Source organism: Mesorhizobium sp. M0816, from assembly GCF_040320005.1.
Lineage (GTDB): Bacteria > Pseudomonadota > Alphaproteobacteria > Rhizobiales > Rhizobiaceae > Mesorhizobium.
Genome location: NZ_JAMYOT010000033.1, coordinates 1 through 53,017, shown reverse-complemented (window position 1 = coordinate 53,017; position 53,017 = coordinate 1). Strand labels below are relative to the sequence as shown.

The 53,017-nt window shown below is 59.5% G+C and carries 45 protein-coding genes, 6 pseudogenes and 1 riboswitch; of the genes and pseudogenes, 31 read left to right on the top strand and 20 right to left on the bottom strand.

What is annotated here, in order from left to right:
- The 16 genes and pseudogenes from NKI17_RS31245 to NKI17_RS31170 form a co-directional block, all read left to right on the top strand.
- Nucleotides 1-673: pseudogene (locus NKI17_RS31245) on the top strand (phosphomethylpyrimidine synthase ThiC); the annotation flags it as partial.
- A gap of 3 nt (nt 674-676) precedes the next feature.
- The gene (gene thiO, locus NKI17_RS31240) at nt 677-1,651 is read left to right on the top strand and encodes a glycine oxidase ThiO (protein WP_352907313.1); all 975 of its coding nucleotides are present in this window, start codon (nt 677-679) and stop codon (nt 1,649-1,651) included.
- Between the two features lie 2 nt (nt 1,652-1,653).
- Complete coding sequence (gene thiS, locus NKI17_RS31235) at nt 1,654-1,851, top strand: sulfur carrier protein ThiS (RefSeq protein WP_352515934.1); 198 nt, start codon at nt 1,654-1,656, stop codon at nt 1,849-1,851.
- A gap of 3 nt (nt 1,852-1,854) precedes the next feature.
- Nucleotides 1,855-2,628 carry a thiazole synthase gene (locus tag NKI17_RS31230; protein ID WP_352907311.1) on the top strand — a complete coding sequence of 258 codons (774 nt, stop codon included), beginning with the start codon at nt 1,855-1,857 and terminating at the stop codon, nt 2,626-2,628.
- Nucleotides 2,625-3,230 carry a thiamine phosphate synthase gene (locus tag NKI17_RS31225; RefSeq protein WP_352515936.1) on the top strand — a complete coding sequence of 202 codons (606 nt, stop codon included), beginning with the start codon at nt 2,625-2,627 and terminating at the stop codon, nt 3,228-3,230. The genes NKI17_RS31230 and NKI17_RS31225 overlap by 4 nt, the downstream gene beginning before the upstream one ends.
- A complete protein-coding gene (locus tag NKI17_RS31220; RefSeq protein ID WP_352624084.1) occupies nt 3,221-3,979 on the top strand; it encodes a hydroxymethylpyrimidine/phosphomethylpyrimidine kinase in 759 nt (252 codons plus the stop codon). The genes NKI17_RS31225 and NKI17_RS31220 overlap by 10 nt, the downstream gene beginning before the upstream one ends.
- A gap of 626 nt (nt 3,980-4,605) precedes the next feature.
- The gene (locus NKI17_RS31215) at nt 4,606-4,869 is read left to right on the top strand and encodes a hypothetical protein (protein WP_352515996.1); all 264 of its coding nucleotides are present in this window, start codon (nt 4,606-4,608) and stop codon (nt 4,867-4,869) included.
- A gap of 79 nt (nt 4,870-4,948) precedes the next feature.
- Nucleotides 4,949-5,074 carry a sterol desaturase family protein gene (locus NKI17_RS31210; protein ID WP_352515991.1) on the top strand — a complete coding sequence of 42 codons (126 nt, stop codon included), beginning with the start codon at nt 4,949-4,951 and terminating at the stop codon, nt 5,072-5,074.
- Nucleotides 5,075-5,148: 74 nt separating this feature from the next.
- On the top strand, nt 5,149-5,922 hold the full coding sequence (locus NKI17_RS31205) for a hypothetical protein (protein ID WP_352907309.1): 774 nt from the start codon (nt 5,149-5,151) through the stop codon (nt 5,920-5,922).
- Nucleotides 5,923-6,168: 246 nt separating this feature from the next.
- Nucleotides 6,169-7,701 (top strand): Fic family protein, encoded by a 1,533-nt coding sequence (locus NKI17_RS31200; RefSeq protein WP_352907307.1) that lies wholly within the window; start codon nt 6,169-6,171, stop codon nt 7,699-7,701.
- 15 nt (nt 7,702-7,716) lie between these two features.
- Complete coding sequence (locus NKI17_RS31195; protein ID WP_352826090.1) at nt 7,717-8,094, top strand: hypothetical protein; 378 nt, start codon at nt 7,717-7,719, stop codon at nt 8,092-8,094.
- A gap of 173 nt (nt 8,095-8,267) precedes the next feature.
- Nucleotides 8,268-8,624: a hypothetical protein gene (locus tag NKI17_RS31190; RefSeq protein ID WP_352907306.1), complete on the top strand. Its 357-nt coding sequence runs from the start codon at nt 8,268-8,270 to the stop codon at nt 8,622-8,624.
- Nucleotides 8,625-8,853: 229 nt separating this feature from the next.
- A complete protein-coding gene (locus NKI17_RS31185) occupies nt 8,854-9,678 on the top strand; it encodes a hypothetical protein (RefSeq protein ID WP_352907305.1) in 825 nt (274 codons plus the stop codon).
- Nucleotides 9,679-10,594: 916 nt separating this feature from the next.
- Nucleotides 10,595-11,933 (top strand): annotated as a pseudogene (glyA, locus tag NKI17_RS31180) (serine hydroxymethyltransferase).
- A gap of 54 nt (nt 11,934-11,987) precedes the next feature.
- Nucleotides 11,988-13,163 (top strand): methionine adenosyltransferase, encoded by a 1,176-nt coding sequence (gene metK, locus NKI17_RS31175; protein WP_352907304.1) that lies wholly within the window; start codon nt 11,988-11,990, stop codon nt 13,161-13,163.
- A 110-nt stretch (nt 13,164-13,273) separates the two neighbouring features.
- A complete protein-coding gene (locus NKI17_RS31170) occupies nt 13,274-14,266 on the top strand; it encodes an adenosine kinase (protein WP_352907303.1) in 993 nt (330 codons plus the stop codon).
- Between the two features lie 32 nt (nt 14,267-14,298).
- Here NKI17_RS31170 and NKI17_RS31165 read toward each other — a convergent pair whose 3' ends face one another.
- Complete coding sequence (locus tag NKI17_RS31165) at nt 14,299-14,976, bottom strand: transposase (RefSeq protein WP_245274818.1); 678 nt, start codon at nt 14,974-14,976, stop codon at nt 14,299-14,301.
- A gap of 290 nt (nt 14,977-15,266) precedes the next feature.
- Here NKI17_RS31165 and NKI17_RS31160 point away from each other — a divergent pair, with 290 nt between their 5' ends.
- Nucleotides 15,267-16,895, top strand: a complete 1,629-nt coding sequence (locus NKI17_RS31160; RefSeq protein WP_352907302.1) for an MFS transporter — start codon at nt 15,267-15,269, stop codon at nt 16,893-16,895.
- Nucleotides 16,896-17,393: 498 nt separating this feature from the next.
- A riboswitch (cobalamin riboswitch) is annotated at nt 17,394-17,594 on the top strand.
- 95 nt (nt 17,595-17,689) lie between these two features.
- The gene (gene metE, locus NKI17_RS31155; protein WP_352907301.1) at nt 17,690-20,026 is read left to right on the top strand and encodes a 5-methyltetrahydropteroyltriglutamate--homocysteine S-methyltransferase; all 2,337 of its coding nucleotides are present in this window, start codon (nt 17,690-17,692) and stop codon (nt 20,024-20,026) included.
- 107 nt (nt 20,027-20,133) lie between these two features.
- On the opposite strand, the pseudogene NKI17_RS31150 reads toward metE, so the two are convergent.
- The 3 genes and pseudogenes from NKI17_RS31150 to NKI17_RS31140 all read right to left on the bottom strand — a co-directional run.
- A pseudogene (locus NKI17_RS31150) lies at nt 20,134-20,334 on the bottom strand (FMN-binding negative transcriptional regulator); the annotation flags it as partial.
- An 11-nt stretch (nt 20,335-20,345) separates the two neighbouring features.
- A complete protein-coding gene (locus NKI17_RS31145) occupies nt 20,346-21,287 on the bottom strand; it encodes a dihydrodipicolinate synthase family protein (protein WP_352907300.1) in 942 nt (313 codons plus the stop codon).
- Nucleotides 21,288-21,339: 52 nt separating this feature from the next.
- Nucleotides 21,340-22,572, bottom strand: a complete 1,233-nt coding sequence (locus tag NKI17_RS31140; RefSeq protein ID WP_352907299.1) for a trans-sulfuration enzyme family protein — start codon at nt 22,570-22,572, stop codon at nt 21,340-21,342.
- Nucleotides 22,573-22,655: 83 nt separating this feature from the next.
- Between NKI17_RS31140 and pdxR the strand changes: the two genes are divergently transcribed.
- The 4 genes and pseudogenes from pdxR to NKI17_RS31120 all read left to right on the top strand — a co-directional run bounded on the left by pdxR (nt 22,656) and on the right by NKI17_RS31120 (nt 26,083).
- Nucleotides 22,656-24,152, top strand: coding sequence for a MocR-like pyridoxine biosynthesis transcription factor PdxR (pdxR, locus tag NKI17_RS31135; protein WP_502894668.1), 1,497 nt, complete (start codon nt 22,656-22,658; stop codon nt 24,150-24,152).
- A gap of 159 nt (nt 24,153-24,311) precedes the next feature.
- Nucleotides 24,312-24,389, top strand: a pseudogene (locus tag NKI17_RS31130) (MOSC domain-containing protein); the annotation flags it as partial.
- Nucleotides 24,390-24,675: 286 nt separating this feature from the next.
- Nucleotides 24,676-25,572: a B3/B4 domain-containing protein gene (locus tag NKI17_RS37140; RefSeq protein WP_502894667.1), complete on the top strand. Its 897-nt coding sequence runs from the start codon at nt 24,676-24,678 to the stop codon at nt 25,570-25,572.
- Complete coding sequence (locus tag NKI17_RS31120) at nt 25,562-26,083, top strand: helix-turn-helix domain-containing protein (RefSeq protein ID WP_352907297.1); 522 nt, start codon at nt 25,562-25,564, stop codon at nt 26,081-26,083. Before NKI17_RS37140 ends, NKI17_RS31120 begins: the two co-directional genes overlap by 11 nt.
- Nucleotides 26,084-26,360: 277 nt before the next feature.
- Here NKI17_RS31120 and NKI17_RS31115 read toward each other — a convergent pair whose 3' ends face one another.
- Nucleotides 26,361-27,416, bottom strand: coding sequence for a cytochrome-c peroxidase (locus NKI17_RS31115; protein ID WP_352907318.1), 1,056 nt, complete (start codon nt 27,414-27,416; stop codon nt 26,361-26,363).
- An 857-nt stretch (nt 27,417-28,273) separates the two neighbouring features.
- Nucleotides 28,274-28,432 (bottom strand): DUF982 domain-containing protein, encoded by a 159-nt coding sequence (locus NKI17_RS31110; RefSeq protein ID WP_352907296.1) that lies wholly within the window; start codon nt 28,430-28,432, stop codon nt 28,274-28,276.
- A 665-nt stretch (nt 28,433-29,097) separates the two neighbouring features.
- Between NKI17_RS31110 and NKI17_RS31105 the strand changes: the two genes are divergently transcribed.
- Nucleotides 29,098-29,568 (top strand): Ros/MucR family transcriptional regulator, encoded by a 471-nt coding sequence (locus NKI17_RS31105; protein ID WP_352907295.1) that lies wholly within the window; start codon nt 29,098-29,100, stop codon nt 29,566-29,568.
- Nucleotides 29,569-29,793: 225 nt separating this feature from the next.
- Here NKI17_RS31105 and NKI17_RS31100 read toward each other — a convergent pair whose 3' ends face one another.
- Both NKI17_RS31100 and NKI17_RS31095 read right to left on the bottom strand, forming a co-directional pair.
- Complete coding sequence (locus tag NKI17_RS31100; protein ID WP_352718180.1) at nt 29,794-30,006, bottom strand: cold-shock protein; 213 nt, start codon at nt 30,004-30,006, stop codon at nt 29,794-29,796.
- A gap of 302 nt (nt 30,007-30,308) precedes the next feature.
- Entirely contained in the window at nt 30,309-30,605 is a 297-nt protein-coding gene (locus NKI17_RS31095; protein WP_352907294.1) for a hypothetical protein, read from the bottom strand.
- 974 nt (nt 30,606-31,579) lie between these two features.
- Between NKI17_RS31095 and NKI17_RS31090 the strand changes: the two genes are divergently transcribed.
- From NKI17_RS31090 to NKI17_RS31080, 3 genes are all read left to right on the top strand, one after another.
- Nucleotides 31,580-33,001 carry a M16 family metallopeptidase gene (locus NKI17_RS31090; RefSeq protein ID WP_352907293.1) on the top strand — a complete coding sequence of 474 codons (1,422 nt, stop codon included), beginning with the start codon at nt 31,580-31,582 and terminating at the stop codon, nt 32,999-33,001.
- A 2-nt stretch (nt 33,002-33,003) separates the two neighbouring features.
- A complete protein-coding gene (locus NKI17_RS31085; RefSeq protein WP_352907292.1) occupies nt 33,004-33,138 on the top strand; it encodes a hypothetical protein in 135 nt (44 codons plus the stop codon).
- Between the two features lie 399 nt (nt 33,139-33,537).
- Complete coding sequence (locus NKI17_RS31080) at nt 33,538-34,995, top strand: NAD-dependent succinate-semialdehyde dehydrogenase (RefSeq protein ID WP_502894669.1); 1,458 nt, start codon at nt 33,538-33,540, stop codon at nt 34,993-34,995.
- 831 nt (nt 34,996-35,826) lie between these two features.
- Here the strand turns inward: NKI17_RS31080 and NKI17_RS31075 are convergent.
- The 3 genes from NKI17_RS31075 to NKI17_RS31065 all read right to left on the bottom strand — a co-directional run bounded on the left by NKI17_RS31075 (nt 35,827) and on the right by NKI17_RS31065 (nt 40,714).
- Entirely contained in the window at nt 35,827-38,031 is a 2,205-nt protein-coding gene (locus NKI17_RS31075; RefSeq protein WP_352907291.1) for a class I tRNA ligase family protein, read from the bottom strand.
- Nucleotides 38,032-38,165: 134 nt separating this feature from the next.
- Nucleotides 38,166-38,945 carry a phytanoyl-CoA dioxygenase family protein gene (locus tag NKI17_RS31070; protein ID WP_352907289.1) on the bottom strand — a complete coding sequence of 260 codons (780 nt, stop codon included), beginning with the start codon at nt 38,943-38,945 and terminating at the stop codon, nt 38,166-38,168.
- Nucleotides 38,946-39,451: 506 nt separating this feature from the next.
- The gene (locus tag NKI17_RS31065) at nt 39,452-40,714 is read right to left on the bottom strand and encodes a lysine N(6)-hydroxylase/L-ornithine N(5)-oxygenase family protein (RefSeq protein ID WP_352907288.1); all 1,263 of its coding nucleotides are present in this window, start codon (nt 40,712-40,714) and stop codon (nt 39,452-39,454) included.
- 1,510 nt (nt 40,715-42,224) lie between these two features.
- Between NKI17_RS31065 and NKI17_RS31060 the strand changes: the two genes are divergently transcribed.
- The 4 genes from NKI17_RS31060 (at nt 42,225) to NKI17_RS31045 (ending at nt 45,497) form a co-directional block, all read left to right on the top strand.
- A complete protein-coding gene (locus NKI17_RS31060; protein ID WP_352907287.1) occupies nt 42,225-42,731 on the top strand; it encodes a hypothetical protein in 507 nt (168 codons plus the stop codon).
- 141 nt (nt 42,732-42,872) lie between these two features.
- Nucleotides 42,873-43,568, top strand: coding sequence for an OmpW/AlkL family protein (locus tag NKI17_RS31055; RefSeq protein ID WP_502894665.1), 696 nt, complete (start codon nt 42,873-42,875; stop codon nt 43,566-43,568).
- 299 nt (nt 43,569-43,867) lie between these two features.
- Nucleotides 43,868-44,521 (top strand): amino acid kinase family protein, encoded by a 654-nt coding sequence (locus tag NKI17_RS31050; protein WP_352907286.1) that lies wholly within the window; start codon nt 43,868-43,870, stop codon nt 44,519-44,521.
- A 196-nt stretch (nt 44,522-44,717) separates the two neighbouring features.
- On the top strand, nt 44,718-45,497 hold the full coding sequence (locus tag NKI17_RS31045; RefSeq protein WP_352907285.1) for a 4'-phosphopantetheinyl transferase family protein: 780 nt from the start codon (nt 44,718-44,720) through the stop codon (nt 45,495-45,497).
- 684 nt (nt 45,498-46,181) lie between these two features.
- Here NKI17_RS31045 and NKI17_RS31040 read toward each other — a convergent pair.
- Together NKI17_RS31040 and NKI17_RS31035 are read right to left on the bottom strand one after the other, a co-directional pair.
- Nucleotides 46,182-46,406 carry a helix-turn-helix domain-containing protein gene (locus NKI17_RS31040; protein ID WP_352496531.1) on the bottom strand — a complete coding sequence of 75 codons (225 nt, stop codon included), beginning with the start codon at nt 46,404-46,406 and terminating at the stop codon, nt 46,182-46,184.
- A gap of 204 nt (nt 46,407-46,610) precedes the next feature.
- A complete protein-coding gene (locus tag NKI17_RS31035; protein ID WP_352907284.1) occupies nt 46,611-46,856 on the bottom strand; it encodes a helix-turn-helix domain-containing protein in 246 nt (81 codons plus the stop codon).
- Nucleotides 46,857-46,981: 125 nt separating this feature from the next.
- Between NKI17_RS31035 and NKI17_RS31030 the strand changes: the two genes are divergently transcribed.
- The gene (locus NKI17_RS31030; RefSeq protein WP_352496529.1) at nt 46,982-47,257 is read left to right on the top strand and encodes a DNA -binding domain-containing protein; all 276 of its coding nucleotides are present in this window, start codon (nt 46,982-46,984) and stop codon (nt 47,255-47,257) included.
- A 12-nt stretch (nt 47,258-47,269) separates the two neighbouring features.
- Here the strand turns inward: NKI17_RS31030 and NKI17_RS31025 are convergent, their stop codons facing one another.
- From NKI17_RS31025 to NKI17_RS30995, 7 genes and pseudogenes are all read right to left on the bottom strand, one after another.
- The gene (locus tag NKI17_RS31025; protein ID WP_352907282.1) at nt 47,270-47,764 is read right to left on the bottom strand and encodes a DUF2285 domain-containing protein; all 495 of its coding nucleotides are present in this window, start codon (nt 47,762-47,764) and stop codon (nt 47,270-47,272) included.
- 58 nt (nt 47,765-47,822) lie between these two features.
- A complete protein-coding gene (locus tag NKI17_RS31020) occupies nt 47,823-48,056 on the bottom strand; it encodes a transcriptional regulator domain-containing protein (protein WP_352496527.1) in 234 nt (77 codons plus the stop codon).
- Nucleotides 48,057-48,089: 33 nt separating this feature from the next.
- Nucleotides 48,090-48,716 carry an acyl-homoserine-lactone synthase gene (locus NKI17_RS31015; RefSeq protein ID WP_352496526.1) on the bottom strand — a complete coding sequence of 209 codons (627 nt, stop codon included), beginning with the start codon at nt 48,714-48,716 and terminating at the stop codon, nt 48,090-48,092.
- A gap of 91 nt (nt 48,717-48,807) precedes the next feature.
- Nucleotides 48,808-49,536, bottom strand: a complete 729-nt coding sequence (locus NKI17_RS31010) for a LuxR family transcriptional regulator (protein WP_352907281.1) — start codon at nt 49,534-49,536, stop codon at nt 48,808-48,810.
- Nucleotides 49,537-50,077: 541 nt separating this feature from the next.
- Entirely contained in the window at nt 50,078-51,484 is a 1,407-nt protein-coding gene (locus NKI17_RS31005; RefSeq protein WP_352907280.1) for an aminotransferase, read from the bottom strand.
- A gap of 163 nt (nt 51,485-51,647) precedes the next feature.
- Nucleotides 51,648-52,144 (bottom strand): annotated as a pseudogene (locus NKI17_RS31000) (Lrp/AsnC family transcriptional regulator).
- A gap of 346 nt (nt 52,145-52,490) precedes the next feature.
- Nucleotides 52,491-52,844, bottom strand: a pseudogene (locus tag NKI17_RS30995) (fumarate hydratase C-terminal domain-containing protein); the annotation flags it as partial.
- Between the last annotated feature and the right edge of the window lie 173 nt (nt 52,845-53,017).

The window sequence follows — 53,017 nt, the reverse complement described above, 5'->3', positions numbered from 1 at the left end:
AGCTGACGCAGATCGCCTGGGCGAAAGATTGCCAGGTGATGATCGAGGGGCCCGGCCACGTGCCGATGCACAAGATCAAGGCGAACATGGACAAGCAGCTCGCTGTCTGCGGCGAGGCGCCGTTCTATACGCTGGGACCGCTGACGACCGATATCGCGCCGGGCTACGACCACATCACCTCCGGCATCGGCGCGGCAATGATCGGTTGGTTCGGCACCGCCATGCTCTGCTACGTCACGCCGAAGGAACATCTCGGCCTTCCCGATCGCAACGATGTCAAGATTGGCGTGATCACTTACAAGATCGCCGCCCATGCCGCCGATCTGGCGAAGGGTCATCCGGCGGCTAACTCAGGGATGATGCCCTTTCGCGCGCGCGCTTCGAGTTTCGTTGGGAAGATCAGTTCAACCTGTCGCTCGACCCCGCAACCGCGCGCTCCTTCCACGACGAGACGTTGCCGAAGGAGGCGCACAAGCTGGCGCATTTCTGCTCGATGTGCGGGCCGAAATTCTGCTCCATGCGCATCTCCCACGACATTCGGGCCACGGCGCAGAAGGAAGGCATGGCGGCGATGGCCGAGAAATATCGCGCAGGCGGCGATCTTTATATGCCGGTGGAGACGCCCGAGGTAGAAAAACAGGCCTCAGTGCAGGAAGATCAGGGGGCGCGCTGAGCCATGCGCCGCATTCTTGTCAAAGGCGCCGGTGTGGCAGGCCTCACCGTCGCCCATGAATTGGCCGCGCGGGGTGCATCCGTCACGGTTGCTGAAATTCGCAGCCAGATCGGCGGCAATGCCTCCTGGCTCGCCGGCGGCATGCTCGCCCCTTGGTGCGAACGCGAAAGCGCCGAGGAGGCGGTCGTCACTTTCGGCAACGTTGCGGCCGACTGGTGGGAAAGGGCGCTGCCCGGGCTGGTGACGAGGGCCGGCACTCTCGTCGTCGCCCATACGCGCGATGCCTTCGAGCTTGCCCGTTTTGCAGCTCGTACGCGCAACTATGAGTGCGTTGACGAAAAGGCGGTTGCCGCCCTCGAGCCCGATCTTGCCGGCCGCTTTCATCAGGGCCTGTTTTTTGGCGGCGAAGCTCATCTCGATCCCCGTCGGGCTCTCGAAGCCCTCGCCGGCAAACTGCGTGCGATGGGCGTCGTCTTCCTTTTTGAGACGGGTGAGGTTGGCCTTTCCGGCTTTGATCAGGTGATCGACTGCACGGGCATCGCGCGGGCCGACGACGATTTACGCGGCATGCGCGGTGAAATGCTGATCCTCCACACGCGTGATGTCTCGCTCGCGCGGCCAGTGCGTCTCATGCATCCGCGTCATCCGATCTATATCGTGCCGCGAGCCGATCATCACTTCATGGTCGGCGCGACCATGATCGAAAGTGACCATGACGGACCGATCACCGCCCGTTCGCTGATGGAGCTCCTCAATGCGGCCTATGCACTCCATCCGGCGTTCGGTGAGGCCGAAATCGTTGAGACGGGAGTGGGCGTGCGCCCTGCCTATCCCCACAATCTGCCGCGGGTGAAGCGCTGGAAGGACGGCACGATCACGATTAACGGCCTTTACCGGCACGGTTTCCTGCTTTCACCGGCCATGGCCGAGCAGGCTACCAGCCTTGTCTTCAACTCATCTGCCGACCAGGGAGCCTGAAAATGAAGCTGATCGTCAACGGCGAAGCGCTTGAAGCCAAGGCAACGACGCTCGACGCTCTTTTGAAGGAGATTGACTATGAGGGCGGCTGGCTCGCCACCGCGCTCAACGGCGACGTAGTGCCTGCGGCCGAACGGGCGGAATTCCGCTTGAGCGAGGGCGACCGGATCGAAATCCTGTCACCCATGCAGGGAGGCTAGCCGATGTTCGATCTTCTCGGGGCAAAGCTTGCCTCACGCCTGCTTCTCGGAACCGCCCAGTATCCTTCGCCGGCCATCCTTGCCGATGCAGTGAAGGCGTCTGGCACTTCGGTGGTGACGGTATCGCTGCGCCGTGAAATGGCCGGCGGCAGGGCCGGCGAGAAATTCTGGTCGCTGATCCGCTCGCTCGGCGTGAGCGTCCTGCCCAATACCGCCGGCTGCCACTCCGTGAAGGAAGCCGTGACGACCGCGAAGATGGCGCGCGAGGTCTTCGGCACGTCCTGGATCAAGCTCGAAGTGATCGGCAACCACGACACGCTGCAGCCGGACGTGTTCGGCCTGGTCGAAGCCGCGCGCGTCCTTTGCGAAGACGGCTTTTTGGTGTTCCCCTATACCACCGACGATCTCGTCGTCGCCGAGCGGTTGCTGGAGGCGGGCTGCAAGGTGCTGATGCCGTGGTGTGCGCCGATCGGCTCGGCGGTCGGACCGGTCAACATCATGGCGCTGCGCTCGATGCGCGGATATTTCCCCGACATTCCGTTGATCGTGGATGCGGGGCTCGGACGGCCATCGCACGCAGCAACCGTAATGGAACTCGGCTTCGACGCTGTGCTCCTGAACACGGCGGTCGCCAAGGCTGCCGATCCGGTCGGCATGGCGCGCGCTTTCAGCAAGGCGGTCGACGCCGCTCGCGAAGCCTATGGTTCGGGACTGCTCGAGCCGCGCGACGTCGCCGTGCCATCGACGCCGACAATCGGCAGGGCGGTTTTTTCATGAAGCTCGATCCCTTCTACCTGATCGTCGACAGTGCCGCCTGGATCGAACGGCTCGTGCCGCTCGGCGTTAGGCTGGTCCAGCTCCGTATCAAGAACATGGACGAGAACGAGTTGCGCGCGGAAATCCGCCGCGCGAACGGCGTCTGCGCGGTCCATGGTTGCCAACTGATCGTCAACGACTATTGGCGCACGGCAATCGAGGAAGGCTGCGACTTCGTTCATCTCGGCCAGGAGGATTTGGCTGCGGCCGACCTGCTGGCGATTAAGTACGGCGGATTGAAGCTCGGACTTTCGACCCACGATCACACCGAACTGGAAACGGCGCTGGCGGCCGAGCCGGACTATGTGGCGCTGGGTCCTATTTATCCGACGAGCCTCAAGAAGATGAAATGGCCGCCGCAAGGGCTTGAACGGCTCAGTGAGTGGAAACGACGGGTCGCGCCGATCCCGCTGGTCGCCATCGGTGGCCTCAACCCCGACCGGCTCGACGGCGTATTCGAGGCTGGGGCAGACAGTGCTGCGGTGGTCACCGACGTCACGCTGCATCCTGACCCTGAAGCGCGCACCAGAGAGTGGATAAAAGAGACCGCCCGATGGCGCTGAGGCAGGAATCGCATGTACTTGTCGTCGGCGGATCGGACTCCAGTGGGGGTGCCGGAATCGCGCGCGATATCGAGACGCTCTCCTCCATGGGCGTGCGCAGCTGCCTTGCCGTCACTGCGGTGACGGTGCAAACACACGACATCGTCACGGACATCCTTCATCTGCAACCCGGTCTGGTGGCCGATCAGATGCGTGCAGCGCTGCAGGCCAACAAGCTGGCGGCCGTCAAGATCGGCATGCTCGCAACGGCTGAGATCGTCGCTGCGGTTGCCGCTGTGCTGCGCGAAAATCCGCGCATACCGGCAGTCCTCGATCCGGTGCTGGCTTCCACGTCGGGCCGAGCGCTTCTTGAAGCAAGCGCCATCCCCATCATGAAGCAGCATCTGATGCCACTTTGCCGTATCGTCACACCCAATCTCATCGAACTGGCGCTTCTTGCCGGCTCAGAGCTAGCGGTGGATGAGGTCGGCGCGCTTCAACAAGGACAACAACTGCTCGCCGCCGGGGTTCAGGCCCTGCTGATCAAAGGCGGCCACGGCTCAGGACCTCGCTCAACGGATGTTCTCGTTCGACCTAACCAAGAACCCGTGCGCCTTGACACTCGTCGGCTGGCAAGAACGATGCGCGGCACCGGCTGTGCCCTGGCCAGCGCGATAGCCGCGTATCTGGCGATCGGGGGATCGATTGAGGAAGCGGTGCGCCAGGCCAAGCTTCTGGTGTTCGAAAAGATTTGGAAACACCCCATATGAGAATCAGGCTCGCGATAGGCGGCCCCATTTTATCGCCGACGATTTCAGCCAACGGAGGGTCATGTTCGCTGGCCGGTGCTTATGACAAAAGCATCTGATCCTGACCGCTTTTGTGGCTCTGGTTTCGTCGATGGGTGAATGATCTTCGGTTCAGCAGACGATTAGCAGCGGGAGCCAGGCACCGCCAATCGCGTGGAATCTAGGATCATATTGCGCGAGCAAGAATCCCGTTCGCGGCGATTATCACCAAGGGGATCTTGGCGTCGGCGACTGTGCACACCTGACTAAATCTAGTTTGCGGCGATCATAGCCGCAAAACATCAAAAAATAAGAGCGAGTAAATTTTAGTAGACAGCCCATAACTCGAAGCAACGTTATCGTAGCCGCCGGCGCGCACACTGGTGCATAGTTGGTCGCCTCGCGCAAGCCACCTCGTCTGCTGGACTCCTCCACCATTTGGGACCCGGATGGGTCATATCCAAACACTAATTTTATCAATCTACCAGGATGCCCGCATAGCGGTGCCGGCAGAATGCTCACCGTTTGGATCGTACTTCGGTTAGCCTTGTCAACGCGAGCCCATTTGCTGGGCGAGACAAGGGCCGCGCGAAGGAAGGAGCAAACAAATGCAGATTCTCGACGTTAATCAGATGGTCCAGTACTACCTAACATCGCTTGAGCTGGTTGTGATCTTCGCTACCGTTTGCGCGGCGCTGGAGCTAACCTTTCCGGCTTTTCGATACAGTTTTGCCTCAAATGTTCGCGGCGTGCGGAATTGGATATTGGCTCGGATGGGGTACATTTATCTGGCATCTCTACGCTGCGAGCTTGGGCTGGTTAGGAATAAAGCCGCTCGTAACGATCAATTTCGGTGCGTTTCTTCACTCTGACAACGCAGTCATTAACACTGGATTCGCCGTCATTTCAGGGGTCTTAGTCGCGATTGCCGGCGACTTCTTTTACTACTGGATGCACCGCGCTCAGCATGCTGTTCCATTCCTCTGGCGCATGCACGCTACTCACCACTCGATCCGAGAATTGACGGCATGGACAGCGCTTGTATCACCCACTCAAGCTGATCCATTTCGAATCTAGCGTAGTGCCCGCTGTTGCCATGACACTGATTACCTTTCAGGGACATCTTTCACACTCTAGCACCCGCATCAATCTTGGGCCGCTTCAATACGCTGGCGGCGTTCCTCGGGCGCGTCACCGGCATCACACTGATCCGGGATAAGCTGCACCGTTACCGGGACCGGCAACGGCTGGAGGCGTTTGTTGCGCGCAAGACAGAGCTCGTGCAGGCGAAGCGCGGGGCGGCGCATATCCAGCGGGAGCGGCACCGGCTGCAGGCCGTAGACGGCGAGCGCACGCTGAAGGCGCTGGCGGCGGTCGAGAAACGCGAGCTGCAATCGCTGGAAGTGAAGCGCGGGCGCGAGCAGCGGATCAAAGACCGGGCGGGGCATGTGCATATGCCGGCGCTGACGCTGGAGCTGAAGCCGAAGGGGCGCGGCGCGTTGGTGCGCAAGGCGCAGAATCGCTACAAGGATACGCTGCGTGTGCCGGAAGAGCGGCAGGCGCGGGTTGACCAGGCGGCCAGCCCTTCCATCGACCTGCAACAGGCGATGCAGGATGCGCTGGCGGCGCAGTCGCCGTTGTCGAAAGCGGTGGACGTGCGTGACGGTTCGCGCGCGCAGCCGATGACGGGAAGAGCGGGGACAGACAGGGCAGTGGTGATGAGGGCGCGATTGCCGAGAAGCCGATCTCGCGGGCGTCGCGGCGTAGTGAGCGCCGGCGCGGCCGTGATGATCGTGGCGGGAGGGAGAGGTAAGGAGCGTCTTTTCTTTGAGAATTCGCGTTTACGGGTACCCACGATGCACAACGGGCGAGTTTTTCAAAGAGACGCGTCCTCCTTCGAAGCGCTTCGGAGGGCCAGGCTCTAGGCTCGCCCCGAGCCCTGCGTAGCCTGCGGGGGAGCTGGGTCTCGGCCCATCCGGGTAACGATCCTTCGCCCAGACAAAGCTATGGAAACGATCAAAGCTTTGTTTTAACTAAGTTATTACCGATTATCGCACAAAAAACTTGTTATCGCACGACTTAAAAAACTTGCAACTCCGCAGCATCATTGACTTGTCGCCTATCAGCACTATATACTTGTAATCGCACAGCTCTAATGCAAAGGCACGGCCATGGCCAAGCCCCATGAAAAACTCGCTGAATCACTGGCCGTCCTCAAAGAGCTGCAGGAGGGTGGGCGGCGCATATTCAAGTCAGATGAGCTGACCCGCGTCCACCGGGAGCGGCTGCTGCAGAACGGGTTCCTGCGCGATGTTATCAAAGGCTGGCTCATGTCGACCGGCCCGCAGGCACAGCAGCAAGACACCACCCCCTGGTACGCGAGCTTCTGGGAGTTCTGCTCCCTTTACTGCAATGACCGGTTCGGCAAGGACTGGTTCCTGTCACCGGAGCAGTCGCTGCTTCTGCACGCGGAAGCGCCCACTATTCCGCCTCAGGTGGTGGTGAACACCCCCAAAGGCACGAATAACAAAATCGACCTGCTGTTCGGCACTTCGCTCTATGACCTCAAGGTCAAGGAGATGCCGGCCGAACTGACAGAGAAAAACGGCCAGCGCGTGTTCACTGTCGAGGCCGCCCTTACCCGGGTGCCGGAAGCGTTCTTCCAGCGCGCCCCTATCGAGATGCAGATCGCCATGGCGTCGGTGCGCGACGTATCAACCGTTCTGGCCCTGCTGCTTGATGGCGGCCATTCCGCCGTGGCGGGACGGCTTGCGGGGGCCTTCCGTCGCGTAGGACGCGACTCCTTTGCCGATGAAATCGTGGCCGCCTTCAAAGCCGCCGGCTATGACGTGCGCGAATCCGATCCGTTCGCGGGACAAATTGGAGTGACAACCATTGCGGCGGGCGTACCGCCGTTGGTCGCCCGCCTGCGCGCGATCTGGCAATCGCAGCGCGAAGCCATCATCGAGATATTCCCGAAGGCACCCGGACTTCCGTCCGACAAAGACGCCTATATGAAGTTCGTCGAGGATATCTACGAAAGCGACGCCTACCATTCGCTGTCGATAGAAGGGTACAGCGTCACCCCGGAACTCATCGACCGGGTGCGCGAGGGGAGCTGGAATCCGGAGATTGATGAAGAGGACCGCAAGAACCGGGATGCGCTTGCCGCGCGTGGCTACTACCTCGCATTCCAGAAGGTCAAAGACTCTGTTGCCGCGATCATCAACGGCAAGCCAGCCGGCGCGTTGACGCGGGACACTCACCGGGAGTGGTACCGGGAGCTGTTCGCGCCGTCAGTGACCGCCGGCATCCTCAAAGCCAGCGCGCTTGCGGGATATCGCAATCACCCTGTGTACCTGCGCGGCTCGCAGCACGTGCCGCCGCGTACCGAAGCGGTGGCCGATGGTATGAATGAGCTGTTCGAGCTGCTGGAGGCGGAGAAGGAGGCCTCCGTGTGTGCCGTGCTGGGGCATTGGCTTGTGGGCTATGTGCACCCCTATCCGGACGGCAACGGACGAATGGCGCGGTTTCTCATGAACGCGATGCTGGCTTCGGGCGGTTACCCCTGGACAGTCGTCAGAGTCGATGACCGGAAGGCCTACCTCGCAGGGCTGGAGGAGGCGAGCGGCAATATGAATGTGAAAACGTTCGCCGCCTTTCTCGCCGAACGGGTGAAGTGGTCTATGGAGAAGGCGGCGTGAGGTCGGTGGTGTGCCATGTTTAACTTGCTTGTCTCGGGCCACGGCGAGTGGTGGGAAACGCCGCCGTTCACGTCAACCATTGACCGGTTCAAGGAATATAGCGGCGCCGAGGCCGAGGCTATCGACCTCGCGCGCCCTGAAACATTGCGCCGGCTGGAGGAAATCCCGGCGCTGTTGATGTACGAAGTCGGGGCGGGAGGCCCGCACGCGCGCGTGGTCGGCACGGCCGCATACGCAATATCGTTCGGCGCGGACACGAACTGGCCTTCACCTTCGAGCCCGATCCGGAACATGCCTTTCTCGACCGGTCAGCGGGGTGTTGAGAATTGCGGACCGGCTGGGCATTCAACAGTTCGAACAGCACCGTACGCACCGGGCGATCAAGGATGGTGACATTCCGGCCGAGCTGATTGCCACCGGCACCGCTGAACGGGCGCAGCGCACCGTTGCCGTGGTTGCGGCAGAATATGTAGAAGCGCGCCGCGAGGGACGAAGGAGAGAAGCTGCCGAACTGGCCGAAGAACTGGAGGATTTTCCTCCCCTCGCTGGAGAAAGCACTGTCGCTCGTGCCGGCGCGTATCCTTCAGCAGCCGACACCCGAATTATACCCGATCCTTGGGATAGAGCCCCGCACGCCCGAAGGCCGCAACGCCGTCGTGGCCGTCGTCGCAAGGGATCACAATGGGCAGGACTTGCCTGCCGACTGGTCTTACTCGCTGGCGTGGTTCCTGGACCTTTACGGCAGCGCGACGGAAGCGGGGCGCCTTGACGGCGCGCTGGCCCAATGCGCAATGCATATGATCGCGCTCGGCACTGGCGAGGGAGAAGCCGCCGCCCCGGTTGAAGATATCGGCTACGCACTCTGGCGCTGTTCGCGAAGCCCGAAACTTATCGGCGATCTGCGCCGGGAATCGCTGAGATAGCGCAGGAGGTTTTGTCGCTTACCAAAATCAACTGGAACTCGACCCAAATCAACCAGAAGCTTCCCATTCCCATTCTAGCAGCCAGAAGAGTGGGTGAGCTTTTGAAAAATCTATCCGAGGAATCGATAAGCTCAGACTATCGCAAGTATACATAGTTTTTTCTGTTATAGGGTCTGCTCGGCTGCAGACAAAGAGCCCCGGATAAACTTCAGCACGAAAGCAGAATTGAATGAAGGTGGGCTACACGGAGTTCTCATTTGGGTATGCCTTCACCGAAAACCTTATCCGGTCATCGTCAGCCGCACCTGTAGGCGCGCCGGTCTTTCCAAACCTCATACAGGAAGGGCATTCTGGCTTTGACATCCGCATCAATTTCCCAGGGGTTCCGCTGTTTTTCCAGTACAAGCTTCCGGAGCTGATGAAGCGAGGAACTGCCTTTGAGATTGCGAGCGGACATTGTCCCGGTTTGTCGATACCATTTTTTCGGATTGCGATGATGCGCAGGGATGTGTCGCGTCAGCATGAACTGCTTCTTCGGCTTGAGGCGCGCTATCCGTCAAACGTCTTCTATGCGGCTCCTTGTATTGCAAACATCAGCGATTTCGACCGCTCTTATAATGGAGCAACCGTAGCACGGCAGTCCATTTTCGTCTCACCAGGGGATATTGGGCCCTTGCCAGACGACAAAGCGCACAGCCTTGCCTATAAACCTGGACTGGCAACTGGATATTTTTGCTCGAAACCCAAGCCCACCAAAGTTCAAACATTTGATGATCTCGCTGCGCTCTTTAAGGAGCAGTTCGCCGAGAAGCGTTTTGCGGAAGTCGGCGAGGCGGCGCGTGAGATGCGCGAAAACGTACTTGAGCTTGCTTCGCCGTCAATGCGGCAAGCCGAACAGCTCATTGCTGAACGGGTCGGCTCGAGACGCATTCAGATTCTAGACGGCGCAGCCAGACCGCCCGAGGAAGAGCGCGCAGTCACTGACATTCTCGTAGCGCGGGAAATTGCGCGTGTCGATCTTGGCGTCGACCTGCTGGTGGCCCAACCACGCTAACGACATCATACCTCGCTGATTAGCCCTCCTTTTGTCTAGGCCACAGTTATGAGACTACGAACTACTTGGCCAGGAGGAAGATCGGATTGAAAGCGAACCTTCCTTGTCATCTTTGCATCACGGTCAGTCTGCACGAGATTGACCGGTGCAAGCCGGGAGCAAGACCGGGCTGCGCAAACGTTGCAACAGATCCTTCAAGGAAATTCATAGACTCTTAGCAACTCCGGTTCGCTGTGAATGGTAGGCTTATTGCAACGTTTGAGTCAGTGGGGTCCGAACTGTGGCTTATTCTCCGACCCGCCGAACTGCGTGCAATTTCGGCTAAAGGCAATGGCAAGAAGAGCGCCCATCTTGTTTGTTCGACACAGCCATATCGGCTCAAAACAGTATCTTCACGGCCACCGAGATTGTCCGGTCGGTGGACAAGCAACCATATTATTTGGTTCGAAAGCTGCAACATCTGTGGAGAACGCGAAATGACAAATTCAGTAGGACGAGTGCCCAGGCTTTCCAAGTGGCTTGGTCGTGACCAATGCTGACACTGGTCAGTCGCCTACGGACGGCAGCGCATTTAGATCGCCTTCGAATTCTAGGCCTTTGCGCGCACGCGGACCTAACTGTCTGCCAGCTAGCGGAGATTCTGGGTCTGCGTCGTGAGCACGTTGTGCGACACGTTCGGCTGCTGGCCAGAGCCGACTTTCTTTACTGCAACGAACAACGTCCGTGGTGCTCGTACAATCTCAAAACAGGAGGTAAGGACGGCGGGCTGGTTCAATTGTTGGTTGATCTCCTGCCCCACGGCGATGGCTATCACAAACGAGACCTTCAACGGCTCGAAGCGGTACGAGACACGCGGCCGAAGGGGACCGCATGCTTGACCGTGAAATAGGTCATCCAGTTGGAGCGCGAAGCTACCATGGACAACTCCGCCGACGGCGCGATCGCACAGCCCGACACCTACGGGCAGTCTTCCTTGGCGGCGGTTGATTGCCGCGTTCACGAACTGCTTCTAAGACAGGAGCGGCAGGAGCGGACGACCCTTAAGCTCATCGCCTCAGAGAACTTTGCGTCCTCGGCCGTGCTGGAAGCGAACGGCTCGATTTTCACGAACAAGTACGCCGAGGGGTACCCCGGTGCGCGATACTACGCTGGAAATGAGGTCGTTGATGAGCTTGAGAATCTAGCCATTGAGCGCTTGAAAACACTATTTGGCAGCGAGCATGCCAACGTCCAGCCTTATTCCGGCTCGCCGGCCAACCAGGCTGTCTATCGTGCGCTTTTGAGCCCCGGTGACAAAGTCATGGGCTTGCCCCTTCCGGAAGGGGGCCATCTGACTCATGGTTGGGCCATCAACTTTTCCGGAACTGACTATCAACGCGTCCCCTATGGACTAGATGAAAAGACACAGCAGATTGACTATGACCGCTTGCGCGAGACAGCCAAGCGGGAACGGCCGCGGCTCATTTGGGTCGGCGGAACTGCTTACCCGCGTGTCTTTGACTACGCGGCAATGGCAGAAATCGCCCTGGAAGCGAGCTCCTATCTCGTAGCCGACATTGCGCACATCAGCGGCCTGATTGCCGCGGGAGCGCACCCGAATCCCGTGCGCCATTGCGACGTGGTCAGCAGCACCTCCCACAAATCGATCCGCGGTCCCCGCGGTGGCTTCATTTTGTCAAGGAATGAAGATCGCTATCAAGCGCTGTATCATTCGAAGGGCAAATACAATCTCGCCAGACGAATAGATCGCGCTGTCTTCCCTCAACTGCAAGGCGGCCCCCATATGAATGTTATCGCTGCGCTAGCAGTTGCCTTGCACGAAGCCGCGAACCCGTCCTTCCGAAGCTACGGCCAACAGACCGTCAAGAATGCCAAGGCTCTTGCACAGGCACTGATCGAGCGAGGTTATGACCTGGTTACCGGGGGGACGGACAATCACATGCTGATCCTTGATCTGCGCGATCGACCACTATCGGGCAAGGCCTATGCCGAGCGGCTAGCAAAGGCAGGCATCATCACAAACTTTAACATGGTGCCTGGCGACCCGCGGGATCCGGCGGTCACAAGCGGAATTCGCCTGGGGGCGCCAGCGGTGACGTCAATGGGCATGCGCGATGTGGAAACCGTGCAAATTGCTCGCTTCATTGACTCCGTCCTCTGGCGAGCCAGACGACGAAGATCTCCATGCCTCCCTGCGAAGAGACGTTGCCGACTCGTGCGCTGCGTTCGAGGTCCCGGGCATCCCCGACAGGTAAGGTGGGCTAAGCAAAATGCCCCATACAACTCCAACACCCGAAGTGAGGCATTTCATGGCTAGGCAGTTCGTGTTCTCTTCCGAATCGGTTGGCGCGGGACACCCGGATAAGTTGGCCGACAACATCTCGGATGCCATCCTCGATGCCATCCTCCGCACCGATCCCAAGGCGCGCGTCGCCTGTGAAGCGTTGGTAAAATCAGGGATAGTCGTTCTGGCTGGCGAGATTACCAGCGATGCGCGGGTGGATTATAGCCAAGTTGCGCGCGATACGATTCTCGATATTGGATACGACGACGAGGCCGTCGGCTTTGACGGCCGGCGTTGCTCCGTCGTTCATGCACTCACCGAGCAGTCGCCCGACATCAGCCAGGGCGTTGACGAGGGACGAGGGCAGGACCTCCAGCAGGGAGCGGGAGATCAGGGCCTCATGTTCGGCTACGCATGCCGCGAAACCGATACTCTGATGCCTTTGCCGATCCAGCTCGCTCATCGCTTGACGAAACAACAGGCAGATGTCCGGAAAGCACGACAGCTTGGCTGGTTGCGTCCTGACATGAAATCCCAAGTCTCAGTGCGCTATGAGGGGTTGCGCCCGGTCGCCCTGGATACCATCGTCGTATCGACCCAACATGACGAGCAGGTCTCGCAAGAGACGGTCCGCGAGGGCGTCATTGAGGAAATCATAAAGCCTGTCCTGCCGACCCACCTGGAGACGGAAGGCATCAGAATTCTGGTCAACCCGACGGGGAGGTTCGTAGTCGGCGGGCCGCGCGGCGACTGCGGTCTCACTGGACGCAAGATCATCGTCGATTCCTATGGTGGGATGGGTCGTCACGGCGGCGGCGCCTTTTCGGGCAAGGACCCGTCCAAGGTTGACCGCTCAGCTGCCTATGCGGCCCGGTATGTCGCAAAGAATATCGTCGCTAGCGGACTTGCGGACGTCTGCGAGGTGCAGCTTGCTTACGCAATCGGCGTGGCCAGTCCGGTTTCTGTCATGGTCAACACGTTCGGAACAGCGAGGGTTGAGGAAAGAAGGATCGAGCGCCTCATTCTTGAGTTGTTCGATCTCAGACCGAAGGGCATTATCAAGATGCTTGATCTCTTACGCCCTATCTACCGCAAGACCGCGACCTATGGCCATTTCGGCCGTGAAGAGCCTGATTTCACCTGGGAGAAGACAGACAGGGCCGACGAATTGCGTCGCGAGGCAGGACTTGCCGCCCCGTGAGGGCTGGCGCCGAACGGATTGGCAAGCGAGAAAGCCCATTCCCACTGGCCAGACCCGCGCCCGGCCGGGGTGGCAAGAAGCCGGCAGAGTTTTGGCGGAGACATGAATTGATGCCGGACTATGACGTGCTTTGTATCGGAAATGCCATCGTCGACATCATCGCCCAGTGCGACGAGGCGTTCCTGGAGACCAACGGCATCATCAAGGGCGCGATGAATTTGATCGACACGAGGCGCGCCGAACTGCTCTACAGCCGCATGGGCCCGGCCATTGAAGCCTCGGGCGGCAGCGCCGGCAACACGGCGGCCGGCGTCGCCTCCTTCGGCGGTCGCGCCGCCTTCTTCGGCAAGGTCTCCAACGACGCGCTCGGCGAAATCTACGCGCACGACATCCATGCCCAGGGCGTCGCCTTCGACACCAGGCCGCTCAATGGCGAACCGCCGACGGCGCGCTCGATGATCTTCGTCACGCCCGACGGCGAGCGCTCGATGAACACCTATCTCGGCGCTTGCATCGAGCTCGGCCCGGAGGACGTCGAGGCCGACAAGGCGTCGGGCGCCGCGGTCACCTATTTCGAGGGCTATCTATGGGACCCGCCGCGCGCCAAGGAAGCGATCCGCCAGACGGCGAAGCTCGCCCACGCCGCCGGGCGCGAAGTGTCGATGACATTGTCGGACTCGTTCTGCGTCGACCGCTACCGTGACGAGTTCCTCGACCTGATGCGCTCCGGCACCGTCGACATCGTCTTTGCCAACAGCCACGAGATCAAGTCGCTCTACCAAACCGCGTCCTTCGACGAGGCGCTGGCGCAGATCCGCAAGGATTGCAAGATCGCCGCCGTCACCCGCTCGGAAAAGGGTTCGGTCATCGTGCGCGGCGACGAGACCGTCACCATCGAGGCGACCAGGATCCGCGAACTGGTCGACACCACCGGCGCCGGCGACCTCTACGCCGCCGGCTTCCTCTACGGCTACACGCAAGGCCGCAGCCTCAAGGATTGCGGCGATCTCGGCTCGCTGGCGGCCGGACTGGTCATCCAGCAGATCGGCCCAAGGCCACGGCAGAATCTGCGCCGAGAGGCGGAGCAGGCGGGATTACTGTAGGTGGCGAGCCAAGAACCAGCTGCCCACCCTCCTTAATCCAGCCCGAGCCTTTTCTTCAGTTCCGCATTCTCCTTGCGGAGACGATCGGCAAGCAGGCTCTTTAGCCGCTTGTTTTCTTCCTCGAGCGCGACGAGATCCTTCAGCCCGTCACTGTCCGCCGCCGGCGCCGCCGCCTTCTTCCAAAGATAATATGTCTGTTCCGAGATGCCGGCTTGCTTCACCGCGCTCTTGAGAGTAGCGCCGCCGCCGATCGAGGTCTCGATCTGCGCCAGCTTCTGGGCACGATCCTTCGCGGAGTAGCTCTTTCGGCCTGTTCGCGCTGACGGCGGTGCTTCAGTGGTCGCGGATATCGGCTTGGCGCCCTCCTTGCGGGCAGGCGCGCTCGCCTCAGCTTCTGGCTTCCTCGACCGCCGCGCTCTCGTCTTCGGTTTTGGCGTTTCCGCTTTGTCTGCCGGTGCGCTAGGAACTACTGCTGACTCGGTTTCCAGGGGATTGGCCATGAAATGCTCCACTCGCGGTTTTTGCAAAGGTTCAGCATCAAGGGCCACGACAGTAGAGTCAACAAGCTGACGATTTAACGGCTCGACTTCCTTTGTTGTCTCGGCCATCGCCGCGGCGATGTCGAAATTGCCCCAGATGGAACGTGCGGATTTTTGATAATTGCGCTTTTGTTTGACTTCCACGGTGAATGGTCGCGTCTGCCGCCTCATAGTTCCTTCCTGAATAGGAGAATGAAGTCGCCGCTCGAATTTTTGGCGCTTCCTGCTTAGCGCGGAGCATTATCGTATAGCCGCTCAACGGGCAAGTGATGCCGGTCTTCGATGGCTGACCCATCTGGGGAGATTTGAGCGGCTTCGCGCGTCCTGCGCATGCCTGTAAGGCCGCCAAGTTTTCTGGGTTAGCAGGCGCGCCACTGTGGCAGCTTGGCTTGTACGGCGAGGCCATGGTTGAGTGAGGCGAACCAAATCCAGCCCCGCGCTCGATCCCGAAGCTTCCCACAATGGCGAAGAGAACATCTTCACTCGTTCCTTTTCAGCACAAGACCTTCCGTTCGCTATGGTCGGCTGCACTCGTTTCGAACCTTGGCACCCTGGTGGAAGGTGTGGCGGCGGCTTGGCTGATGACCAGCATCGCCACCTCCCATGGAATGGTGGCGCTCGTCCAGTCATCGACCACCCTCCCCTACATGATCTTCTCCCTCGCGGCGGGAGCGCTCGCGGACAACTTTGACCGTCGCCGGATCATGTTGACTGCGCAACTGCTGATGGTCTGCGTATCCGCCTTCCTGGCGTTCCTGACCTATGCGGGGGAAATGACACCCTGGATCCTTCTGGGTCTCACCTTCCTGATCGGCTGTGGTTGGGCATTGCACGATCCCTCTTGGCAAGCCTCGATGGGGGATATCCTGCCTCGCGAACACCTGCCTAGCGCGGTTGCGCTCAACGGCATGAGCTACAATCTCATGCGCAGCATCGGGCCGGCGATTGGCGGCATAATCGTGGCCACAGCCGGTGCGGCCTTCGCGTTCCTCTTTAACGTCTTTTGCTACTTCGCTCTGATCGCTGCGCTGTTGCGGTGGAAAGCCGTACGGGCACGACAAGCGCTGCCGCGGGAGGCTTTCGGCAGTGCGATGGCGGCGGGCTTCCGTTACGTGCTCTTGTCGCCGAACCTTCTCAAGGTGATGTGCCGGAGTTTCATTTTCGGCCTCACCGCCGTTGTCATTTTGGCTCTCCTGCCGTTGGTTGCTCGCGAACAGGTCAAAGGGACCGCGGTCACCTACGGCGTGATGCTTGGCTTCTTCGGCTTGGGAGCGATTTGCGGCGCGCTCCTCATCGGGCGGGTCCGAGAAGTTCTCTCCAACGAATGGGTCATTCGCGGTGCGTTCTTTATATTGGCGATCAGCTGCTTCTTTCTGGCATGGAGCGAGCACGTTTGGCTGAGCTGTCTGCTCCTCATGCCAGCCGGTGCGGCCTGGATTCAATCATTCTCGCTGTTTAACGTCACAGTGCAGCTTTCGGCGCCGCGGTGGGTGGTTGGACGCGCCCTGTCTCTCTATCAGACGGCCACATACGGCGGCATGGCGGCGGGAAGCTGGCTTTGGGGCGAACTGGCGGATGTCCAAGGTGTTTCGGGAGCCTTCCTCGTCGCCAGCGTGGTTCTTGTGATTGGTGGACTGATGGGGATCGTTCTGCGTCAGCCGGATTTCGAAACGCTCAATCTGGATCCGACCAACAAGTTCAGCGAACCGACGCTGCAACTTGATCTGCGGCCACGAAGCGGTCCGATCATGGTGATGGTCGATTATCGTATCGATCAGAGAGATGTCCCAGAATTTCTCAGTGTGATGACATCGTGGCGAAAAGCCCGGCTGCGAGATGGCGCCAGACAATGGGCGTTGCTGCGTGACCTGGAAAAGCCCGAACTATGGACCGAGTGCTATCATGTGCCAACCTGGGTCGAGTATGTTCGCCACAACAACAGGCAGACCCAGGATGACGCCGAAATCGTTGCGCGCCTGGAAGCGCTGCACCGTGGCGATTGCCCGCCCAAGACGCATCACAAGATCGAACGCCAAACCGTGCGCGTGCACGACGATTTGCCGCTCAGGCCTCATTTGGACAGGACTTGAGCTGGCCCGTTGGTTTGAGCCGGTTACCTTGAGCCGGTGGGCTGCGAACAAGCAGGTCGAGACATTGGCCTCGATCACTTCGCAACACGCCGCTGCGCCGGGCCTCGGGTGCTCCCCTCGAAATCATTGTGTCGTGTCACCGAGGGCATCACGGCCAACAGCTTCCTAGGCAACAGCCTCGCCATTGAGCCGAATATGGTCGCGAGCAGATCACCGACGAAGCGGTCGGAACCTCGGAGCCGAAGTTCGATGCCGAGGTGGCGTTCGCATGATGCGGGAAGCAGCACCACGGCGCTTGCCGGTATGTTTGCCGCCGGGAGCCGACGAACTCCTATCCTCCTGGACAAGGGCGCCGTGCGTCATTGCTTTGATTTACCGGCCGCTCAAGGCTTCCACAGTTTTCGCTTTCGAGGCGACCTTTGGAACATGCCAACGGAAATTTAACATAACGACATAAACATTTCTTTATGCGGCGTTGACAAAGAAGCGAACTGTTGTAATTGTCTCCCGCGTCGTGGTTCTCCGTACGGCGCTGCCGCAGCGGAGCTAAGAGGGAAGCCGGTGCGATGCCGGCGCTGCCCCCGCAACTGTTAGCGGCGAGCCAACCCCACTCATGTCACTAAGGCGAATAGCCTTGGGAAGACGGGTAGAGGCTATGACCCCGCGAGCCAGGAGACCTGCCACGGCGAATTACGTCCACGGGCGGGGTGTCTCGGTGGCCGCTGCAGCCTGGCGTTCGTGCCGGCCTGCTAGGGCCTTCCTTGTCACCGACGCCCCAACCATCGGGGTCTGGCATGACTGTCTCTCAGCAAATTCCTGTAGCAACGCTCGGCGTGCCCCGCTTCGGTCGTCGGCGAGAACTGAAATTCGCGCTTGAAAGCTACTGGTCCGGAAAATCGTCCGCTGCCGACCTTCTCACGACCGCGAAGGCGCTCCGTGCCGCTAGCTGGGAGGAGCAGCACGATCGCGGCGTGTCGAAAATCCCGTCGAACGACTTCTCGCTCTACGACCATGTGCTCGACACCGCAGCCATGGTCGGCGCCGTTCCATCCCGTTACGGCTGGAATAGCGGCGAGGTTCCACTTGACATCTACTTCGCAATGGCGCGGGGCAACCAGGGTCAGACGGAGGATTGTCGACACGCTGGTCACCAGCAGGCGACTCATGGGTCTGATGTAACCGCGATGGAAATGACCAAGTGGTTTGACACCAACTATCACTACATTGTGCCGGAACTCAACGATGATCAGACGTTCGCCCTCTCGTCGACGAAACCGGTCGATTACTTCATCGAGGCTAAAGCTCTCGGCGTTCACACACGCCCAGTCATCCTTGGACCGATCACCTTCCTCAAGCTGGCGAAATCGCCTGCCGAAGGATTCGATCCCATCGCGCTCCTGCCGCGGCTGCTGCCCGTCTACGAGCAACTCCTGCAGAGGCTGAAGCTGTCGGGAGCCGACTGGGTGCAGATCGATGAGCCAGCGCTTGTCCTCGATCTGAACCCGAACGAACGAGCTGCGTTCGAATTCGCCTATGGCCAGCTGTCGAAAGCCGCGCCCGAGCTGAAGATCATGCTGGCTACCTATTTCGGGCCGCTGGGAGACAATCTCGAAACCGCGGTTTCTCTGCCCCTGGCCGGGCTGCATATTGATCTCGTGCGCGCTCCCGAGCAACTGGAAACCGTGGGTCGGCTCGCACCGAAGGATCTGGTGCTCTCGCTTGGCTTGATCGATGGCCGCAACGTCTGGCGTGCGAACCTGCCCGCCATTCTCGACCGCATCAAACCGATCGTCGCCGGCTGGCCCTTGGACCGCGTCGAGATCGCGCCTTCTTGCTCGATGCTGCACGTGCCGATCGACCTGCGCATGGAGACCGAACTCGACGCGGACATCAGGTCGTGGCTCGCCTTCGCGGCCCAGAAGACCGACGAGTTGGTGTTGCTGGCCCGGGCCCTGACTCAAGGCAGGGATGCGGTGGCAGGCGCGTTGAAAGCGTCTGCCGAGGCTGCCGCCACTCGCGTGACATCCACGAAGATCCATGACCCGCTTGTTGAGGGACGGATCGCCAGCATTGACGACAGCATGAAGCGACGAGAGAGCGCTTTTGCCGAGCGCTCCAGAGTCCAGGCCGGCACGCTCGGGCTGCCGCCGTTCCCGACGACGACCATCGGGTCCTTCCCGCAGACGCCGCAGGTACGCAGGGCGCGGGCCGCTCATGCGAAGGGCCAGCTGAGCTATGTCGATTACGAGACCTTCCTGAAGAAGGAGATCGAGGCTGCAATTCGCTGGCAGGAAGAGATCGGGCTGGACGTGCTGGTGCACGGTGAGTTCGAACGAAACGACATGGTACAGCATTTCGGCGAGCAGCTGTCCGGCTTCGCCTTCACCCAGCATGCCTGGGTGCAGAGCTATGGGTCGCGTTACGTGCGCCCCCCCATCATCTTCGGCGACGTATCGAGGCCCAATCCGATGACGCTGCGCTGGTGGCAATTCGCCCAGTCGCTTACGGAAAACCCTGTGAAGGGAATGCTCACAGGCCCAGTGACCATTCTCAACTGGTCTTTTGTTCGCGACGACGTACCGCGCTCCGAAGCATGCCGCCAGATCGCGCTCGCCATCCGCGACGAAGTGACGGATCTCGAATGGTCCGGCGCAAGGATGATCCAGATCGATGAGGCCGCGTTTCGCGAAGGATTGCCACTGCGCCAGTCTGATTGGAACGACTATCTCGACTGGGCTGTCGAATGCTTCCGGATCGCTTCAACGGGTGTAAAGGACGCGACTCAAATCCATACCCACATGTGCTATTCGGAGTTCAACGAGATCATCGACGCGATCGCTGAAATGGATGCGGATGTCATTTCGATTGAGACGTCGCGCTCGAAAATGGAACTGCTGGACGCCTTCACGAGCTCCAAATATCCGAACGAAATCGGGCCCGGAGTCTACGACATTCACTCACCACGTGTCCCGGAAGTCGGGGAGATTTCGGATCTCGTCATGCTTGCCCGCGAGCGACTGTCGGATTCCCAACTGTGGGTAAACCCGGACTGTGGCCTCAAAACACGCAAATGGGAGGAGGTCCGCCCTGCCCTCATGAACATGGTCGATGCAGCACGTGCGCTCCGGTAGAAAGTGTAGGCCAGAGGGTTTCCTGGTTGCTCACCATGTGGTGAGTGACCGGCTGCCGCATGTCGGCCGTGAATGTGCCAAAACGCGATCACATCCTTTGAAATAAGTCACTCGAGCGAGAATGTGCACTTTCCTTCGGCACGTGTATTAATCGCGCAGGAGTAAAGGGTACCGTTTTCTCCCTGTGACGTGTCGAGTTCGAAGGGGATGTGATTGGCGTCGAGACCGCTCCGGCCATGGGTTATCAGCATGCCAAGTGCACTGTTCTCGATCAGTTCGTAGAGGACTTCTCGGCTCGGTTCATCGAAATGCGCGGGTACTACATGACAGGTTCCTTCACTGGCCGCCGGGTTCGCTGTTCACCGGCTGGCATCCGATGCAAGCGTTCCAACGCGGCGGCGATCTGGCGCTTCGCTGCTGAGGGCAGAGGCAGGATGGAACGCGGGGGGTCGGCACGGCAAATGTCGAGCAATTCGGCAAGTGCATAGACGACGCGAAGGCTCGAGAACTCCTTGAAGAGGCTCCAGAGCGGCGCAAGCGTGGCATCGATCCGTCGCGCTTCGGCCGCATCGCCCTGTTGCGCCGCCGTGACGATCTTCACGCAGACCTCGGGCAGGATGCCGGCGAGGACGCTGTACCATGTGTCGGCGCCGGCGATCATGGCCTCTGCAGCGTTCCAGTCGCCGCTGTAGCCGATCGAGAACCCTTCCGGCATAGTGCGCCTCTGGTCGGCCAGATGGCTCTTGATCGCATCGCCCTTGTCTGTCGGATTCTTGATAGCGACGATCCCCCGCACCTTTGCCAGGCGGTTGACGAGTGCTGGGGTGAAATGGAAATGCGTCGTGCCTGGATTGTCGTAGATGACGATCGGAAGGCCACTTTCGCGCGCCACCGTGGAGAAATGTTCGAACACCTCGTCATCAGTGAGCGGGGTGTAAGAGGCGGCGGCAAGCAACCCCGCGGCAGCCCCAAGGGCCTTAGCGTCCTGCGCGAACCTCACTGCTTCATCGGTGCGCAACGCGCCCACACCCACCACGACCGGCGTTCGCCCGGCGATTTCGTCCAAGGTCTCGGCGAGCGTCCGTCGCCGTTCCTCGCGCGACAGATACATGTAGGTGCCGGTGCTGCCGAGAAGACCGATGGAGTCGACCTGAGCGGCGCCAAGCCGAGCAATCAGCCTGCGCAGAGCAACGGTATCGACGCGGCCGTCACGATCGGCGGGCGTGATGGGAAACGCGGAAAGACCGCTCAGGAATGCCATGGCAAGGCTCCAGGTTTGTGCGTGAGCGCAGGACTGGCCGGACGACAGGTCATCACAAGGCGTCCAGAGCCCGCCGCAGGTCGGCGATTAGGTCATCGGCGTCTTCAAGGCCCACCGAGAGACGCATGAGGTCCTCGCCGACTCCGTCGGCCAAATGGGCATCCTTGCGGATCGGCTGCCGAGCACGTGTGAGGCTTGCTGGATGATAGATGAGGCTGTCGGCATCGCCGAGGCTGACAGCCCGGGTGATCAGGTTGAGCCGGTCCATCATCCGCCGCGCGCCCTCGAACCCAGCGTGGAGGCCAAAGGCCAACATGCCCGACCCTTGGGACATCTGCTTTCGCGCCGTCACCTGATCAGGGTGCGAGTCGAGGAAGGGATAACTCACCCATGAAACCGCCGGGTGCGCCTCGAGCGCCTTAGCCACCGCAAGGGCCGTGGCGCTGTGCCGTTCCATGCGCAGCGTGAGCGTCTTCAGACCGCGCAGGATCAGGAAGGCTGACATGGGCGAGAGCGCTGCGCCGGTGATGTAGCGCAGGCCCGTTTCGTGCAGCGTGCGGAGCGTTTGCGCGTCGCCGAGAATCGCCCCGCCAAGGGCATCGCCGTGCCCATTGATGTATTTGGTCAGCGAGTGGAGCACGAGGTCTGCCCCATGTTCGAGCGGCCGCTGGAGCGCGGGGGAGGCGAAGGTGCTGTCGACTGCAACCTTCACACCGCGCGCGCGGGCGCGCTCGGCAATGGCAACGATGTCGCAGATGCGGCTCAGCGGATTCACCGGCGTCTCGAAGAAAACAAGCCGGGTCCGCTCGGTAATCGCGGCATCGAGATTGTGAGGATCGGACAGGTCGACCGCGACGACCTTGATGCCGAAGCGGGGGACCGCCTGTTCGACCATGGCAAGCGTGTTCGCATAAAGCGTCCTGTGGACGATGAGTTCATCGCCTTGGGACAGGAGCGACAGGATCAGCGTCCCGAAAGCCGCCATCCCCGAGGCAACGACCAGACCTGCCTCGGCTCCTTCCAGATTGGCGAGCCGTTGTTCGAGGATCTCCGTCGTCGGATTGTATTCGCGCGCATAGAGCCTTCCGCCAAGCGCGGCGGCGGCCTCGTTCGCTGCCACGCTTTCGAATCCATAGGTCGAGGTCAAGAAGACTGGCGGCTGAACGGCATTGGAAAAGCGGGCCGGATCGTAGCCATGATGGATCGCCCGAGTGGCGAATCCGGGACCGGTGTCGTTGAGCGACCGCGTGAGAGCATCGGTTTCCGATTGATAGGAGCGGGTCATTCGGCCTCTAAGATCTTGCTTGGGTTTCCGAAAGATTGACGGCAAACTGGCCAATGTGAAATATCCAGTTGGCGATGAATGAAATGGTCCAGTCTTCAAGTGCCGGTTCTGCAGGTCGCACGCACGCGATGGGTGCACGCCAGATCTACGAGGCTCTTCGCGAGCAGATCCTCGGAAGTGTCTACGAAACCGGCAGTCAGCTGCCTTCCTCCCGAGGCCTCGCAAATGACCTTGGGGTTTCGCGAACGACGGTGACAGTCGCCTATGAGCAACTGGCCGCGGAAGGTTTCATCGAAGCCCGTCAAGGCGCGCGACCTCGCGTTGCATCTTCGTTGATCGGCCCTGAGACACGCCGCATGTCCGCGAAACGGTTCGGCCCGGTTCTTCTGTCCGCCTATGGGCGACGACTGCGCGCTACACCGCCCTGGCCAGATTATCTGCCGAATGCGCTAAAGGTCGATTTCCGCTATGGCGACTTGGCGCCGTCAGATTTCCCTGCATTGATCTGGAAACGCGCGATGAACGAGGCAATGGCGCAGCGCCCGTTGCGTCTTGCCTATGACGACCCTCGCGGCTCGCGCCGGCTGCGTCAGGCGCTCCAGGGCTATCTCTGGCGCGCCCGAACCCTGAGCTGCGACCTCGAGCAGATCATCATCGTCAACGGTTCGCAGCAGGGCCTCGATCTGTGCGCGCGCCTGCTTCTCGATCCCGCCGACCGCTTCGTCATCGAGGACCCGTGCTACAGGATGGCGCGTCAGGTCTTTGCCAGCACAGGCGCCTCGCCCATCCCGGTCACCGTCGACGAGGACGGGATGAAGACGGAGTTGCTGGCGGGGATTGGTGCACGACTGGCCTATGTCACGCCATCGCATCAGTTTCCGCTGGGCGGCGTCATGCCGATCACACGCCGCCACCAGCTTCTGGAATGGGCGCGGAACAACAGCGCCTATGTGATTGAGGACGACTACGACAGCGAATATCGCTACGACATCAATCCGGTCCCTCCGCTGCACAGCCTCCAGGACCACGGGGCTGTCATCTACCTCGGCACGATCTCCAAAACGCTCTCGCCGATGCTGCGCATAGGCTACCTCGTCGTCCCGCCGGAATTGCAGGAGGTCTTCGCAACCGCCAAACAATTCTCGGACCGGCATTCGCCGGTGGCTGAACAGGAGGCTCTGGCTTGTTTGATCGAAAATGGCGGCTACGAAAGCCATGTGCGGCGCGTGCGCAGGCTGAACGGCGAGCGTCGGGAGACGTTGTTGGGCGCCTTGCGGCACAGCTTCGGCGATCGCATCGCTGTCCAGGGAGCAGAGGCCGGACTGCACGTCGCCGTCTGGTTCAACGACCTGCCACGATCGCAGGAAACGGCACTGGTCGAAGCCGCCCGACGTGCGGGTTTGGGGCTACACCTGATCTCGCCCCTTTACGAGCGGCAGTCGGACGAAGGCCACATCGATCGCGTGGGGCTTGTCATGGGCTATGCCGCTTTGAGCATTCGGCAGATCGAGAAGGGCGTTGAGGTCCTGCGAGCGGTTGTCAAGCAGGTGCAAGACGCGTTGCCGGGACACGGTGGCTAAAACGGCGGGGACGTGGGGTGCTGGCGAGGATACCGACCCCTTGGGCTGAACCGCGTTTCGTTGCAAAGCCAACTGGACTGGGAAAACGCCATACCATGCTGTTGATCAGGCCAGTTTGGCGGCAGATTTTCGTGCGAGACGAATTTCCGAAAGCGATGCATGACCCGGCAAGGAAAGCTGCTTCACATCCATATCGCGCCCGCTGCCTCCTATGAAATGGAGGATCTGGAGGAGGCGTAGCTTGTTGCCGGCCGAGGTGGGCTCGAGCACCCGCAAGACATAATCGACGATCTCTATCAGGCCTTGTCCACCGCCGAATGATGGAATTATCCAGCGCATGGTGCGGCATGCACCATGGCGACGCCAGAAGATCTGGACGCTCGACAAGCACCTTTCTTGAAACATTTCCCGAACCACCCGCAGCGCAAAGCCTCCCCATGAGAAAAGAGCATCCCATGTCTTTCACGCCATTGATTGCCCCGAGATCAAGGCCCGCTACCGGGATTTTCATCTGATCAGCATTGTGGTGCGGAACGCTGGAATCGCCGTGCCGGATGCACAGGCGTTGAACGACACGATTGCGGCGGCGGAACAGGCGGCGCTTCGCGATGACGCCCAAAGGGACGCGCGTCTTGCGGCGTGGGCCGTTGCCTACGAGGCTTTCGGCACAAAGGCCAATCGAACGCCGTGCTCGGCCGCCGCGCTTCTCAAACGGGTGCGGAAAGATGGCTCTCTCCCGCGGATTTCCCCACTGGTTGATGCCTACAATGCCGTCAGCGTGTTGTATGGCGTTCCGATTGGCGGGGAAGATCTCGATCTCTACCAGGGGGTCCCGAGACTTTTAATTGCGAAGGGAGCGGAGCCATTCGACACGATCCAGCAAGGTGAAATGGTAACCGAGCATCCCGAACCGGGCGAAGTCGTCTGGTGCGATGATTCCGGTGTCACGTGCCGCCGCTGGAACTGGCGGCAGGGGCGGCGCACCATGGGTCACGGTCGATACCCGCGCCATGTGGCTCGTGCTGGAAGCCCTCGGCCCAATGTCAGCTATACAGATGACGGGCACCGGAGAGCATTTGATGGGACTTATCCAAGCGTTGTGCCCGGGTGCGCGAATCGAAACCGCGCGGATCGACGAGTCCACTACATCTCGTGTCCCTTAGGGCATGGCCCACCTTTCGGAGAAACACCCCACTCAGCCCTGTCCGGATCTGGCGCTCCTTGCTCGCTCCGCTGGCCTACACAGTTGATTGCGAACGACCCAGAACGGCTCTCGAAAACGAGCGTCGAACGAAATCAGATCACTGCTTGTTCTCCCTTAGCGTTGTTTGGCGTACTTTTATCGCGATGCCTCCAGTGGGGATGGTCCAAATTGCGCAAGCTCGGTCGAGTGATCGCGGAGAAGCTTAATGTCGACTAAATCGAAATTCATGGAGCGGTACGGACAACGGGTGCGAACCCGGGACGTCGTCCCGGTGTCGTCAGGCTCTCCCGTCCGACTGAGCCTCAGTTTTCTTCACGGCGCGAATACTCCTGAGGCCGCCCGGATTCTCCTTAAGAGACAGCTGCCGCTCAGGACGGCCCACGCGATACTCACGGAGATGGTCGATCACGGCAAGGCGTTCGTGACGGTTCCTTGCGTCGACGACCTATTGGCACTGAAGAATGAACTGTCGTCCGCAGGCGTGATCGCGAAGGTTCATGCGCCACGGCCGATAAGTGTTCGCGAAGTCCGGGATCGCACGAAGCTCTCTCAGGAGGCATTCTCCGTGAGGTATGGCCTCGATCTGGCAACGCTTCGAAACTGGGAGCAAGGTCGCTCGAAACCGGATGCAGCGGCGAATACTCTCCTTTGGACCATCGCCCGGAATCCGGAAGCAGTCGAAGAATCACTCGACATGGAGGACGGAGTGGCTGCCCCTTCGCCCTAAGGGGGCCGATCACTTCGGCGCGCGGCAATTCGGCCGCCAGCGCGATGGCCGGCCGCCGCGCGGTATCGACAGCGCGCGAGCCTCATGCGTCAGACGCCTTCCTTGGCATGTCGCACGGCAGATCCCAAACATGATTCCATCGCAACGAGCTGGTGACGGAAGCAGTGTCTGCACTTTGGAAACGAGCCATTTGCGTTCTCATGGAGGTCGCGATCGTCTCGTCCCAGTAAAAGTCGCAATCATTGCCAATTGCGATGTTCCGCAGTCAGCTGGCCGTTTATTTTCCTAAGATCTGCATTATAGGCCGGGGTGTTGTCGCCGTTTCGGCGGGTAAGATGGGATAGGCGACCTCGGGTGCCTTTCCGGTCAGCGAGTTGAGGAAGGCAACAAGCAGGTCGACTTCTTCGTCCGCCAGTACCACGCCAAGCTGGGTGGTTCCCATGATGGCAACGGCCTGTTTCAGATCCCAAACCTTGCCCGAATGAAAGTATGGCGCGGTGAGTGCAACGTTGCGCAGCGGCGCCACGCGGAAAACATAGGAATCGTCGGCTGCATTGGTGACCGCAAATCGGCCCTTGTCTTTTTCCGGCAGGACCTCGGCGCTGGGCTGTTCCACGAGGCCGAATGGGTAATAGGCTTCCCCACCAACGTTGATGCCGGCATGGCAGGACGAGCAGCCTTTGTCCATGAAAAGCGCCAGGCCCTGTTTCTGTTCGGAAGTCATGGCAGCCTCATCACCATTCAGGAAGCTGTCGAAGGGGGCCGGGGTGACCAGTGTCGCCTCGAAGGCTTCGATTGCCTTGGCGAAGTTGTCGAAGGTGACCCGATCGGCTTCAGCCGGAAAAGCTGCATCGAACCAATCGACATATTGCGGCATCGACTTGAGGGTGGCGATGACTTGACCCGGTGTATTGGCCATTTCGACGCCGGCTTGGACCGGTCCCTTCGCCTGAGCCTTCAGGTCTTCGGCACGACCATCCCAGAACTGGGCGATGTTGAAGACAGCGTTCAGTACAGTCGGCGCGTTGCGCGGTCCCTTCTGCCAACCATGGCCGATCGAGGTTTCTTGATTGTCGTCGCCGCCGGTGGCCAGGTTGTGGCACGAGTTGCACGACAAGACGCCTGACGCCGAGACGCGTGGATCGAAGAACAGTGCCTTGCCGAGAGCGATCTTCTCCGGGGTGATCGGGTTATTGGCGACTGCCGGCGTGGTGGATGGCAAAGCCCTGAAGGTGGCCAGTGCCGTTTCTCTGAGGTCTGTGGGGATCGAATCCGCAGCAAAAGCGGTGGCTGCCAGCAAGGGGACAGCCATCGTACTGAATAGGATTTTCATAAATGATCTCGCTGCGTCGTGCACGCAGCCACTCTGGGATATGCGGCTCATGAACGCCCTGCGCTAGATCAGTTGCGGGAGAGGACCGGGTGGTCTGACACCTGTTTTCGCGGCAGAGCTTGGACCGTCCCGGAATTGAACGCTCTTCTCGATTGGATTTCAGGGAGGCGGAGGATCGCTGCTCGGCAAGCGGCGGCGCCGGAGCCCGGAGCCGTGCTTCGGTTCTCTCTGCGCCTTCAACTATGAAGAAATCGGGGCCACCGTGTCCGATTCGGTTTGGGGCCGGTTATCTGTTCCGCAGCAGGTCCTGCTCGACTTCCGCCTGCCTTCGCCAGATCGACGTGGGCCCAAATCGATCCGCGATAGTGTCTTGTAGCACCTTTGCGGGACGATCTTATTTCGACTGTAGAGGGCCGTTTCGGGTGAGCAAAATTACACGAATTTCAAAGGGCGCCCGAGTAGCTGTTTTGATTGGCTTGTGAGGCCTATAGCCTCCATCGAGCGAATATTGGCAGGCGACTGAGCACAATTTTGGCTTCGTTTATCAGCTTCAATGGGCCAACTGCTTTGCTATAATTACAGGGCAATTTACCGTCATGAATTCGAGAGAACCCAGTCCCACACAGTGATTCTCACACCGGAAGCATTGCAGTCCTGTCGCGAGAAGCTGATTTACAAATACAACAAGATGATTAACGTCGCCATAGCGCGCAAAATATTGTTTGTTCGCTATTGTACGCTCCAGATGCCGGCGAAATCTCGATACGATAACCCCGTCGGCGTACTCGCTCCAGCCTCACACACGACTGACGACGCCTATACTTGCGCTTTTCCACTGCCGACATGCAGGCAGCGAGCTATTGCATCGCGGAGGTTGCATCTTCCAATATGGCGACCTGTTTCGCAAAGCGGAAAAAAGTCTTGCGCGCCGCGCTCACGGGTTTTGGTCCGTTGTATGCATCAAAGCACGCCCTGAGGGCGCTTCGTAGATGCGGTCTTTGCGATCTTCTGGCCATTCGTTGAGGAAATCGATAGCATCCGCACCACTGGCAATCTCTTGCACGATGTGCGCTGCACGCCTTACGAAAAGTGGGCTGCTGAAAGTCCCTGAGCCCATTCGTTCCTCCCGACCTGCTGAATCGGTAGTTTGAGTGAACAGGCGCCTTCTCTACACTCGCCCACCATTGCGGAATGTGTTGTCACAGCGATAGCGGTTCAATAGCAAAGCAGCGGCCTGATGTCCTCGGTTTACCAGCGGGCCAATCCCTAACATCCTGCTGCGAGAGCGGCTCACCGGATGATGAATCTACATCGTTTCGACCATTGCGAATCAACGCTTGATACTTCCTCCACGCGCCACTAGGAAGCGGCCACTGCTTGGCCACCGATTTCACAGCCAAAAAGAGGATGGCGAAACAGGAATAGCCCGCTTCGTTTCGAGATTACTGGTCATTTTGGCGCAAAGCTTACGGCCGAGACGCGCCTGAAAATGCGCAAGCACCGCGGCTGGTCGCCAACAACGGAACGCATCGACGGTCATGACGGCGCGATACTGCGCTATAGATCTCGCTGCTGGACGAGCATCGCAATAATCCTGTCGAGACCTTGGTTGCTTTCAGCGGAGACCGCCACTATGAAGCGACGCTTCGCCGACTGTGTTTCACGCCGCCTGGAGAGTTTCATGACAGAAGAAGCCGAAAAAAACATCGACACCCTCATCGAGCTCACGGCCGATGTCGTCTCAGCCTATGTCTCCAACAATCCGATCCCGGTGGGGGATCTCCCTGCCCTCATCGGCCAAGTGCACGCAGCTCTGAAAGGGACGGCCGGAGGTGTCTCTGCAGAAGAGCCGGTTGCCCTTACGCCTGCAGTCCCGATCAGGAAGTCGGTGACACCGGACCACATCATCTCCCTTGAGGACGGGAAGAAATTCAAATCGCTAAAGCGCCATCTGTCGACCCACTATGGGCTGACGCCGGATGGATATCGGGCCAAATGGGGCCTGCCGGCGGATTATCCCATGGTCGCGCCGAACTACGCCGCGGCGCGCTCGTCATTGGCCAAGACGATGGGGCTCGGCCGCAAACCGAAAGCGCCGGAAGCGCCGGAACCGGCGCCGACGAAGCGAACCCGCAAGAAGGTCGCGGCTTGATTTCGGCAATCGAGATTCGTTCTGGAGCGTTGCAGACATCGGCTTAATCTGCGCGTCATAGAAAAAGGCGGGGCCAACCCCGCCTCCTTTCAAATAACTCTGTTTCATGAGGAATTCGCGACGCCTGCAGCAATCTGCGGCCCTCAGTTTTTGCTCGCTCCTATCGAGCGGCCGTGAGGACCTCCGGACCTGCGCGCCCACTCTTGCCAAGACGCAAGAGTAAATTCAGCCAGCTTTGCTGAGACTGCCAGCGGAGGATTTGCCAGTACGGCGGTCCTGTTCAATCTCATACTTGATCTTCTGGCCGTCAGCGAGGGTCGAGAGGCCCGCGCGTTCGACAGCGGAAATGTGGACGAAAACATCCTGACCGCCATCGTCGGGTTGGATAAATCCAAACCCCTTGGTGCTATTGAACCACTTCACTGTTCCGGTCGCCATATACGTATTCCTTTGTAACAATTGCAACGTGGGCAGGCCATTTGGCCAGTCCGATTCATAGCCGAGACTTAGGGGCAGCAAAACGAAAAATTTCAAGGCCGGCTTGATTGGTCGGCGCAACTGGCGCACTCCATCGCGACCGCCTACAGCCAGCAGGCTCTGTCCTTACACTACCGCTCGAGCATGGCCGGAAGCGCCCGACCCTTCCAACGCTCCTCAGCGCCACGTCTATGGCTGGTGCTTGGAGGCACGAGACGTACGGCCGACCGCTGCTCGTGCCGCCAGGTCAAGGGCCGGGTAGTTCACGGAGCTACCTTCGTGCATAACGGCGTGGCAAGCGCTTGAAGGAGTTTCGTATTGGATTGTTTCAAGAGGGTCGAGGGGTTAATCAATGCCACCAGCGTGGAAGCGATCGATAGCGCGCGCGTTTTGCTGGCCCAGTTCAAGGGCAAGTCAGAAACAATCTCCCAAGCGATCGACGACTTCCTACTTGATTTCATGACCTTGCTGTTTGTGGTAGAAGCTACCCGCGAGCGGTTCCACAATCCGGCGAGGCGGTTGGCGCGTATCAGATTGAGCAGGATCAGGCTGTTACTCACCCGATGCTCTTGACCTAAGGGACCACGCCGCCAGCGATGCGTTTGCAGCCGCAAAGAAGGCAAAATCTGTTCGCCGGCAAACCGAGCACAGCCAGGCGGTATTTACGCAGATGAATTCGATCGCGACCGCCAAATTCTCCTGTTGGTACCCAGCGACGACGGCAAGCGCGGACACCTTCCGTGCTGCTGTCCTCCAGCGACAAACGTGCCTGCATGCCCCCATCCACGGCGAGCTCGACGGTTGTTTCTTACGTTTGACCAAGGTCCCGCGCAAACACTCCCCTTTCCCGCAGCAACTCATCAGGCTCAACGGCCTCGCGGCAGGCGCATTACGCCAGAAGCGCGCAACCGCATCGTTTTTTCCGGCCCGAGTCCTACGATCTTCGTTTTCCAGCGCCTCGCGGATATCGCCCAACTCGCCGATCTTTGATCAGATCCGTCTTCGCGCGCGAGCAGGCTCCGCGCTCGAGTTGGCTGGGCTGCTCACGCCTCTGCCCTTCAGCATCGACCCGGTCTGGCTGTCGAGGACAGGGTTCCGCTGGGGCGACCAACATCTCCATTCTCACCGTCAGTGCAGCGGCCATTCGAAGCGCATCCTATACCCCTCCCCCGGCAGCGCGCCCAATCGTCTTCCGAACGAAGAAGATATTCTCAGCCGCGCGCGCGTCGCGTTCGGCCCTGTCCGATGTCCGACAATGTCGGATGCGCAACATGGCAGAGCCCGATTTGTCCACATGCCTCGAACGGTTTTCTGATCTGGCACGGTGCATGCTTGGTCTTCGCAAGGCCGTCGCGGACCAAGGAGAATCCGTCCAATGATCACTTCACCAAGAAATACTGCCGCAGGTCTCCTGGGTCCATCCAAAGATGAGGCTCGAGTAAGGCCTGGCACCATGAAGAGCTTATTCATCTGGCTCGGCGCTGCGCGCCGATCCTCCCACGCAGGGAGACGGGGACGCAGCGCCTTCATCAAAATGAGGAACAAATCACGTTGCCTCGAACCTTGCCTTTCGACCAGCCACCACAACCGGAGCCATCGATCGTCCCCCTGGCTGCGCAACGCGTTCATTGCCACCGCGCTGGCCCTGGTGACGACCGCTCCGGCTCTGGCCGCCACCGACGGCGGCAAAGTGACGGATTTCCTGCTCGACAACGGCATGGAAGTGGTCGTCATCCCCGATCACCGCGCGCCGATCGTCACTCATATGGTCTGGTACAAGATCGGCAGCGCCGACGAGCCACCCGGCAAATCCGGCCTTGCCCATTTCCTCAAGCATCTGATGTTCAAGGCGACGATCAACCACGCCGCCGGCGAGTTCGACCGAGCCGTCTCAGCCATTGGCGGCTACAATAACGCCTTCACCGCCTATGACTACACCACCTTCCTCGAGACGGTGGCGCCCTCGGCGTTGGGTGAGATGATGGGCTTCGAGGCCGATCGCATGTTCAACCTCATCCTCAACGAGGATGATATCAAGACCGAGCGCGACGTGATCCTGGAGGAGCGCCGTTGGCGCAGAGAAACGAACCCGCATGCTCTGCTGGACGAGCAGGTCAACGCGACGTTGCGGCAGAACCAGCCCTACCGCATTCCGGTCATCGGCTGGATGCAGGAGATGGAGAAGCTGAACGGCACCGACGCATTCACCATCTACAACAAATACTACCGACCGAACAACGCCGTGCTGGTGGTGGCCGGCGACGTAGAGCCTGAGACGGTGAAGGCGCTGGCCGAGACAACCTATGGCAAGGTTGTGCGCGGGCCGGACCTGCCCCCGCGCAACCGCCCGGTCGAGCCGGAGCAGAACACCAGGCGCACAGTGACGATGACCGATGCGCGCGTATCGGTGCCGAGCTTTTCCACTCAATGGGTGGTGCCGTCCTATCATACGGCAGAGCCCGGCGAGGCCGAGGCGCTCGACCTGCTGGCCGAGATCCTCGGCGGCGGTAACCGTAGCCGGCTATATCAGGAGCTTGTCGTCAAGCAAGGCATAGCCTCGGCGGCCGGCGCCTCCTTCCAGGGCACCATGCTAGACGACACCAATTTCATCATCTCCGGCTCGCCGCGCGGCGATGCAAAGCTCGTCGATCTCGAAGCGGCGGCCGTTGCCGAAGTCGCCCGGATCGCCAAGGATGGCGTCACCAGCGACGAGCTGGACAAGGCCAAAGACCGCTATATCCGCTCGGTGATTTTTGTGCACGACGAGCTGGACCACATCGCCAACATTTATGGCAAGACGCTCACCACCGGTGGCAGTGTGAAGGACGTGCTCGAGAGGCCGGACCGCGTCCGCAAGGTCACCACCGACGAGGTCAAGGCGGTCGCCGCGCGTTATCTGGTGCTCGACCATTCGACGACAGGCTATCTTTTGCCGCAGCAACAGGCGGGGAATTGATCATGAGCTCCATCCCCATGCAAATGCGCCGCCCGGTCTTCCCTTCACCCCTTGTGGGAGAAGGGAAGACCTGGCGCGCCTTCGCCACCCTGTTCCTCTCCATCCTCTTTCTCATCTTGCGGGCGCTCGCCGGGTAAACGGGATCTGTTTAAAGCCGCGAGGAGCGGTTTTCGCGGGCCTTGCTAGGCATTTGCCGGTTCAGGCGTCATTATTGGGGTGCGCTCCTCCTCAGGCCAGCCTCTCTTCGAGTGGATAGAGTCGCCGATTCGTGGTCCGCAGATTGTAGGCGCAGGCCACCAGCATCCACTCCGCGCGGCTGGCGAAGCCGATGTCCGTTGTTCAATCGTTCGACTAGTAGAACCGGGAGGCATCTTCTAGCGTATTCAGGTATTCTCCCTTTCCAGTCGGGTACCGTGGTCTACCAGCTGTCTGGCCGAGGCCCTATAAGGAACCCGGACGTCGCGGAGTACACACCGCACTTGCTATATATACCTGCTGCGTTGAGGAGGAATCCGGTATTGCCCCTGTGCCTGCCGATGATCCGTCACCTGAGATCCCCCGGCCTGTTTGGACCCATTGATCGCCTGCCGGCACTTGGCACGCGGATTAGCGAGCGGACATTCGAGGTCCTCAACCCGTCGACTGGCGAAGTGCTGGCAGAACTACCCGACATGGGTGTCGAGGAGACATGCGCTGCGATCGACAAGGCCTATGTCGCGCAGCCTGGATGGGCAGGGTTGACCGCACGTGAGCGCAGCGACGTTCTATGGCGATGGCATCAGTTGATCATCGACCACGCGGACGATCTCGCCGCGATTCTCACCGCGGAGATGGGCAAGCCGCTTGCCGAAGCCAAGTCGGAGATATCGCATGCTGCGGCCTATCTGCAATGGTACGCCGAGGAGGCCAATCGCGTCTATGGCGAGACGATCTCCGCACCATCGATGGACCGCCGAATGCTGGTAATCAAACAGCCCATCGGAGTTGTTGGCACGATAACGCCATGGAACTTCCCGGCCTCGATGGTGGCGCGCAAAATCTCGCCAGCCTTGGCGGCGGGCTGCACGATCGTCCTCAAGCCCGCTGAACAGACGCCGCTCGTGGCGGGAGCAATGTTCGCCCTCGCCCATCAGGCTGGTTTTCCCGAAGGCGTCGTCAACCTGATCTATGCGTCCGAAGGTGACGCGGTCGGCCGCGAACTTTGTACCAATCCCAAGGTCCGCAAGATCAGCTTCACCGGGTCGACTGAGATCGGGCGCCTTCTCATGCGCCAGTGCTCGGACCAGATCAAAAAAGTCAGCCTTGAACTCGGCGGCAATGCACCTTTCATCGTCTTCGATGATGCCGATATCGATGCCGCGGTTGACGGTGCGATCCAGGCGAAGTTCCGCAATGCCGGCCAGACCTGCGTTTCGGCGAACCGCCTTTACGTCCAGTCGGGCGTTCACGACGAGTTCGTCGAGAAATTCGTGCAACGGGCTCGCCAACTTCAAGTTGGTGACGGTTTCGCTCCCGGAGTGGACATCGGACCGCTCATCGACAAGCACGCTTTGGCCAAGATCGAATCCCATATTGCCGATGCCGTCGCCAAAGGCGGCGCAATTCGATGCGGGGGCAAACGCATCGGCACGAATGGCACGTTTTTCCAACCGACAGTCCTGACCGGTGTCTCCAGCGAGATGACCGTCGCGCAAGAAGAGACATTCGGGCCGCTGGCACCGATTATTCGCTTCAAAGATGCGGATCAGGTCGTGCGTGAGGCCAACGACACGATCTACGGCCTCGCGGCCTACTTTTATGCCTCCAACCTGAAGCGTGTCTGGCGTGTGGCCGAGGCCTTGGAATATGGAATGGTCGGGGTAAATACCGGCCGGATGTCTTCAGAAGCGGCGCCGTTCGGTGGGATAAAACAGTCCGGCATCGGGCGGGAGGGATCCCGCCATGGCCTCGAGGACTACCTCGAAATGAAATATCTCTGCATGGGCGGCATCTGAATTTTCGGCTTGCAGGGTTCACAGACCGGGTAACCTAGCGAGCGATCTCCAAATATGTGAATTGTAGGATCGCTCCTCGATTGGGAACTGAGGGGCGGCTCCGTACCCGAGCAAACACGCAATCCTGAAGGAGCACCCTGGCTGGACTTATCTCTCGACGAGACAAACGTCTGCATTGTCGGCGAAGACGGCGTGCATGTGACGGAGGATACGCTTGCGAGAGATTTGGCGGCCCTCGCCGACTATCTTCAGGCGACGGGCTGTCTTTGCGCGGGTCTGGTTGGAAGCTTGTGCACCATCGCGATCGTCAACGCTGGTTGTGCGCAATATCCGGTTTCTGGGGCAGAATTTTGAACCTGCTACCTTCCGATTGTCAGTAGCTCAGTTGTTCTTCGGCCGACTGCCGCGCCAGTACAGGCTCGGACAGAATCGAAGATACCATCAGGCAGGCATTAGCATTCGACATTTCCGGTGATCGGCGCACGATCCAGGGCGCGCCAGGTTGACCAAGCGCCTCGAACCGCATGACAGTCTTGACCGGCTGGAGGACGGAAATCCCGCGATGCCGAAGAGGTTGGTCAGCGCAGTCGAGCCCACACGGCATTTGCGGCACGAAACAGCAAGGGCTGCGAAGCGATCGGCCGAGCGGTCCTCGAAGGCGCGGGCCAGGGTGTCGACGATGCGTTGGTTCAGGTCCGCCAATCTGGTCTCTACCGTCTGATAGCGGGTTCGGTCGCCAGTGACAGCGAGTAAAGATATTTGGCATCATCGGCTTTGATTGCCGCGCAGATCTGGTCGAGATTGGGATAGCTCACTGATGCACCTTTGGGCTCACAGTGCTTCCTCCTCATCGAGATGAGGATTGCCGGATTTGGCGTAGAACACCAACACGGGTCCGAGATCAAAGCGCGTCCCGGGCGCAAGGCGCTGGACGGACCGGGGCCATGTTTCGGTTGAGACGCCATCGATGCCTCGCGCCAGCGTTCTGGCGAATCGGGGCATCAGCGGAGCGAGTGTCGCTGCCAGGATCGCAGCGGCCGTCGTCTGAAGGGCTAGCGAAGTCCGATTGCGGGCGGGATAGAAACGTCGCGCCGCTGCATAGTCTTGCGCCCGACGGTAGATCACGCAATCGCGCACGAAATCGCAGACCTGAGCGGCCGCGCGCCGGACCGAGAAGCCTTCGTCCGAATAGGCGCGCTCCATCGCCGCGCGATAGGTCTCTATCCGAGCAAAGAAGGCGCGGTCGACCGGGCTCCAGTCACCTGCATCGGGTACACGGCCGGCAAAATCCTGCTTGATTTCCTGGTTCAACGCATCAAGCCAGTTCAGCCAAATCCCTTGGAACACCTCGTTCTCGGTGCGGCGCAGCGCGTCCAGCTTGAAATCCGTCCGCTCACCTTCCGGGCGTGTCAGGCCCAAATGGAGGCGCACGACGTCGACTGTCTTTGGGCTCAGAACCTCCTTGCCCCAGACCGCATGGCAGCAGCTGGTTGAGAACTTCTTGCCGTCGAGCAGGTAGAACTCGTTGACGTGATAGTGGATGCGTGGCGTCCAGTGGGAGAAGACCTCGGCGTAAAGAGCGGGGTAGAGTAGCGCGTGGTAGAACGAATTGTCGAAGCCGAAGAAATGGACAATCTGCCAGTCGTTGGCGGGCATCTCCGCCTTCCAGTCGCGACCCAGCAAGCGGCCGAGCGCCTGAATGTTGTAAAGAAAACCGAAGGCCATTTCGGGCCAGACCCAGATCACTTGCCCCGGGAACCCTTCGGCCGGCAGGCCCCAGTCCGAGGGGTGGGTAATGGGCACTGAAAAGTTGCCGCGTCGGCGTAGGCGCGCGAAGAGATCCAAGATCCGTAGCGGGACGCCCGACGCCCTTAGATGCCGGTCGATATTGTCGTAGCATTGGTCCAAGGCAAGTTCCGGGCGGCGGACGGAGCCGACCAGCGGCGCCTCGGCAGACTGCCGTGACCGGGCTGCGCCCAAGTCGTGGCAAAGGTTTGGGGCGCCGCATTCCTCGCAGATGTTGCCACCGGCGGAGCCGCCGCAATCGGGGCAAAGGCCGCTAACATCCGGCTCGTAAAGATAGTGGCCTGTCACAGCATCGAAAAGCGCAGGGCTCTGGCGTAGATCTACCGCCGTGCTGCTCAGAAGACTGCGGAAACACGCGGCTTGAAACTCGCCGTAACCGTCATCGCCCATTGTGGGTTGGAAGCTGTGGACCTCACAATCGAAAAGTGCAAGCGTGGCGCGAATCTCGTCGGCGTAGTAGTGCGCCACGGTTGCAGGCGTCGATTGATCGGCATCGGCGCGTGTCGTGACGTAGCTCTGGTTGTCATCGCTTCCAGTGAGGTGATATGCTTCGACTCCTTTCATGCGCAGGAAACGAGTATAGACGTCGGCGCCGAAATAGGGGCCAGAAAGATGCCCCAGATGCAGATCGCCATTTGGCGTTGGCGGCGTGGAGAAGACGAAAATCGGCCCGCGTGGAGCCGTGGTCTTTGCAGCGGCATCAAGGGCGGCCTCGCCGTCTCGCCAGTAGACATCGACGAAATCTAGGTCTTCGTTTCCGTCGTTGCGCAGCACATGCGCTTCAAAAGGGTGGAACAGAACGACATCGCCCGCCTCGACCGAGATTTCCCCACGGTCGGTAGTGACCTTGCCCGCGCCAGACAGGACCACGAAGGCCTCGATTTCGTCGTGCCGATGGGGCTCGGATGTGATGCCGGGTCCAACCTTTCCGAATGAAAACCCCGTGCGAGCGCTTCCCGTTCCAAGCGTGGCCATGTCGATACCGAACGCCCGCGACAGCTCCGTTCGAGAAAACGTGTATTTGCGCATGACGAACCTAAGCTGTTGAAGCAGTGGGATCTTCGGCTGCCAACGCAACAGCCTCCCGTGCAATTTGTGGAGAGAAACGGTAGCCCGACCCGTTGGCGGCCCCGGCCAGGATAATGCAGCTCTGGGCCGCCAGGCGGGCGACGAGGGCGGCACCAGTCGGTCTGTAGGCGTCATAGAAGGCCGCCCTGCGACCACCTCCACAATCCACGTGCCGAAGCGTCTTAACGGGCTGCGGTCGATGCTCCGCGAGCCCGCAAATCAGAACGCCATACTCTCCGCGCATTTTTGAGCGGTCGATCCGTTTCGTGTGCATGCCTCCGCCTGGCTGCGTGAGCTCAATCGCGATAGAAAATGCCATTTGGGGGCTTGAGTTTGTCGAGATCGGCCACTTTGCCCTCGGGCGGGTTAAGGGCGCGCTTAAGCACGTTATATTCAGCGCGGGTCGGTCCACCGGTTGAAGCACGCTGGAACACCAAGTAGAGTGTCCGCCGCGAACGATTGCTTTTGTTCGGTCGTGAGTAGTGCGGTGCGTAATCGTCGAAGATGAAGATGTCGCCAGCCTTCCATACTACGGGTTCCCAGGAGAACATTTCGGCGACTTGGGGATCGATCACCCCACCGGCATTCATGGGAAACACCCCCTTCTTGTGGTTGCCGGGGCTGAAGAAAAGCCCGCCGTTTTCCGGGTCGGAGTCGTCGATGCCTATGGCAACCACCGCATGGACCATCCGGTCGGGGAGTTTGTGTGGAATGTGATAAATGTCCTGATGCGGGAGATAGCCGCCGCTGTCGGGGTAGTGGAAAATAAGCAGCTCCTTGAGCCTGCGCGAATCTTCGCCAAGCAAATCCTCGACCGCTGACTGTATGCGCTGATCTTCCAAGAGCAAACGACGCAGTGGATCATGGAACTCGAGAAAATTCTCGATCTTGGAGATGATCTTTCGATTGTCCGTCGTCTTCTCGAACCACATGAGCCATTTATCATCGCTGACATCCCAGCGTGACATATCTTCGACAAAAATAGAGATATCTTCCTGAGCCGCCGGAGCGAAGAACCTTTCGAGCCTGACGTATCCGTCTTTCTGCCACATTTCTCTTTGTGCATCAGTCAACATACGAAAAGCCTCCTGTTGGAAAGACTGGTTGGTCGGACATCCCAATTAGGGCAGTCGGGCGCTGGTCAAGTTGCGGGTCCACAGAGACGGACTCACGTCATGTGGGACGGCGATGCTAAGTGCGTTCCGCTCCGGCGGATATTGCCCGCAGAAGCTCGGCGCGAGACTGCCTATGTCAGGCTCGGTCGGGTCCAGGGGTTCCGTAAACTGGGCCGGATCAATCGCTTCACCCGGTCCAGCCACGACACGCATCCCTAAAGGCCGGCACCATCCGCTGACCGCCGACCCAGCCATGGCCGCCAAGACCACGGCGCTCTTTCGAGTGAGCGACCTGGTACGGTCTTGACAACCGTAGGGGAAATGCACGCCCCCAGAATAATGCGATGCGCCGCTTGGTCCAAGGGCTTGTTCGGTCACGATGATTTCGGAGAAGCCTCCGGCCTTCGCCGCAGCGGAGGCGGATATCATTCCTAGGATGCCACCGCCGATGATCAAAAGTCTACGAGTCATATCCCGCTGCCCATTTCTTCGGCTGCGGGGGCGGGCCAGCTCTCGATCGAGGTATGGCTGATGAAGCCAGGCTGCTCGGGGTTCGCGCATGGCGCGCGCCCAACAAGGCTATCGAGGATGCGGCGCGCGCGCCAGGCCAGCAGGCTTAGGTTCGGATCGGCCAGGCCGCGCTGCCCGAGGCTCGCGTTTTGTACGAAGATGCGTCTGTCACGCGGTCCGTCCCAGCTCACCGAAAAATCCTCCCGAATAGCTAATTCATTGTCGATCTGCTCCAGCCGGTGCGCGATGGGTTCCAAGAAGTCTGGCACCGCGTTCTCGTAACCGGTGGCCAGGATGACGATGTCAGCCGTGACTTCTTCGACCTCGTCCATGCCGTGCTGCAGGGTCAGCCTGTGACCCGCGCCGGCGTTGATGCAGTGCGAGACGGTGCAGCCCGGCCGCAGTGTGATGTCGCATCGGTTTGGTTCGAAAAATGCGTGGCGGTACAGCGCCTGATACATCGCGCGCAACGTGCTTTCCGAAATGCCGTCCGAGGCAAGCACGAAACGCCGCAGGAGCAGCTTACGCTGCGACTCGCTCATCGCCGCGAAACGATCCGAAAAGCAGGGCATGAACAACTCGTTTGTGAACGGGCTGTTGTCCAGAGGCAGATAGTTTTCGCGCTGCGAGACCCAAATGATCGAGGCAGGCCGCCGTTCTTTCGGCAGGCCGACAAGATGCAACATCACCTCGGCTCCCGACTGGCCTCCGCCGACCACGCAGACATGCTTTCTCCGCACCTCAGGGTGAATGTGCAGTAAAACAGATGAGTGGAACAGGTTGCGTCCAATCCAGCCCTGAAACTGAGGCGGAATTTGCGCCTGCTTGCCAATGCCGACCACGACGTTTCTGGCGCCGAGAACCGCCTTATCCGTCCGCACCCGAAACTCGCCGTCAAAGCGGATTTCGTGCACGGTCTCGCCGCCGCGGACAAGTGGGTTCCTGTCGAAGGCCCAGTTCAGGTACTGCTCAAACTCAGCTCTGAACACAGCCTCGAACTGTGCGTTCAGGAAGTGGTACAAACGCCCGTTCTCGTGAAGGAAGTTTACGAAAGTGTAGGCTGATCGCGGATTCACCAGCGTGACCAGATCCTTGAAGTGGCTGACCTGGAGCTCCGAGGAACCGAATGCGACGCCTGGATGCCAGCGGAAGTCGACCTGCCGATCCAGGAACAGTGCCCCTTGCCCAACTTGCTCGTGTATCTGACACGCAAGGCTCAAATTAGACGGCCCAGCACCCACTCCAACGCAAGATAACTCCACTCGCTTTCCTCCTATAGAATCTTCCCACTAGGCGGCTTGTTCGCGGCTAGTTTCGGCCATAGCCATTGGGGCCCCTCGCGGACGTTTTCGAGCCCCGGTCCCGACCGGATTTGCGAGAATTTGTCCAGCGCGTTCGGGTATTCGAATGTGGACCCGAGCATTCCAGCGCGGTGACAATCGACGGGTCATGCCGGCGACGTGGGGCAACGACGTATGTCCTTTCCGCCCGTCTGGATGCCCGCGTCGCGGTCACGCGAGACGCTTTCCAGGCCCATTGAGGTGTTTGAGGCCGGCGCAATCGCCCGCCTCAACCATGACGCGCCGGCCTTCCGGCGGCTTGATGGCAGGCGAGAGCGCGGTTTTTCTGCGGCGACGGCATTTTCGGTGCGCATGATCATGGACGACGTCTCGCTGATGCGTTCGCAGACTCCCGCGCATGGGCCGTGCCAGAGAAGGAAAATTTTATTAAACAATGGGTTGGCGGATTTGCGATCCTGTCGGAAATCCGACATTGAGGGGGAACGCCTCACGGCGACGCCCGATTTGCACGTCGATGTCGCCTTTTTCCGAATAGCTAATCGGGCACCTTCTGCACCAGAATACTTCTCTTATGGAGACCAGCACGAAGTCTTCATGAACGGACAGTGCAGAAGCAGGTGTCTCTGCCGGACAAATCGCGATGTGCCTTCTCCCATCGTCCCATTGAGGTCGGCAGTTGCAAGAGCAGCCAGGTCCTTCGCCCTATCGTGCCGTTGCAGTGGCTCGATCCCGACATCCTCGGAGGCCGCGATCATGAAGAGTGACGCAATCTCATGTCCGTCGCGACACCTCTCTCATGGGGAAGCAATTCTCTATGTTGGTGTCGGATCGATGCTCTTGATGAGATGGTTGCGGGTGGGCGCATGCTCAGACCTAAGCGCATCAATGATTGCGCGATATGGGACATTCACCAACTGGATTGTCGAATCTCTGTAAAGATAGCCGGAAGACAATTGCGTTATGACCACTCTGCTGGTTCCAAAAGCACGTGCGCCATTCGGTCCCTGGGACTCAATCCATGCGGAGGGATGAGGCGGCAAAGCAGTCTTTTGCGCGCCCACCGGTGGGGCAGGATGTAGCCATCGTAAACGCAGTTATTTGATGTCGCCGGCGCGCAGACCTCAGGCTGTGCCGCGCCCGACGCCGGCGACGTAGTGGTCGTCGATCGCCCGTCGCCGATGTCGGTCCGAAGCTCGGCTAAGTTTCGCGGTGAGCTTCACTGCTTATTCCGCAGTGCCCACCGAGCTCGCAGAGGAGGTTCTATCAGGCGGTCACGCTGCACTCGTTGTCGGGTCTCCGACAAAGTCGGACATGAGACACACCGCAATCAGAGCCACATCATTGTTGTGATATGATTTTCTCGTTTGGCACGACACGTGCAAGGCTATCCGCAAACGCGCTGCGGCAAGGACTGAGGAGAAATCATGCCATGATCAAGCTCGCCGAACATGCGGTCGCAGCCGCGAAAACTCGGCCTTTCCGAGCCGACAGGACGTTGCGGATGTTTTCCAGTCTACATCATTCTTCACGTTATCCGGACATGACCATATTCGATTTCCGCCCAACGCTGAATGCCCCCGACGATGATCCCTATCTTTGGCTCGAAGATGTAGAAGGAGAACGGACACTTGCCTGGGCCGCCAGCCAGTCGGCTAGGACCCGGGGGCACTTCGGTGGAACACAGTTCGATCGCGACCACGACGCCCTGACAGCGATCTCGACCGTCCCTGATCCCGTGATCAGCGCCGCGGTCAGTGCCTCTACAACTTCTGGCAAGATGCCGGAATTCCGCGCGCACTGTGGTGCCGGGACCACCCCTGCCGCTATCCGCCGATTCTGCTCTCCACCACGAAGCGGGCGTGCGTCCACCCGGGCCAAGCGGGTAAGACGGCCGCAAAGCTGCAGGCCTTTGGTTATCCCGCTTACTTCTAAGTGAGTACAGGGTCGATGATTGCGAGCACGGTAATGTGTGCGCGGTCCCACGCAAACTGCGCATGAGCGCCGCGGCAATCCCAAGCAATTCGAGCAAGACTTTTCGTAGTTCAGTCCACATTTCTGAAAGCAAGGAGAGAGTATCATGGCGAGAAACCAAATGCGGGCGGCGCGGGGAGTAACAGCGGCCGTTGTCCTCATCGTGATGGGACAGCAGGCCGTTGCGGCGGACCTTGCGCACGCGGCGAGCGTCCCGCAGGCAGGGGCCTCGGTCACGGAAGCGCCAAGCCCTTGGCAGATCCGCCTGCGTGCGTTGGGGGTCGTCACTGAGGATTCGGGCTACGTCAATGCAGTGCCCGGCTCCGATCTTTCGTATTCAAACACGGTGACGCCGGAACTCGATATCTCCTATTTCTTCACGGACAACATCGCCACGGAGCTCATACTCGGCACCACCTACGCTAACATCGGGGGCCAAGGTACGATCGGCGGGCTGGGCAATATCGGCAAGGTTTGGCTGCTGCCGCCTACGCTCACATTGCAGTATCATTTTACCGATTTAGGCGCTTTCAAGCCCTATGTCGGCGCCGGCGTGAACTACACGATATTCTATAACCAGGATGGCGGCAGCGCCGATGCTCTCAAGGTTAAGAACACGTTCGGCACCGCGCTGCAGGTCGGATTCGACTACATGGTGGATCAGCATTGGGGCGTCAACTTCGATGTGAAGAAGCTTTTCCTCAAGCCAGACTTCGACGTCACGGTCGACGGCGCGAAGCTGACGGGGAAGGCTGCGCTCGATCCGTGGTTGATAGGCGCAGGCGTCACCTACCTTTTCTGATACCAAGGCGACGCGGCTTGCTGACAGCCGATCTGAAATCAAGGGCGCCTCGTGCGCCCTTATACCCCTCGAAGGCCGTGACGCTCAGGACAGGTGAGATTGGAGATACGTGTCCTCACTTCCAGTGCAGCAACACTCAGCGGCAGCACCAACAAGCTCGATCCGATTGGTTTCGGCTCGCCGGTTGATAGTGAAGATTGGCTCAGCACTGATCGGCGATCCAGAAACCGCAGAAATACGCGGTTCTTGGCTTGAAAACTAATAGAGGATGTCGTCCGATTTTTCCACGCGGGCAGCAGGTGATCATCGTCACGTCTGGTGCTGTCGCGGTCGGCTCAAGTCACTTCAACCATCTGGACAGATCTCTGCGAGTTGAGGAGAAACAAACGGCCGGCGCTATCGGTCAGGTTCAACTCATGCGTGCCTATGAACAGAGTTTAAAACGCCATAGTTTTAGCGTTAGGCAAATACTATTGACCCGCGAAGATATAGATGATCAGCATCGCCGCCTCAATGCGGTTTCAACCCTTCAACGACTTCTCAAAGTTGGCGCCGTACCCATTATCAACGAGAACGACACGACCGCAACGCCGGTCGCACGCACTCGGACATGCCGGCGCCGGCCCAAATCCAGATGCATGGAAGGTTACTTGTGTCGCGACTTTCTCACCGTCCTCTTACGAGCAAGATTGGCTGACGGCAGCGCCCGATCCAAGTATCTGCGGCTGCGGGTGGCGCGCATGTTTCAGGGGCTTCGGTTCAAAGTCGTCCTCGCACATCAACGGTCGGCCCACACCTTGAAATCGAGTCATTCCTCGTATGCAACTCGACCAGTCCGCGGTGAGTTGAGTTTTCGGCGGCGCACACCGAGTTCGCACAGGGAACCGACAGGCGGTCACGGTAGGACTCGGTGTCCTTCGACGATGTCAGATGATACAGTACCATCGGAATGATCGCACTGTTCTGAAAGGTCCTAGTTGGCACGACCCATGCTCGGGCTATCCCCAAACGCGCTGCGGCACAGACTGAGGAGAAATCATCCATGATCACGCTCGCCAAACATGCGGTCGCCACCGCGAAAACTGAGCTTTCCCGAGCCGAAGGAGAACCTTGCGTTTGTCTACGGCTATGGGGTCTAGGGTGGGCCCTGTGTCGGTGAGCGCGGCCTCCAGCATCGGCGCCTCACCCGTCAGGCACCTTATTGCTCTTTCTGCCCGTTCGCTTGGATTTCTTAAAGACGTGACCTTGCACGACACGGGATACGTCGATGCGGTTCTTGTGCATGGCCGGTTCGATTTCGAGTGCTACACGGAAGATCTGTTTCATAAGCTTGCCTTGGCCTTCCCTCCCAGCTTGTGCACGGCACTACCGTCACGCCGTGCCGAATTTCTGGCCGGTCGCGCGATGGCGAACGCGGCGCTGCAGGCGCTGGGCCAACTTACTACTGAGATTCCCATCCGTCCCGACCGCGCCCCAGTCTGGCCAAAAGGCTCAGTTGGTTCAATCACCCATGCGCGGGGGCATTGCGCCTGTTTCGCCAAAGGCGATCCAGGCTGGCAAGCCGGTGTCGACATCGAGGCAATAGCCAGCGGTCACGCGCTGGAATCGATCCTGAGCATGACGGCTAACCAGCGTGAACGTGACTTGATTGCACGACAGACGGCGCTCCCTCCAGATCGGCTGGCAACGCTGCTCTTTTCGGCAAAGGAAACACTTTTCAAAGGACTCTACCCGGTGGTGCGGCGCTTTTTTGGGTTCGAGTGTGCTGAACTACGGACGCCCCCTGCGAACGGATGCTTGCGGCTGCACCTAACACAAACCCTTTGCAGGGAATTACCTGCGGGCGAATCCTATGACATCCGCTTTAATACCACCACCGACTGGGTATTGACTTGGCTAGCCGTGCATCGGTTACGGAGGCACGTCTGATTCCCCGAGCCGCATATAGAATATAGCGGTCTGCCCTTTCACAGCCGGTTCCGTCTGGCGGATCCTCGGCGCGCGCTCGTGAGGCGTCAGCTTTTGCAAACTATGCGCGTCGTCAGTTCCTTGCGCTGCTCAGACACACACTCCACTTGCTCGAACATTTTCTTGCCCGGGCGGACGAGGCTGTCGCGACCGGTCTCGGCTCGAAACGCCAGATCCCGGTATCGGTCACCGTGCCTCGGCCGAAAAGATGAAGCTGAACTGATGACGGTCGCTGGTCGTGCCATCCTCCGGATCATAAAGTTCCCTTGGGCTTGCTATCGAATGCCAGCGCGCTGGATATAGCGCAGATTGAGCGCGCGCCCGCTGAAGTCCCTTTCCATCCAGCTTGACGACACGGGACTTGATGACGAGGCGCGGCTGGAAGGCGGCGAAGCGGTCACGCGACGCAAGCTCGCTGCAGACGCCGGCGCCGCGCCCGATCCGGATCCGGGCCACGCGCCGCAAGATGGCCGCAAAGCTTGCAGGCTCTTGGCTATCCCGCTTATTTCCACGAGCCCGGCGCGGGCGGGTACGGCTACGGCAAGGACATCGGGAGCGGTCCATTCATTGCTCTGGGCACCAATTTCCTTCGCAGTGCGATCGGCTGGCAAGCCGATGGGTTCGATAGGTGGCAAGGCCCAGGCGTCACCTACCGTTTCTCAGGCCAGGCCGAACGAGTTCCATGTGGCTCACGCCGACGGCTTGTGCCAGCTCGTAGATCGTGACGATTGTCGGATTTCTGCGGCCTTTCTCCAAACCGCTTATGTACTGCTGACTGAAGCCGGAGATCTCGGCAAGCTGCTCCTGCGTCAGATGGTTCTTCTGCCTGAACGTCTGCACATTCCGTCCGACCAACTGGCGCATGTCCATCCCCCGAGTCAGCGGATTAGGCATCTTCAGTCTATTAACTATAATATGTATTCCGCACCGGAGGTCTCAATCCGCCCGCGGGCGGCTGCGCGGAACCGATTTATCGAAGATAGGACAGCGGTGCTTCACTCTGAACCGAATGCGCCGATCGCGGACGAGGCCCCTGTTGAGGGCTTTTGTTGAGCAATCCAAGCGCAACGCCGTCTACAGGTCACGAGAGCGACGCATTTGTGCCAGAAGCTCGCAAGGATCGATATCGAGAGCCTCGGTAACGTCGAGAAACTCAATTACGTCCAGCCGACGTTCACCACCCTCGTACTTGGCCACGAAGGATTGTGGGCAGCCCAGCATATCAGCAACCTGGGTCTGGGTGACCCCTTTGGTTTTGCGCGCCGCAATCAGCCGTTCTAGCAGCCGGCGCTGGCGAGCTGATCGAAGGGATTTCGGCATCAGACGAACCGGCCAAGAAGGAACCGGCTCATGGACTAATCCCAGTTTCGGATTATTCCATTTTAGGATATTGTGCAGTCAAAGATCTGCGCGGACGCGGCATAGGTCATACGGCGAGACATGAAATGGTAGACAGATTGCTCAAACCTGCTGTTGCCGACGAGGTCCCATGGGCGGAGAGCCTGACGGCTTACGACGATGAGCACTTCACGATATATTTGAAGCTCTTAGACGCATGCGCCGGCAATGCCAGCGAAGAAGAGATGGCGCACGCGATATTGGGCATCGATCCAGTGCAAGAGCCGGCTCGCGCCCAAAAGGCGGTTCGCAGCCATCTCGCGCGCGCCCACTGGCTGGTGATCGCGGGGTACAAAGAGCTGTTCTCTGGCCAAGAGGCCTGATGGTGACGATCGCTATAGAAGAAACCGCTTATACCCACCGTTCATGAGCCAGCGCCCGCGTCTGACTGCACGGCGGACGCTGTCGCGAAGATGGTCACCGGGGTCGGCCCAGTCCTGCTCGACGCGGGCTCTGCCGAACAGGGCAAGGCCGATTTCGCGGTGTGGTGCGCCAGCGATGGAGCCGTCGAGCGCACGCAACACTCGGCGCAACCGCGAGCAACGGGGCTCGGTCGGAAAGAATCCTGGTTGCAGCCTGCCGGTCGAACGGAGGCTGTTCAGACATTCCAGCGCGTTCAGGCGTTGCTTCAGTTCCTCTGGCGACCAGAGGACGGAGGCTGTCAATCGCACAGGTTCGAGGATGCTGACGCCTGAAGCAGCCAACTGCAAGCTCCTGCCATTGTCATCGACAAGGACGTGCTGATGCCCATCCCGCGTGACGAGTATGGAGATGCGGCAGGAGTGCGCGACGAGATCGAGCACGTCGACCCCGCGCGGCCGCGCCGCCATTTCGGCAGCAACCGGTAAAACATGCGGACATTGGCAGGGGCACCAAAAAACGCTCGCATCAGTTCCTTTTGAGCTTGCAAAACAGAAGGCCCCACCGCGAGAGATCAACAGTGTTCGAAGCCAGGCTGATAATGTCCACGGACCGGGCGTTCGTGCGTTCGGCACCGCGTAGCGCGTTCGCCAGATCCTTCTGGAAGTCCGGATTGCGCCTGAGGAATTCCCAGGCCCAGCCTCGGCTGGTCAGCCGCTCGACATAGCCATAGTCACCATCACCAGGTCTTGTTTCGTCCATTGCATCGTTTCCAAGAAAGGTCAGATTCCAGGCTCAGGCGATCTTCATGACCGGTGTCCACAGTACCGGGCCTTTGAGTCCGCCATTGCGATGGAGGGCTTCCAAGCTCTGTGTTGAGACGTCGAGATATCCGGCAACGGCGCGCGTGTGGCCTATTGTTTGCGGATCGGACAGCCGTTCGAGTGGCCAGCCGGCGCGACGCAAGATCCGCTCTATGCGTAGATCCGTTACGGTAACGATGCTGTGCAGACCACGTGACAACCCAAACTCGACCATCCCGGCAAACAGCTCGTAGGTGCCAATAGCGATGCCCGCCTGTTTCGGCGCGGAAGGCGGCAGATCAAGCGCAAAACGGCTGCTTTCCCAAACACGCGGATCTTCCGGCGCTGGACGGTCGGCAAGGAGAGCGAAGAAGCTATCGCGCAGCATTGTCGGTCCTGTAGTCGGCAACAGGCGCACGCAGCCGTCGATGCGTCCGTCGGGCGCACGCAGCAATAGGTAGTGGGGACGAAGCGCGTCGAACGGATCGACCTCAAAGCCGCCGCTGAACGAAACGTCCCAATCAAGTCGATCCCTGAAGACGCGATACCGCAAGCGGTGCATCTGCTCGAGCTCGTCGCTGAACTCAGCGTAGCAATCCGGCGTGATCAACTGCATCATGATGGCCTTTCTCCCTCGCATGGATAACACCTGCGATTGAAGGCAAAGGCCGGAGTTGATACAACCTGTGCATGTGCCCAGGTTTCGGAGATCAGGTGAAGAGAGATGGCCTGGATAGTGCAAGTCGAACGGCTGCCTGAATAGCCGTCTTCACGCCAAGCTTCTTCCTGGCGTTATCCCGATGAAAGGCTGCGGTGCTCCGACTGATTCCCAAGATGCGGCCGATTTCCCACGCCGTCTTGCCGCGAGCCGCCCACTTCAGACATTCCATTTCCCTTCGCGACAGGGCAACGCCAGCCACGGTCCTGCCGTCGGCCAGCTTGCGACAGGCATGAAGGTGGAAGAAGACCGCGATGAGCTGCAGCACGCGATCATATCGATCAATCAGGCGAAAGAACGGTGGTCGCCTTTCATCGGAGGCGAAGGTCAGTGCTGCAAAAGTACCGGTGCTGTCATGGATCGGGATCGTGAAGCCGCAGCGAATGCCAAATTGCGTCGCCTCATCCATCAATTGTCGCTGCTGCGTCGATAGTTCGAGAACAGCACCGTGCGCATCCCAGTTGAATGGTTCCTGACCACCACGCGCCTGATAGATAACCGGGTCAATCTTTTCATACCGACTTTGAAGGTAGTGAGATGTCCAGGATTGAGGGTAGGTGGAAATCAGGCGCACCTTGCGGCCCTTGACAGGCGAAGGGAAAAGATAGGCAAAAGACGGCAAATCGAGCGAAGAGGCAATCTCGCCCAGAGCGTTGCGCAGGTCCGTCGCGTCAGCGCTGTCCGCGATCTGCTCTACAAATCTATGAAAAGCGTCTTGCATAGCTAAACTGCAGTGAGTTCTGGCCTCCCAAAAAGGAGCCAAGACGGGCCGGCCAATCCGCAGCCATTCTGGGTAGAAGGCCCGGCCGGAGACTGAGCTCCGTGCCGGGCCGGTGCGCCTTGGGAGGGCGATATGTGCTTCGACGGCGCTGTTATCGAAACCGAGACGTCATTCCAGCGTCATCTGTTAGCAGGTGACAGTTGTCCTCTTGGGTTTGCACTTCATCACGGTCGGGGTGTCTTTTTGCGTGCGGTTGAGACTGCTCCATGGAGGAGCTCAGCCTCACGGTAGATTGCGGTCTGTGGTCTGTGAAAGCGTCACCTCTTTTTTTGCAGCAGCTCACGTGAGCCGTCTTCGGACGCGAAGGCGGCAGTGTGTTTTTCGAGATTGGCGTCGCATTTCGGCATCGGCTCGCACACCCTCCATGCAAGTTGCCTTAAAAGCGAAGCGGATTGTTGCGCCCCCCTGCTCATGACGCCACAGGGCTGCCGCACGTGAATATCCCGGCCGATCCGAGTGGAAGGCTTCATCTCACGCCAGATCATATCGCGCCGTCCGCCTTCAGCGCGCGATAGGTCGTATCGACTGATTTCGCGGTCGTGTCGACGATGATGTCGATCTCTTTCCGGGAAATGATCAGAGGTGGGGCATAGCCGAGACTATCGCCATGCGGCATAGCGCGGCCGATGACACCATTCTCAAACAGAGCAGCAGCGGCGCGCACGCCGACCTGAAGTCCGGGTTCAAATGGTACCCGCCCTTTAGGATCCTGCATCAGCTCCACGGCGGCTAGAATGCCGACGCCGCGAACCTCGCCAACAATAGGATGTCCCTCCAGTTCGGCTCTCATGCGGGCATGCCAATACGGTCCGACATCCCGAACATGTTCCAAGATGCTTCTTTCCTTGAGCAGTTTAATATTCGCAAGCGCTGCCGCCGCGCAAAGCGTGTGACCAGAATATGTCCAGCCATGGCCAAGTGGGCCGTGCTTCTCCGTTCCTTGTTCCAAGACCGACCAGACCCGATCACCGATAATAGACCCGGAGATAGGCAGGTAGGCTGAACTCAAGCCCTTGGCGATCGTTACGAAATCCGGGCGCATGCCATACAGGTGGGAACCGAATTTCTCACCGGTTCGCGCGAAGCCGCAGACCACTTCATCGGCGATCAGAAGGATATCGTACTTGTCGAGCACGCCTTGAATTGCCGTCCAGTATCCCTTTGGGGGCGGAACGATGCCGCCGGTCCCAAGTACCGGCTCTCCGATAAAGGCTGCAACTGTCTCGGGGCCTTCAGCGAGGATAAGGGCTTCAAGTTCGTTAGCACAGCGTCTGGAGAACGCTTCCTCACTTTCGCCGTCATGCGCCTGGCGATAGTAATGTGGCGTCGTCGTATGGCGCACCAAGTCCAGCGGCAGGTCGAAGAAATTGTGAAAGAAGGGAAGGCCTGTCAGGCTACCGGTGATCAGCCCGGACCCGTGATATCCGCGATGTCGCGAGATGATCTTCTTCTTTTCAGGGCGGCCGAGGATGTTGTTGTAGTACCAGACCAGCTTGATATTGGTTTCGTTAGCGTCGGAACCGGAGAGGCCGAAATAGACCCTTCGCATGTTCTGACCGAAATATTCGACCACGGCCTCTGCCAAGAGCGCGACTGGCTCGGTTCCTTGGCTTGCATAGACATGGGCGAACGGCAACTCGTGGGCTTGCCGGGCAATGGCGTCGGCTATCTCGGTGCAGCCATACCCCATATTGACGCAATAGAGCCCGCCAAAACCGTCGAGGCTTTTTCGGCCTTCGGTATCCCAGATGTACACGCCTTCTGCGCCTACCATAATTCGGTTTGGCGTCTCGCCGCGGCTGTGCTTGGCTAAGTGCGTAGACGGATGAAAGACAAAGCTCCGATCCTTCTCCCGGAGTTGCTCGGTTCCCAGATTGCTCAAGCTCATCGTCCGTCTCCTCGCGATCATCGGCGGAGGACACTCAGCCAGCCGCCTCTTTAGCAATTAGTATACCGGCAAACGCCTCTCGACTTTCGCGGGAATGTACGACTTTAGCCGACGAATTCGCTGGATCGGCACCAATCGCCGTGGAAACCACGGCTTCGGGAGTTTATCTTTGCCTTAGAGCGGACAAAGGGATTGGTGAATTGGATTTCACTGGTTTCGTCACGATAAGGCTGTAGTATTGATCGATCCCTAAGCCTGCCTGCAGCAGTCCCTCCATGAAATCCTGATACGCAGCCATAGAAGGAGATGAAACTCGCATAAGATAATCGATCCGCCCCCCGATAGCCCAGCAGTCCAGGATTTCCGGCGTCTCTTGGATCGCAGTCTCGAAGTTCCGTTGATCCTCCAGACGATGACGATCCAGAACCACCTCCACCATTATGCAGATCATGCCCCCGATGAGCGCTGGACTTAGTCGCGCGTAGAACCCTCAATTATTCCTGCGGCTTGGAGTATACGGAGCCGTTCCGAACAGGCCGAAGCCGAAAGATGAACACGCTTTGCGAGCTCGCTTTTCGAAATCCGACCGTCTGACTGAATCTCTGAGAGAATCCGGACGTCCCAAGCGTCTAGGCGCACAGGATCAGATTTCGACTTCATGACCTTTTGCTCTCAAGCGGTGGTCGACAGCGCAATTGATCCGAATCAATTCTGTCATTAATTGAAGTGACCGAATGTAGTGGACGACATCCGCTCCCCGGCCCGCAACGCGCCAGAGTGGGTTGTCGAGTGCATTCTTTTGAATCTCCGCTGCTTTACCTGATTGGCACACTCGACAGCATCCGAGCATCGATCGCGTGGACGGAACAGTCAGATGCAGTGTTTACACCGGCGCATTCGGCTTGAAGGCCTTTCTTATCTGGCTCGCCGCTGGGTAGTGCAAAATGCCGCTCATGTTACCGCTACGGCCCAGAATCCGGCGCTGAGATGGCCGGATCGCCGAAGACTAAACGCCGATGTTGCGTGCGATGCTGTCGGCCGCCATGCGCTTACGCCACTCAAGAGGCCCGGAATTGTGAATTGAGTTCCCCTCAATATCGACAGCCATGATGACCGGCATGTCCTGCACCTCGAATTCATAGATGGCTTCCATGCCCAGATCTTCAAAGGCAACGAGCCGTGCCGCCTTGATCGATTTTGAAATCAGGTACGCAGCGCCACCCACTGCGATAAGATAGGGCGTTTTGTGTCTGAGAATCGACTCGATGGCCACCGGTCCCCTCTCCGCCTTAACCACCATTGCGAAAAGCCCGGTCTCGGCGAGCAGCTTTTCAGTAAAACCGTCCATCCGGCTGGCGGTTGCCGACAGTTGCGCGGCCGTAAGCCGCATCACGCCGTCCTGTACTTTCGGCCAGCGGAACTCGCCGTCCTCCAGCCGCTTGTATCTCACATGAGAATGCAGCCTCGAGCAGCGCAAATCAGCAGTTAGTGCGGGTCACGCATCCGTTTCATCCTCTATTCGCACGGCAGTTG

Coding starts and splice junctions, on each gene's coding strand:
- NKI17_RS31145 (WP_352907300.1), bottom strand. CDS start 21,287: ATGGCATTCCTGAGCGGTCTTTCCGCGTTTCCCATCACGCCCGCCGAT.
- NKI17_RS31090 (WP_352907293.1), top strand. CDS start 31,580: ATGAGGAACAAATCACGTTGCCTCGAACCTTGCCTTTCGACCAGCCAC.
- NKI17_RS31020 (WP_352496527.1), bottom strand. CDS start 48,056: ATGGACGAAACAAGACCTGGTGATGGTGACTATGGCTATGTCGAGCGG.
- NKI17_RS31210 (WP_352515991.1), top strand. CDS start 4,949: ATGCACCGCGCTCAGCATGCTGTTCCATTCCTCTGGCGCATGCACGCT.
- NKI17_RS31105 (WP_352907295.1), top strand. CDS start 29,098: ATGACAGAAGAAGCCGAAAAAAACATCGACACCCTCATCGAGCTCACG.
- metK (WP_352907304.1), top strand. CDS start 11,988: ATGGCTAGGCAGTTCGTGTTCTCTTCCGAATCGGTTGGCGCGGGACAC.
- NKI17_RS31140 (WP_352907299.1), bottom strand. CDS start 22,572: ATGACCCGCTCCTATCAATCGGAAACCGATGCTCTCACGCGGTCGCTC.
- NKI17_RS31080 (WP_502894669.1), top strand. CDS start 33,538: ATGATCCGTCACCTGAGATCCCCCGGCCTGTTTGGACCCATTGATCGC.
- metE (WP_352907301.1), top strand. CDS start 17,690: ATGACTGTCTCTCAGCAAATTCCTGTAGCAACGCTCGGCGTGCCCCGC.
- NKI17_RS31030 (WP_352496529.1), top strand. CDS start 46,982: ATGGTAGACAGATTGCTCAAACCTGCTGTTGCCGACGAGGTCCCATGG.
- NKI17_RS31195 (WP_352826090.1), top strand. CDS start 7,717: ATGTTTAACTTGCTTGTCTCGGGCCACGGCGAGTGGTGGGAAACGCCG.
- NKI17_RS31120 (WP_352907297.1), top strand. CDS start 25,562: ATGTCGACTAAATCGAAATTCATGGAGCGGTACGGACAACGGGTGCGA.
- NKI17_RS31005 (WP_352907280.1), bottom strand. CDS start 51,484: ATGAGCTTGAGCAATCTGGGAACCGAGCAACTCCGGGAGAAGGATCGG.
- NKI17_RS31220 (WP_352624084.1), top strand. CDS start 3,221: ATGGCGCTGAGGCAGGAATCGCATGTACTTGTCGTCGGCGGATCGGAC.
- NKI17_RS31060 (WP_352907287.1), top strand. CDS start 42,225: ATGATCAAGCTCGCCGAACATGCGGTCGCAGCCGCGAAAACTCGGCCT.
- NKI17_RS31025 (WP_352907282.1), bottom strand. CDS start 47,764: ATGGCGGCGCGGCCGCGCGGGGTCGACGTGCTCGATCTCGTCGCGCAC.
- NKI17_RS31115 (WP_352907318.1), bottom strand. CDS start 27,416: ATGAAAATCCTATTCAGTACGATGGCTGTCCCCTTGCTGGCAGCCACC.
- pdxR (WP_502894668.1), top strand. CDS start 22,656: ATGGTCCAGTCTTCAAGTGCCGGTTCTGCAGGTCGCACGCACGCGATG.
- NKI17_RS31225 (WP_352515936.1), top strand. CDS start 2,625: ATGAAGCTCGATCCCTTCTACCTGATCGTCGACAGTGCCGCCTGGATC.
- NKI17_RS31160 (WP_352907302.1), top strand. CDS start 15,267: ATGGCGAAGAGAACATCTTCACTCGTTCCTTTTCAGCACAAGACCTTC.
- NKI17_RS31230 (WP_352907311.1), top strand. CDS start 1,855: ATGTTCGATCTTCTCGGGGCAAAGCTTGCCTCACGCCTGCTTCTCGGA.
- NKI17_RS31170 (WP_352907303.1), top strand. CDS start 13,274: ATGCCGGACTATGACGTGCTTTGTATCGGAAATGCCATCGTCGACATC.
- NKI17_RS31035 (WP_352907284.1), bottom strand. CDS start 46,856: ATGCCGAAATCCCTTCGATCAGCTCGCCAGCGCCGGCTGCTAGAACGG.
- NKI17_RS31070 (WP_352907289.1), bottom strand. CDS start 38,945: ATGTTGACTGATGCACAAAGAGAAATGTGGCAGAAAGACGGATACGTC.
- NKI17_RS31010 (WP_352907281.1), bottom strand. CDS start 49,536: ATGCAAGACGCTTTTCATAGATTTGTAGAGCAGATCGCGGACAGCGCT.
- NKI17_RS31110 (WP_352907296.1), bottom strand. CDS start 28,432: ATGGCCAGAAGATCGCAAAGACCGCATCTACGAAGCGCCCTCAGGGCG.
- NKI17_RS31015 (WP_352496526.1), bottom strand. CDS start 48,716: ATGATGCAGTTGATCACGCCGGATTGCTACGCTGAGTTCAGCGACGAG.
- NKI17_RS31165 (WP_245274818.1), bottom strand. CDS start 14,976: ATGAGGCGGCAGACGCGACCATTCACCGTGGAAGTCAAACAAAAGCGC.
- NKI17_RS31200 (WP_352907307.1), top strand. CDS start 6,169: ATGGCCAAGCCCCATGAAAAACTCGCTGAATCACTGGCCGTCCTCAAA.
- thiS (WP_352515934.1), top strand. CDS start 1,654: ATGAAGCTGATCGTCAACGGCGAAGCGCTTGAAGCCAAGGCAACGACG.
- NKI17_RS31185 (WP_352907305.1), top strand. CDS start 8,854: ATGAAGGTGGGCTACACGGAGTTCTCATTTGGGTATGCCTTCACCGAA.
- NKI17_RS31085 (WP_352907292.1), top strand. CDS start 33,004: ATGAGCTCCATCCCCATGCAAATGCGCCGCCCGGTCTTCCCTTCACCC.
- NKI17_RS31055 (WP_502894665.1), top strand. CDS start 42,873: ATGGCGAGAAACCAAATGCGGGCGGCGCGGGGAGTAACAGCGGCCGTT.
- thiO (WP_352907313.1), top strand. CDS start 677: ATGCGCCGCATTCTTGTCAAAGGCGCCGGTGTGGCAGGCCTCACCGTC.
- NKI17_RS31215 (WP_352515996.1), top strand. CDS start 4,606: ATGCAGATTCTCGACGTTAATCAGATGGTCCAGTACTACCTAACATCG.
- NKI17_RS31040 (WP_352496531.1), bottom strand. CDS start 46,406: ATGGACATGCGCCAGTTGGTCGGACGGAATGTGCAGACGTTCAGGCAG.
- NKI17_RS31100 (WP_352718180.1), bottom strand. CDS start 30,006: ATGGCGACCGGAACAGTGAAGTGGTTCAATAGCACCAAGGGGTTTGGA.